This window comes from Algivirga pacifica (assembly GCF_039543525.1).
Classification (GTDB): Bacteria; Bacteroidota; Bacteroidia; order Cytophagales; family Flammeovirgaceae; genus Algivirga; species Algivirga pacifica.
This window is the reverse complement of the sequence record NZ_BAABJX010000033.1, coordinates 1-57,671: the sequence shown is the minus strand read 5'-3', so window position 1 is coordinate 57,671 and position 57,671 is coordinate 1. Positions and strand designations below refer to the sequence as shown.

40 protein-coding genes (1 of these 40 running past the window's edge) are annotated in these 57,671 nt (G+C 41.4%); 20 read left to right on the top strand and 20 right to left on the bottom strand.

Annotated features, from left to right (window positions below; translation table 11 throughout):
- Together ABD985_RS11260 and ABD985_RS11255 are read right to left on the bottom strand one after the other, a co-directional pair.
- A protein-coding gene (locus ABD985_RS11260) for a S9 family peptidase (RefSeq protein ID WP_345371769.1) crosses the window boundary here: on the bottom strand, positions 1 to 1,802 show its 5' portion. 454 nt of this gene lie to the left of the window's left edge; only the first 1,802 of its 2,256 coding nucleotides appear in the window; its start codon is at positions 1,800 to 1,802; its stop codon lies beyond the left edge, outside the window.
- A gap of 127 nt (positions 1,803 to 1,929) precedes the next feature.
- Entirely contained in the window at positions 1,930 to 2,934 is a 1,005-nt protein-coding gene (locus tag ABD985_RS11255; RefSeq protein ID WP_345371768.1) for an LLM class flavin-dependent oxidoreductase, read from the bottom strand.
- A 271-nt stretch (positions 2,935 to 3,205) separates the two neighbouring features.
- Between ABD985_RS11255 and ABD985_RS11250 the strand changes: the two genes are divergently transcribed.
- The gene (locus tag ABD985_RS11250) at positions 3,206 to 4,075 is read left to right on the top strand and encodes a leucine-rich repeat domain-containing protein (RefSeq protein ID WP_345371767.1); all 870 of its coding nucleotides are present in this window, start codon (positions 3,206 to 3,208) and stop codon (positions 4,073 to 4,075) included.
- Positions 4,076 to 4,295: 220 nt separating this feature from the next.
- On the opposite strand, the gene ABD985_RS11245 is transcribed toward ABD985_RS11250, so the two are convergent.
- The 3 genes from ABD985_RS11245 to ABD985_RS11235 all read right to left on the bottom strand — a co-directional run bounded on the left by ABD985_RS11245 (position 4,296) and on the right by ABD985_RS11235 (position 6,072).
- Positions 4,296 to 4,925, bottom strand: coding sequence for a hypothetical protein (locus ABD985_RS11245; RefSeq protein ID WP_345371766.1), 630 nt, complete (start codon positions 4,923 to 4,925; stop codon positions 4,296 to 4,298).
- Between the two features lie 554 nt (positions 4,926 to 5,479).
- Entirely contained in the window at positions 5,480 to 5,779 is a 300-nt protein-coding gene (locus tag ABD985_RS11240; protein WP_345371765.1) for an energy transducer TonB, read from the bottom strand.
- On the bottom strand, positions 5,767 to 6,072 hold the full coding sequence (locus ABD985_RS11235) for a hypothetical protein (protein ID WP_345371764.1): 306 nt from the start codon (positions 6,070 to 6,072) through the stop codon (positions 5,767 to 5,769). The genes ABD985_RS11240 and ABD985_RS11235 overlap by 13 nt, the downstream gene beginning before the upstream one ends.
- A gap of 96 nt (positions 6,073 to 6,168) precedes the next feature.
- On the opposite strand from ABD985_RS11235, the gene ABD985_RS11230 reads away from it, so the two are divergent.
- Positions 6,169 to 6,675 (top strand): hypothetical protein, encoded by a 507-nt coding sequence (locus ABD985_RS11230; RefSeq protein WP_345371762.1) that lies wholly within the window; start codon positions 6,169 to 6,171, stop codon positions 6,673 to 6,675.
- A 189-nt stretch (positions 6,676 to 6,864) separates the two neighbouring features.
- On the opposite strand, the gene ABD985_RS11225 is transcribed toward ABD985_RS11230, so the two are convergent.
- The 7 genes from ABD985_RS11225 to ABD985_RS11195 form a co-directional block, all read right to left on the bottom strand.
- Positions 6,865 to 7,650 carry a hypothetical protein gene (locus tag ABD985_RS11225; protein ID WP_345371761.1) on the bottom strand — a complete coding sequence of 262 codons (786 nt, stop codon included), beginning with the start codon at positions 7,648 to 7,650 and terminating at the stop codon, positions 6,865 to 6,867.
- A 211-nt stretch (positions 7,651 to 7,861) separates the two neighbouring features.
- Positions 7,862 to 8,827 (bottom strand): sodium:calcium antiporter, encoded by a 966-nt coding sequence (locus ABD985_RS11220; protein WP_345371760.1) that lies wholly within the window; start codon positions 8,825 to 8,827, stop codon positions 7,862 to 7,864.
- A gap of 33 nt (positions 8,828 to 8,860) precedes the next feature.
- Positions 8,861 to 9,643: an amidohydrolase gene (locus ABD985_RS11215; RefSeq protein ID WP_345371759.1), complete on the bottom strand. Its 783-nt coding sequence runs from the start codon at positions 9,641 to 9,643 to the stop codon at positions 8,861 to 8,863.
- A 169-nt stretch (positions 9,644 to 9,812) separates the two neighbouring features.
- Positions 9,813 to 10,319, bottom strand: coding sequence for a CAP domain-containing protein (locus ABD985_RS11210; RefSeq protein ID WP_345371758.1), 507 nt, complete (start codon positions 10,317 to 10,319; stop codon positions 9,813 to 9,815).
- A 310-nt stretch (positions 10,320 to 10,629) separates the two neighbouring features.
- Positions 10,630 to 11,190, bottom strand: coding sequence for a peptide deformylase (gene def / locus ABD985_RS11205; protein WP_345371757.1), 561 nt, complete (start codon positions 11,188 to 11,190; stop codon positions 10,630 to 10,632).
- A 54-nt stretch (positions 11,191 to 11,244) separates the two neighbouring features.
- A complete protein-coding gene (ruvX, locus tag ABD985_RS11200) occupies positions 11,245 to 11,670 on the bottom strand; it encodes a Holliday junction resolvase RuvX (protein ID WP_345371756.1) in 426 nt (141 codons plus the stop codon).
- 70 nt (positions 11,671 to 11,740) lie between these two features.
- Entirely contained in the window at positions 11,741 to 12,091 is a 351-nt protein-coding gene (locus tag ABD985_RS11195; RefSeq protein WP_345371754.1) for an arsenate reductase family protein, read from the bottom strand.
- A 766-nt stretch (positions 12,092 to 12,857) separates the two neighbouring features.
- Here ABD985_RS11195 and ABD985_RS11190 point away from each other — a divergent pair.
- From ABD985_RS11190 to ABD985_RS11145, 10 genes are all read left to right on the top strand, one after another.
- Positions 12,858 to 14,135, top strand: coding sequence for a sugar isomerase (locus tag ABD985_RS11190; protein WP_345371752.1), 1,278 nt, complete (start codon positions 12,858 to 12,860; stop codon positions 14,133 to 14,135).
- A complete protein-coding gene (locus tag ABD985_RS11185) occupies positions 14,132 to 15,520 on the top strand; it encodes an FGGY family carbohydrate kinase (protein WP_345371750.1) in 1,389 nt (462 codons plus the stop codon). The genes ABD985_RS11190 and ABD985_RS11185 overlap by 4 nt, the downstream gene beginning before the upstream one ends.
- Before the next feature lie 82 nt (positions 15,521 to 15,602).
- Positions 15,603 to 17,033, top strand: a complete 1,431-nt coding sequence (locus tag ABD985_RS11180; protein ID WP_345371748.1) for a purine-cytosine permease family protein — start codon at positions 15,603 to 15,605, stop codon at positions 17,031 to 17,033.
- Complete coding sequence (locus ABD985_RS11175) at positions 17,020 to 17,199, top strand: hypothetical protein (protein ID WP_345371747.1); 180 nt, start codon at positions 17,020 to 17,022, stop codon at positions 17,197 to 17,199. The genes ABD985_RS11180 and ABD985_RS11175 overlap by 14 nt, the downstream gene beginning before the upstream one ends.
- A gap of 534 nt (positions 17,200 to 17,733) precedes the next feature.
- Positions 17,734 to 20,742 (top strand): SusC/RagA family TonB-linked outer membrane protein, encoded by a 3,009-nt coding sequence (locus ABD985_RS11170; protein ID WP_345371746.1) that lies wholly within the window; start codon positions 17,734 to 17,736, stop codon positions 20,740 to 20,742.
- Between the two features lie 14 nt (positions 20,743 to 20,756).
- The gene (locus ABD985_RS11165) at positions 20,757 to 22,331 is read left to right on the top strand and encodes a RagB/SusD family nutrient uptake outer membrane protein (protein WP_345371744.1); all 1,575 of its coding nucleotides are present in this window, start codon (positions 20,757 to 20,759) and stop codon (positions 22,329 to 22,331) included.
- Positions 22,332 to 22,513: 182 nt separating this feature from the next.
- Complete coding sequence (locus tag ABD985_RS11160; protein WP_345371743.1) at positions 22,514 to 23,980, top strand: sulfatase; 1,467 nt, start codon at positions 22,514 to 22,516, stop codon at positions 23,978 to 23,980.
- Positions 23,981 to 25,000: a DUF4380 domain-containing protein gene (locus ABD985_RS11155; RefSeq protein WP_345371742.1), complete on the top strand. Its 1,020-nt coding sequence runs from the start codon at positions 23,981 to 23,983 to the stop codon at positions 24,998 to 25,000. It abuts the gene before it with no gap.
- Positions 24,921 to 27,194 carry a GH92 family glycosyl hydrolase gene (locus tag ABD985_RS11150; protein WP_345371741.1) on the top strand — a complete coding sequence of 758 codons (2,274 nt, stop codon included), beginning with the start codon at positions 24,921 to 24,923 and terminating at the stop codon, positions 27,192 to 27,194. The genes ABD985_RS11155 and ABD985_RS11150 overlap by 80 nt, the downstream gene beginning before the upstream one ends.
- A gap of 92 nt (positions 27,195 to 27,286) precedes the next feature.
- On the top strand, positions 27,287 to 28,777 hold the full coding sequence (locus ABD985_RS11145; RefSeq protein ID WP_345371740.1) for a sulfatase family protein: 1,491 nt from the start codon (positions 27,287 to 27,289) through the stop codon (positions 28,775 to 28,777).
- A 68-nt stretch (positions 28,778 to 28,845) separates the two neighbouring features.
- Here ABD985_RS11145 and ABD985_RS11140 read toward each other — a convergent pair whose 3' ends face one another.
- A complete protein-coding gene (locus tag ABD985_RS11140; RefSeq protein WP_345371739.1) occupies positions 28,846 to 30,582 on the bottom strand; it encodes a sulfatase family protein in 1,737 nt (578 codons plus the stop codon).
- Between the two features lie 900 nt (positions 30,583 to 31,482).
- On the opposite strand from ABD985_RS11140, the gene ABD985_RS11135 reads away from it, so the two are divergent.
- The gene (locus ABD985_RS11135; protein WP_345371737.1) at positions 31,483 to 36,723 is read left to right on the top strand and encodes an InlB B-repeat-containing protein; all 5,241 of its coding nucleotides are present in this window, start codon (positions 31,483 to 31,485) and stop codon (positions 36,721 to 36,723) included.
- 221 nt (positions 36,724 to 36,944) lie between these two features.
- The gene (locus ABD985_RS11130; protein WP_345371736.1) at positions 36,945 to 38,348 is read left to right on the top strand and encodes a sugar MFS transporter; all 1,404 of its coding nucleotides are present in this window, start codon (positions 36,945 to 36,947) and stop codon (positions 38,346 to 38,348) included.
- A 341-nt stretch (positions 38,349 to 38,689) separates the two neighbouring features.
- Here the strand turns inward: ABD985_RS11130 and ABD985_RS11125 are convergent, their stop codons facing one another.
- The 4 genes from ABD985_RS11125 to ABD985_RS11110 form a co-directional block, all read right to left on the bottom strand.
- Positions 38,690 to 39,802 (bottom strand): AraC family transcriptional regulator, encoded by a 1,113-nt coding sequence (locus tag ABD985_RS11125; RefSeq protein ID WP_345371734.1) that lies wholly within the window; start codon positions 39,800 to 39,802, stop codon positions 38,690 to 38,692.
- Between the two features lie 87 nt (positions 39,803 to 39,889).
- The gene (locus tag ABD985_RS11120) at positions 39,890 to 40,462 is read right to left on the bottom strand and encodes a LutC/YkgG family protein (RefSeq protein ID WP_345371732.1); all 573 of its coding nucleotides are present in this window, start codon (positions 40,460 to 40,462) and stop codon (positions 39,890 to 39,892) included.
- The gene (locus tag ABD985_RS11115; RefSeq protein ID WP_345371730.1) at positions 40,446 to 41,834 is read right to left on the bottom strand and encodes a lactate utilization protein B; all 1,389 of its coding nucleotides are present in this window, start codon (positions 41,832 to 41,834) and stop codon (positions 40,446 to 40,448) included. The genes ABD985_RS11120 and ABD985_RS11115 overlap by 17 nt, the downstream gene beginning before the upstream one ends.
- A complete protein-coding gene (locus ABD985_RS11110; RefSeq protein WP_345371729.1) occupies positions 41,824 to 42,609 on the bottom strand; it encodes a (Fe-S)-binding protein in 786 nt (261 codons plus the stop codon). Before ABD985_RS11110 ends, ABD985_RS11115 begins: the two co-directional genes overlap by 11 nt.
- A gap of 193 nt (positions 42,610 to 42,802) precedes the next feature.
- Here ABD985_RS11110 and ABD985_RS11105 point away from each other — a divergent pair, with 193 nt between their 5' ends.
- The 3 genes from ABD985_RS11105 to ABD985_RS11095 all read left to right on the top strand — a co-directional run bounded on the left by ABD985_RS11105 (position 42,803) and on the right by ABD985_RS11095 (position 46,303).
- Entirely contained in the window at positions 42,803 to 43,666 is an 864-nt protein-coding gene (locus ABD985_RS11105; protein ID WP_345371727.1) for an AraC family transcriptional regulator, read from the top strand.
- Positions 43,667 to 44,351: 685 nt separating this feature from the next.
- On the top strand, positions 44,352 to 45,362 hold the full coding sequence (locus tag ABD985_RS11100) for an IS110 family RNA-guided transposase (protein ID WP_345371725.1): 1,011 nt from the start codon (positions 44,352 to 44,354) through the stop codon (positions 45,360 to 45,362).
- Positions 45,359 to 46,303 (top strand): RHS repeat-associated core domain-containing protein, encoded by a 945-nt coding sequence (locus ABD985_RS11095; RefSeq protein ID WP_345371979.1) that lies wholly within the window; start codon positions 45,359 to 45,361, stop codon positions 46,301 to 46,303. Before ABD985_RS11100 ends, ABD985_RS11095 begins: the two co-directional genes overlap by 4 nt.
- A gap of 930 nt (positions 46,304 to 47,233) precedes the next feature.
- Here ABD985_RS11095 and ABD985_RS11090 read toward each other — a convergent pair.
- On the bottom strand, positions 47,234 to 49,333 hold the full coding sequence (locus tag ABD985_RS11090; protein WP_345371724.1) for a bifunctional aldolase/short-chain dehydrogenase: 2,100 nt from the start codon (positions 49,331 to 49,333) through the stop codon (positions 47,234 to 47,236).
- A gap of 209 nt (positions 49,334 to 49,542) precedes the next feature.
- On the opposite strand from ABD985_RS11090, the gene ABD985_RS11085 reads away from it, so the two are divergent.
- Positions 49,543 to 51,486 carry an ADP-ribosylglycohydrolase family protein gene (locus tag ABD985_RS11085; RefSeq protein ID WP_345371722.1) on the top strand — a complete coding sequence of 648 codons (1,944 nt, stop codon included), beginning with the start codon at positions 49,543 to 49,545 and terminating at the stop codon, positions 51,484 to 51,486.
- Position 51,487: 1 nt separating this feature from the next.
- Positions 51,488 to 53,002, top strand: a complete 1,515-nt coding sequence (locus tag ABD985_RS11080; protein WP_345371720.1) for a hypothetical protein — start codon at positions 51,488 to 51,490, stop codon at positions 53,000 to 53,002.
- Between the two features lie 218 nt (positions 53,003 to 53,220).
- Here ABD985_RS11080 and ABD985_RS11075 read toward each other — a convergent pair whose 3' ends face one another.
- Both ABD985_RS11075 and ABD985_RS11070 read right to left on the bottom strand, forming a co-directional pair.
- Positions 53,221 to 54,726, bottom strand: coding sequence for an alpha/beta hydrolase family protein (locus tag ABD985_RS11075; RefSeq protein WP_345371718.1), 1,506 nt, complete (start codon positions 54,724 to 54,726; stop codon positions 53,221 to 53,223).
- Between the two features lie 199 nt (positions 54,727 to 54,925).
- A complete protein-coding gene (locus tag ABD985_RS11070; RefSeq protein WP_345371716.1) occupies positions 54,926 to 55,321 on the bottom strand; it encodes a thiol-disulfide oxidoreductase DCC family protein in 396 nt (131 codons plus the stop codon).
- Between the two features lie 204 nt (positions 55,322 to 55,525).
- On the opposite strand from ABD985_RS11070, the gene ABD985_RS11065 reads away from it, so the two are divergent.
- Positions 55,526 to 56,452 (top strand): D-2-hydroxyacid dehydrogenase, encoded by a 927-nt coding sequence (locus tag ABD985_RS11065; RefSeq protein WP_345371714.1) that lies wholly within the window; start codon positions 55,526 to 55,528, stop codon positions 56,450 to 56,452.
- The last annotated feature ends 1,219 nt before the right edge of the window (positions 56,453 to 57,671 follow it).

Below are 57,671 nucleotides of genomic sequence, written 5' to 3'. Positions count from 1 at the left end.
GTCGTATCCAGCCAGCTGTATTGTTCTCCTAGTTGTCGGATCGCAAGGATATGATCCTCTAGGTTTCCACCAAGGTTTTTATAGGAATAGTTGTGGAATGCCTTGGACCTTCCGGAAGACCCCAAGCCATCTACGACCAGTACCACAAAGCCTAGTTCGGCATAGCATTGCAGCCAGTAGGCGCTATTAAAGTCTTTAGGAAATAGCTGGGTATGTGGTCCGGTATAGGTGTATTCCAGAATAGGGTAGGATTGGGATGGATCAAAATCCGTAGGTTTCCATAACGCTCCATAGATAGTGGTTTGACCATCACGGGCAGTAGCTGTGAAAACCTCAGGTCCTTTCCACCCTCCGGCTTGATGCAGGAATGCTTCAGATAGTTGGCCTATCACTTTTCCATTCTTCAAGTCTCTTAATACTGTTTTTGTTGGTGTATTAACGGTAGAGTAGTTGTCTACAAAATACTGACCCTCCGGTGACAGATCGATGCGGTGATGGGTGTTTTCAGGAGTGAGTAGTTGCAGGTTCTTCCCTGAGAAAGAAATACTATACAGCCGCTGATGGTATGGGTTGCTTCCTTTTTCTTTTCCTGCCGCAAGGAAATAGATCTTTTTCTTCTCTTGATCTATTTTCTCAATACTATGAATATAGAACTCACCCTTGGTTAGTCTTTTCTCTTTTTTATTATTCAGTTGCAGGCTGTAAAGTTGTCTCCAGCCATCTTTTTCCGAAAGGAAGAACAATAGACCTGCCTCTTCTGCCAGTTGATAGGTAAACCCATCAATATTGGTGGTGCTTTCCTCATGGTAGAGTGTGTCCAGCGTTTCTGTATTCAGGTCAAAGCGATAAATATATTGATGCTGGAACCCCCTGCTTAAACGGTCCAGGTAAACCACTTCAGGTGTTTTTGACCAACGCATATCGATGGTATTGATATGGGTAGCTCTTGGTAGATTGGGGCGTACCTCTTTTCCGGAAGACACATGATAGAAGACCGGTTCCATATAGACCATGGTGGTGTCTCCAGGAGACCCTCTAAAGTAGGAACGCAGTTGTGGTCGGTAAAGAGAGTCAATGCTCCAGTCCAGTAAGTACATTTTTTCTGCTTGTCGCATATCACAGGCATTGGTATAGAGCCATTGATTATCCTCAGACCATTCCACCCAGAAATGTTCCGGACGCTCACCGTCTTCTCCTTCCATCAAATCGTACCATCCATAGTAGGTGCCGTACTCATACCACCTTCTACCGTCCTTGCTCAGTTGATAAGTGGTGTCGGTGCCCGTTTTGCGTATATGCAGGTTATAATCTTTGGTATAAGCTTTCCATACGCCATCAGGAGAGATACCTTGCTCACTTTCCGCCTTTTTAGGTTTTAAAGTGTCTAGTTGATACCCTTCCAGGTGCAATGTATAGGGTTGTCCTTTGGCGGTTAGCTCATATTGTTCTGACTGCCTGACCTTGAGATCTTCAATAGGCAGGGCAGCAGCGCTAACCTCTTCCGATAGTATTTCGGAAAGAGCCTGGGCGATGCGCTCGTGATCAAACAACGGCTTTTTTTGCATGTCGGCATAGTTCACCTGAAAGTACTGTTTTCCTGTTGGTGTATGCTCTATAAACCAAACACCAGTACTGTCTTCAAACCAGTGTGGCTTTACATGGGCGCTGAAGATCTTTTTGTTATGGACATTTTCATACAGAAAGGAATTAGCATTCTCGTAGTGAGAAGGGTCAATTGTTTTTTGTCCCCAAGCTCCAAAAAATAGCACGCTGAAAAGCGTGCTAAGCATTATTTTTTTCATTGGTATAGATATAACGTTGCACTAGATAAAAAACATTGCAAAGTCGAAAAAATAGCATCACGAAGCTGATACTATTTAGGCTTTGATTTAATAAATAATGAGCGTTTATATCAGAAGATCAACCAACTTATAACTCAAAGGCCTCCGCTAGTAGTTCATATGATCGAAGACGATCCTTGAAATCATGGGTAATCGTCACGATCATCATTTCATCCGTACCGTATTGTTCCGCCAGGTTTTCCAGTTTCTCTTTCACGACCTCAGGCGTACCAAATACCATTCGATGACGATTTTGTTGTATCCTTGCCTGCTCCATAGGGGATAATGGAATTTTTTTCAATTCTTCATACGACTGTAGACGCAACTTTCTGCCGGTTTCCACATAAAGCATCACAAGATCCATGGTATGTTGCAGTTCCTCTGCTTTTTCCATCGTATCAGCACAATGCACAAAGATACAAAACAAGCCAGCAGGTTTTGCTCCTTCTTTGCCGGGATTGAAGTGCTGAAAATAGGCTTGCATGGCTTCTGGTCCTCCCATAGGGTTGATAAAGTGAGCAAAGGCAAACCCCACTCCCTGACGAGCGGCATGATCTGCCCCAAAACCACTCGAGCTCAGGACCCAGATCGGAGGGGCCGTGTCAGGAATAGGGGAGGCTTCTAAGTGTCCCGCTTGCGTATCTACCGCTCCAGTCGTATAGGCTTTCAGTTCTGCAATTTGTTTGGGAAAGTGGTAGGCATCATAATTTCCATTTCCCTTATTGAGGGCATAAATGGCAGGGGAGTCCGTACCTGGTGCACGCCCTATACCAAGATCGATACGATTGGGGTGTAAAGTGGATAAGAGATTGAAATTTTCTGCGACCTTATAGCTGCTATAATGTGGCAACATTACTCCTCCAGAGCCTAATCGTATGCGCTTTGTGTTGGCGGCCAAATGGGCAATCAAAATTTCTGGTGAAGACCCCGCTAACAGCTCCGTGTTATGATGTTCGGATACCCAATAGCGGTGGTAGCCCCATGCATCGGCTTTCTGGGCTAGGGTAGTGGTATTGGCTAGCGCTTGAGCAGGAGTCTCCTCTCCACTCACGGGAGACTGATCCAGTATGCTTAATTTCAGTTTCGTTGACATATAGCTGATGTTCGTTTATTTGTTATTTCATTTATTGTAGTAGTTAAGGCCAAAGCTGTCGCATGGTATATGTTTAGACACGGCATGTAGTGGATTATCGTTCATAAACGATAACCAATAAGCGATAAACGCTAATATAATTTCGTAGACAGCGACAGTATTAACCTGAAAGCTACATTATGGCTTACCTTCGAGTAAACATAAGATACTTCTAACCAATTCATACCTTCCTTTGTTATGGAAGAAGAACATTTCGCAAACATAACTTGCCATGCAATCACTGGATACTTTATATGACCGTCTTGTCAAGGCTTACTCGGATGAAAACCTTAATCGCATCACGGGGAAGCTGATTGAACTGTACAAGAATAAGAACTATGCTTCCCTTTGGGAAGTGGCGAATAAGCTATCGTCTTATTTTCCAGTGTCCGAGCAAAAAGAAGCCAAGTTGTATACTCGTCTGGTTGGGACCTATCATCCGGATAGAGGAGAAAATATCCGTAAGTCGATTAGGTCTTTATACCATCAAAATGACGAAAAAGCTTTAAGAGGCTATGTACATGTATTCCTCTTGGATAATATTCAAGAGATGGAGGTGAGCTACGAGGAAGACGATATCGATTATGATCCGGGCTATATGTATGATAACCCCGAATGGGATGATTTCTATTCCTACACCCACGGAGAGGAACAAAGGGAAGTCAATTACCCCAGAACCTTTTTCAATGAACTGAAGTATCGGGCATTTGGGGATATATCGGTGGAGTTTCCTTTATACGAGTTGGAGTTAATCAATTCCTTTGAGTTTCCTGAATGTGGCTTGGAGTCCCTGGATGGAGTATCGTATTGTACAGAGGCGACCCTTTTTGATTTCTCCGATAATAAAATTACCGACGTCTATGAGTTCCGTGATCTGGTATCCATCGAAGAGCTATACCTAGCCAATAACGAGATTATGGACATCGATGACCTAAGAAACCTAATCCATATGCGTGCCCTGGATATTTCTGGAAACATGGTGACGGATTTATCCCCTTTGTTTGGGTTGTATCGTTTGGAGTACGCCAATGTTATGGACAATCCGGTGCCCAGGGAGCAGGTGGAGTACTTGAGGGACCATGGGGTGCGGGTGGTGTATTGATGTTTAATGAAGAATGAAGAATTAAGAATGAGAAATATTTATCTATAGCTGGTCAAGGAGTTCAGCTTTTCAGCGAAAAGCGCTCCTTGACCTGGCGGTTTATTGCTACTCTTTTTTGAAAGTAGTCAAAATAGACGTTGGCATAAGCCCGCCGGTCTGAGAGCGCTTCATGTGTTCATGCTTTACACATTTCGCTGAACTCTCGGGCCAGGGTAGTTTTTCAATTAGACTTTGAGCAGAGGGGGTAGCTATGTGTATCGTATTTTAACTCCTCAATTATACCAATACCAGTTCCTGTATTTCCAAAATATTCGTATTCTTCTACTAGCCTAGCAGTATATTCAAGCTCATCAGTTTGATCATCTTTTTTGTATGATAATTGAAATTTGATGGTTCTCATATCCGCTAGAACTGGATAAATCTCCCAAATTTTCTCATTATAGAATGGGTTTAATACCTTTTCCCATATTGTTTTCTTTGTTCTTTTGAGGACTAGAATATTACCAACATCAAAAAATACACGTAAGCGATATATATATTTATTATCAGTACATGAGTAGCAGTATATTTGTTCTCTTAGTTCATTTCCTTGAATGAAAAATATTTCTCCATCATATTCAATTTGCACTGTTGCTTCCCCCCATTTGTCATATGTAAAGCTGTTTTTTTCTATATCATTCCTATCTCGTATAGGGTCTAATATGAGCTGCCCCTTTGTTGAAATAAAACAAGGTCCATCTAACTCCCTAGAATTCAACCTTACTCTGACTTGATAATTGAATTCTATTAAATTCTGTGCTTTACTCAAGGTGCTAACGACTAGCAGTGTTAATATCATCCAAAATTTCATATGTTATTGTTCAAAAGGTGATAGAGTGGGGAGGGCTTTAAGTTTATACATTTTGCTGAACTCTCGGACCAGAGTAATTTTTTCAATTAAGAGGGATAGATATCGTCCTTTCAGGGTTTTGTATTACCTAAACCCCGTTAGGGATGACATCTATTAGCCGTGGTGTTTATTAAGGTTGAATAAATAACCGACACAGTAGTTATCTCCATCCCCGCCTAGGGTTTATTAAGATTGAATAATTAACCGACACATTTCTCACGTGAAGAGATGGGTTGAAGACTTACCGTCCCTACCCACCTCTATGTGATGTCATCCCTTCGGGATTATACCATAAAACCCTGAAAGGGTGACATCACATAGGGGCGGATTTCAATCCGTCACTATACGGAATATGACGGATAAATATTCAACCTTAATTAACCCTAGGCGGAGTTGAGGGAAGCATTTATGACGGTTATTTTTTCAAACTTAATCTAACCCACGGTCTACGTAAGAATAGCAAGCAGTTTACCCACTTCCATTCAAATGTAGCAACTTCACTATTGCATTTTTAGTTACGCTTTGCACACCCTGAAGCGATTACTCTTAATACTACAGACATTTTTACCCTTAATTTTTGCAGGTATCCATTGATCTTTCTGAAACTCTTTCAAGAGTTCTTTGGATGAAGCGTTATCAATTTGAGGTTTTATGCATTCTAAGTCGATAACCTTTCCTTGATCATTAATAATAAGTTTGATGATCACTTTTGAAGAAAGGCCAGTTTCGTTATAAAGCCTTTCAAAAGTCGGATAAATAGCCTTAGCGAATGAAAGATAAGTATCTTTTATATTTCCATTAATCAATGCCTCCAAATCACCGTCCCTTGTATTCCTTGCCCTACCATATTTGTGAAAAGTGACTCATCCCAAAGTAGGTTGTTACTAATGTACATCCCCATCAATCGCTTCTCATAACCAAACTCCTCGATATGATAAGGCGCTGGGTTGCTGTCATATCGACGAGTACTCCCTGTGATTACCAAGGTTCCATCAAACGTAAACTGATGTTTTTTGAGGGTATCTCGCGCAGAAGATAAGGAGGATTCTTGAGCGAAAAGAGTCGTGAAAGCGCCTAGAAAAAGTAAGGCAGAAAAAATAGTCTTCATTCGTTTTTTGGGGTATTTGAAATAAATCGATGTTGTGAAAATACCCATCTTTGTATTAAAGATGAACTTTCATGATCATTTTTATAAAATAAAATTATGCGAAAAAAATTATCCCAAACGGAACTGAAACAATTAAAAAAGGAATTTCCACAGTTGAAACAAATCGCTAAAGGTTTGATAGAGGTTGAACCTCAGTTGTTTGTGTCTCCATTTGAACATTGGTTGAGTATAGAAGAGTGTCATGCCATTTATGATCAAAGTAAAAATCCTGAAAGAAGACAGTATAACGAGAATTTGCTGCAACTTATTTTTGAATACTCAGACGGACAACTATATACTTGGAGGTTCAAAAGAAGGGAACGGGTATACTTTTATAGAATAACATCATTGGCACACCTTATCAAGTTATGTGATGTGAGAAATAAAAGTTGGGAAAGTGGCTGTAGGTTTCATATTATCTCTCCGGCATTGAAAGTTATCTATGAAGAGCATTGGGATTGGACGAATATATTTAACCTTTTTGAAGGTGCGGATAAGGACATTATTGAAAAACTGGTGAAAGAGGCTGGCCTATATGTCACTGAGGTAACGGATGATTGTTAGTACTAGGGGTATCTGTGCTAATAAGCCATTGAAGCTAAATGTTCAAATATGCTTAGAATTAATCTTCTGTCATACCTATACGCTCTATATGTATATTCACTTAATTTGATAGCATTAAGCTTTTACTCACTACCCAAAAGTACTATAGAGGCCTACAGTCTCTACTTATAAATGAGTTTATAGGTTAAGTTAATTTTCCTCCATTGACATATCCACAGTAACATATGAAGAAGGAAATTGAATATGCTCCTTGAATTTATTCCAAGCATCTTCATTGATATAATCGGTAGTGTCCAAGTTATATGCGCTGCTGTACATTATCGCTGAATCCCTGGCAATTTTTTGACAAAGATCGAGTCTAACCTGTCTTGAAAGGCATTGGTAATTAAAATAAACATCAGTATATACTTTATGCTTGAGTTTATCTGAGATGAGACTTTCTTTGAATGTCCCAGATTGTTGCTCGATTGCTTTATGATAACCGACGAACCCAACCGTTTCGATGATTTTTGAATCAAAGTATAAATGAAAGGATTCTGGCCCATTTTCAGAGTCTAAATATAATGCCCATTCCCCCACTACAAGGTCTTCCATCAGCGCTGAGTTACATATTGTAACTGAGACAGAATCCCGTATGATTTCATTTTGATCATAAAAATAGGTTCGTTTTTCCATACATAGGTCACGGTCATTTAATGTCCATTCAATCTGTAGGGAGCCTTGCTTTTTGTTGCTAAATACATCTTTACTCAGCCAATCAGCAATGCAGGACCGTTTTATGGAGTCTAATGGGATCTTTTGTTGTTCCAAACTGTGTACAATATGATCTTCAATGATACTGTCCCTAAGGGTTGAAAACTTATAAATGGCATCTGATGGACTTAATCTATTCTGTGGGATAGTACCAACTTCTCTTACGGGTTGCTGTGAGTTACATGAGATGAATAATAAAAGCAAATAGATATAAGGTCTCATTTTTTATGGGATTTACTAATGTCGAATAAGTTTATGGGTACTTATATTTACCTAATCACAGTATTTACTGCAGGAGTTTCAACAGCATATTCAATAAGAATTTGATCTCCTATTTCTTTACGACGATACCTTCCATCTGCTTTAAAGCTATCGGAAAAAAGACTGTCACCAACGGCGTATTCATACGACCATACTTGTAGAATGCGTCCTTCTACCCCCTAATCACCACATAATAAGCATACATCCCAAAAAGTAGTAACATCGCTATTCCTCCTATACGTCCGAAAACTTTTCGTTTGCTGGAGTGAATGAAAAGGAATAGGATAACCGTACTGATCAGCGTCATGGTCATATCAATATTGAGGAAGGTAGGGTACTTTACTTCTCCAATTACCCGGGTAAGGGCCAGTGAAAAAGTAAGGTTATAGATATTCGCTCCGGTAATATTACTAACGATAATATCAGGGCGTTTGCGACGAATAGCGGTATAGGCAGTGGCTACCTCCGGCAGGGAAGTTCCTACCGCTAGAATGAAAATAGCAATAAACTCACTGGACTTGCCAATATATTCGCTCAGAAAAAGAAGTTGCGTGATGACTAAGTATCCTCCTGCCGATACGGTGATCGTACCACGGATGATGTCATTGAAAATATCAAATGCCGGTAAGCTTTTTACTTCGTGTATAACTAGTTCGTTATCTTCTGGTTGGTTAGCGGATAGATAGGCCAGAAAGATAAAGAAAAGGGCAAGGAGTAAAAAAGCATCCAAGCCTGAAAGAATGTTTTCTTCTTCCAAAAAGAACAGATTGTCATTGACGATGAAAAAGAGTGTGCCAACGACTAATAAGGAAAACGGAATATCTCTCCAGGCATTCTTGCTTTTAACCAAAATAGGTGTGAATAAGGCACTACACCCTAGAATAATCATGGTGTTAAAGGTATTGCTGCCAATCAGATTGGCAAACAATAGGCTACTGTCTCCGTAGAAATGGGCGATCAGGCTGACGGTCAGTTCAGGAACGGAGGTCGTAAAAGCTACCAAACTTAGGCCAATGGTGATTTCCGATAGTCGGTATTTTTTGGCCAGAGAAGCAGTTCCTTCCAATAAATGTTCAGGCCCTTCCATCAATAGGATAAAGCCTACGCAAAGCATCAGGAGGTTCAGTGTGATATCCATAGTGGCGTACAATAAAAAAATAGGGTGAACAGTTTATGATACCTGTGCATTAAAATCATCAGCGTCCAGATGCACAGGAAATGCTTCCCTATAATCGAGTAAATCTTTTTTAGAGAGCGTAGCAGTCGTTAGCGCTACTTGATCATCCATTTTTAACAAGGTGTCTCCTTTAGGACCATATACGGCTGAATGCCCATCATAAGAAAGGTGCGGATCGCTACCACAGCGATTGAGTCCAACCGTATAGCAAGAGTTTTCTATGGCTCTAGCCTGTAGTAAGGTATCCCATATCGTAATGCGTGGATTTGGCCAATTGGCCACATAAATCAATGCATCATAGGCCAATCCTTGGTTGCGGCTCCAGACCGGGAAACGAAGGTCGTAGCATATCATCGGACATAGTTTCCAGCCGTGAAAATCAACGATTAAACGCTCATTTCCTGCAGTAAAGGTATTGCCCTCAGCGCCCATACTAAAGAGATGTCTTTTGTCGTAATAGTCAAAACTTCCGTCAGGATTCATCCATAGCAGACGGTTGTGGATTTTCCCATTTTCCTTTATTGGATAGCTTCCTGCGACACTAGCCTGTAGCTGTTGCGCCATTTGCTGCATCCATTTAAAGGTCGTCAGGCGCATAGGCTCAGCAAGGGTAGAGGCATCAGGATGAAATCCCGTGGTAAAGGTTTCAGGAAGGAGTACCAGATCAGTTTCAGGCATCGCATCCCATAGAAGCTCTTCGATGTGGTGACGGTTAGCTTCAGGAGACATCCAATGTAGGTCTGTTTGTACAAGGGTTATGCGGAGTGTCTCTTTCATGGTTTAGTTTGTTTTTTAGTGATTGGTGATTAGTGGACTGAACGCCAAGTAAACTTATAGTTAAGTACTACTTTTAAAGGGGTTAAGGAAGAAGGATAAAGGATTATTATCCATAGGCTCCTTATTCTTTTATCCTTCTTCCTTCCTCCTTTATCCATTTGGAAGTATCCTACTCACTTGCCTGTACAAAAAACACTACAAAGTAAAACATACCAAAGCGGTTTTGCATGGTCGCCACTCCTAAGTGCGTGAAGCTTCCACTTTCGATCTTATTTTTACATACTCCGAAAGCTTTTAGCGATTCAAAGGCTGTCGTAGCAGGGTCCAGGTTGTCATTAAAGGCGACACATCCATCTACTCGACTAACGGGAATGAGCATATCCCGACGTACATTATTGAAAAATTCAGAGGAGATCTGTGTGTCTTCTGCACGAAGTAGAAAACGTTCTTCATCCTCCAGTAACTTCAGAAGGTATAATTTAGCCTGTTCATAGACTACAGGGTCAACTTGAAGTTCGGATAGTCCCTTGCTTTTGCGGTAATCATTGATTGTTCCTTGCAACTGTAGTTCCACACCAGATTGCTCACCAATATTGATCATACCCGTGTTATCACACCCATTAAGGAAGCTAAGGGCGATTATACTAAAAATCAGATATAGAAGTTGCTTGTACATAGGTAGACAGTGAACAGTGAACAGTGAACAATGAGCAGTTATGAGTTATGAATTTTTACTACTAGTGTAGCATTTGTGAGTTATAGGATATAACTTTTTCTTGAACTCAGAACTCAGAACTCAGAACTCAGAACTCAGAACTCAGAACTCAGAACTCAGAACTCAGAACTCAGAACTCAGAACTCAGAACTCAGAACTCATAACTCATAACTCATAACTCATAACTCATAACTCATAACTCATAACTCATAACTCATAACTCATAACTCATAACTCATAACTCATAACTCATAACTCATAACTGAGTAAGTTATCGTTTAGGGAAAATCATCTTGTAATCATACTTACAGATCCCTTTAGTGATCTTGTCCAGTTTTCCTTTGATCATTCTTCTTTTCAAAGGAGACAATAACTCAGTAAACAAGATGCCGTCGATATGGTCGTACTCATGTTGGATAACACGGGCAGTCATACCATCAAACTCACGAACGTGCTCGTTCCAGTTTTCGTCAAAGTAACGGATCTTGACAATTTCCGGGCGGAATACCTCTCCTCTGATACCAGGGATACTCAGGCATCCTTCTTCCATTCCCCAGTCGTCTCCATCTTCCTCAATAATCTCAGCGTTGATGAAAACCTGTCTCAAGCCTTCTTCCTGCTCGTCTTCTTCTAACATTAGGCTGGAGTCAATCACGAAAATACGCTTGTTCAGTCCAATTTGGGGACCTGCCAAGCCTACCCCGTTGGCCGCTTCCATGGTTTCAAACATGTCGTTGGCTAATTGTTTTACGTCTAGCTCTCCGTCTTTCTCTATGTCTACAGCAACCTTTGTCAATACAGGATCACCGTAAGCTACGATAGGGTAAATCATTGTCAATATGAATCTATAAAATAAATAATTTGCACTTGGTGGTTGAGTTTCTTTTTACAAGAAACCGTTATTCTTGCTATCCAGGTATGACTGCAGGATAATCACGGCACTTACCTTGTCGACATTTCCTTTTTGTCGTCGATCTTTTTTCTTCATGCCTCCGGCAATCATGGCATCCAATGCCATTTTTGAGGTGAATCGTTCGTCGATCAAATGAATAGGAGTGTCAGGGAAGTGTTTTTTAAGTTTTGCTTCCAGCTTTCTGACCGGCTGTGTGGTATGGGTATCCTCCATATTTAAGTTTCGGGGAAACCCTAATGCAAAGGCCTCAATCTCCTCTTTTGCTGCGTATCGCTTCAGGTAGGGGATCAGCTCCTTACTAGGGACTGTTTCCAGACTACTGGCGATAATCTGCAAAGGATCGGTGACGGCTAGTCCCGTACGCTTGAGACCAAAATCAATTCCTACAACTCTTGCCATTCCTGTATGTTAAACTTTGAATCTTTCTGTTTTCTTACAAAGGTACAAGAATTTATAGGGATATGCATAGTTACCCAAGCTTTACCCCTAGGGATTCCACAACTTTTTTGCTGTTTCCTATAAAAATCTCTCCATCGACTAAGAAGACCGGACGTTTTAGGAAGGTATATTCTTCCAAAATCAATTGTTTGTAGTCATCCTCAGATAGGTTCTGGTTTTTAAGGTCTCTTGCCGCATATTGTCTGGAACGACGATTGAATAGACTTTCGTAACTCCCTGATAGCGCATGCATTTCCTCTAGTTGTTCTTGAGTGATGGCTTCATGCTTAATATCTTGCTGTTCAAAATCTTCCAGAGGAAGCGCCTTCATGATTCTTTTGCAAGTGTCACAAGTGGATAGGTAGTAGACTTTCTTAGCCATGTTTAGTGTTAATTATAATAAATATAAAAAGGTGGGGGCGATCCCACGTGGTCGCCCTCACAAAGATAAAAGGTAAAACGTAAAACGTAAAACGTAGTAGGGGCGACCCCGTGTGGTCGCCCAGACATTAACGGGCAGGGACGGTCCCTCGTTTCACCAATAGCATTCAACCAAAGTAAATTGCTACGCTGAAGTATGACTAGTGGTCTAAACACTAAGTGTTCTGATAGAAATAAAGGTGCTACTTCCAAATGGATAAAGGAGGAAGGAAGAAGGATAAAGGATTACCATCCATAGGTTCCTATTCCTTTATCCTTCTTCCTTAAACCCCTTAAAAATAGCTCTTAACTATAAGTTTACTTGGCGTTCAGTTCACTAGTCATTCATATCTAATTTGTATTATCACGGACTTTTCTTGACTTACGCCAAGGGTAAAAGGTTTGATTTGTACAAAAAAAGTACACCATTACGGATTGGGACAGAAACTGTTAGCCGAAAAGTCTAAAAAATCGTATACTCATATAGTTTAGCTGCGATTATAATCTTTTTCATTTTCATATTTATAAAGAAAGAGCCTCATTTTTAATGAGGTTTTTTTTGTCTAAAAAAAACTCCTGAAGTGATTCCTTTCCTTTTACTTTCTTGAAAATCCTCTTGATTCAAGAAATGAAATAAGTTTCAGTCCTGATTAAAATATCTTGTTGCATCGTGAAAATAACACATGGAGGTTCCATGTCATGTTAGTATAAGTAGATTGTTTTACACCATGCAGTTAAAAGATATTAATTCATTTAATGAGAGCTATCGTTTGCAGCACCTCAAGGCGCTAGACTATTTGAAAGTATCTCGAAACATAACAGATGATCAGCTATTGGATATTGTTCAACAGCTAAAAACATTTCAGGTTGCCATTCCTAGTTGGGCCTTAGGAACAGGAGGAACCCGCTTTGGTAGATTTTCAGGAGCGGGAGAGCCCGGGGATTTACAACAAAAAATACAGGATGTAGGAATTTTGCATCAGCTAAATCGTTCCAGTGGAGCCATCTCTCTCCATATTCCTTGGGATACCTTGTCTGAGGACGAAATTCAGACAATCAGGGAGGAGGCTGCTCAATATGAAATTCTTTTTGATGCAGTCAATAGCAATACTTTTCAGGATCAAGAGGGACAATCTCTATCTTATAAGTTTGGCTCTCTTTGTCATGTAGACAAAGCGGTGAGAAATCAAGCGATAGCACATATGAAAGAGGTGATTGATCAAGGACAATTGGTGGGGTCCAAGTCGTTGACCGTATGGTTGTCAGATGGGGCTAGCTTTCCCGGGCAATTGGACTTCAAAGAAGCGTTGCAGCGTGTGGAAGAATCCCTTCGAGAAGTGTATGATTATTTGCCGGAAGACTGGCAAATGTTTATAGAGTATAAGCCCTATGAACCTAATTTTTATAGCACTGTCATCAGTGACTGGGGGACATCTTATCTATTGGCGGAAAGCTTAGGGCCAAAAGCTAAGACGTTAGTAGACCTGGGGCATCATCTGCCCAATACCAATATAGAACAGATTGTAGCAACTTTGATTTACAAGAATAAGTTGGCAGGATTTCATTTCAATGATTCCAAATATGGGGACGATGATTTAACCGTAGGGGCACTGAAGCCCTATCAACTCTTCCTTATTTTTTGTGAGCTGGTGAAAGGTATGAAGGATAACCCTTCGCTTTCCTTGGCGTGGATGATTGATGCCAGTCATAATATCAAAGATCCTCTGGAAGATATTTTACAGTCCGTGGAGGCCATCATGTTAGCTTATGCACAGGCTTTGATGGTAGATTATAAAGCGCTGAAAGAAACACAGTTGGCCAATGATGTAACGTATGCACAGGAAATCCTTCAGGATGCTTATCGCACGGATGTTCGCCCTGTAGTGGCAGAGGCAAGAATACAGGAGGGAGGAGCTTATGATCCATTACAATATTACCGTCAGTATCAATTGCGAGAGCAATTGATCGAGAAAAGAGGGTTGTACGTTAAGGCATCTGGACTATGAGTAGAAAGGAAGTTATTCTGGTATTCGATATTGGTAAGACGAATAAGAAACTATTTGTATTTGACCGGGAGTATGCTGTAGTGGAGAAGGAGTACCAACGTTTTCCAGAGCAAAAAGACGAAGAGGGATTTCCAACAGAAGACCTAAAACTGTTGAAGACGTGGGTCAAGGAACGTAGTCAGTTTTATTTTTCTCATCCTGTCTATGTTGTGGTAGGCATGAATTTCTCCACCTATGGGGCTTCTTTTGTATTGTTGGATCAAGGCAAAAGGGAGCTTTTGCCTATGTATAACTATCTCAAGCCTTTTCCTGAGTATTCAAAAAAATGGTTGTTTACTTTTTTTGAAGGTGGAAAAGAGCAGTTCGAGAAGGAAACCTCTAGTCCTTTTATGGGAATGCTCAACTCAGGAAATCAATTATTGTGGCTTAAGCAGGAAAAGCCTGCACAGTATAGGCAAGTAAACTATGTGCTTCATCTACCTCAATATTTTCACTACTTAATGACAGGGGAAATGGTACAGGAGTATACCTCCTTGGGGTGTCATACCGGGATGTGGGATTTTAGGGCGCAGCAAATGGCAAAATGGCTGGAAAAAGCCTTACCAGAGATTACGTGGCCTGAGGTAGAAGCCTCCGTTCCGTACAGATTTGTAAAAGTGTGGGGACAATCCGTAAAAGTAGGGATGGGAATACACGATAGTTCTGCTGCATTACTTCCTTACCGGTCACTGCAGGAGCCTTTCGTTTTGATTAGTACGGGAACGTGGAGTATCTGTATGAACCCTTTCAACCATCAGGTACTAACGTTAGAGGAATTGCATAAAGACTGTCTTCTTTTTTTGTCTCCGGAAGGGAAAAGTGTTAAGGCATCTCGTTTAATGCTAGGTAAAGAATATGCGCTTCAGGAAAAGAAGTTAGCAGACTATTTTGGTAAGGAGAAAGATTATCATCATGGCTTTTCTTCTCAAAATGAGATGGTCATTCCTACTAGTTTTCAACAGCCTGTACAATATTTCCGTTGGAATTTTTCTTACCTCCGTCCGGATGTTTATGATTTCAATAATCAAGGGGAAGTTGATTTCTCTTCTTTTGAGTGCTATGAAGAGGCCTATCTACATTTAATGCATGAGTTGGTGACTTTACAGGTAGCCTCTCTGCGACTTGTTTTGGAAGGCCAATCGATTAGACACATTTATGTGGATGGTGGGTTTATCCATAATAAAGTGTATCTGAGATTATTGAAGGGGATGTTGCCAGAATTTTCAATTAAGGCGAGTGTTTTTGGGAATGCTTCTGCTATAGGAGCCGCTATATTGGTCAATGATAGGGCATTTGAGGAGGAGAAGGTGTACCAATGGGTTGAGGAAGAGGTCACGTTTACCTAAGGACCTTCTGTGGATTTTGAAATTAGAAGTTTTCTAATAGAAAAAATCAACTGTTTGAGAAGGATAATTAACAATAACACATATGAAAAGAATAAAGACATTTTTACAGGAATCAGCTGGAAGCGTCAATGAGTATGAACGAGAATCGGTACCTCCTTCAAAAGTCAAGGGGTTTAAAAGCTTTGTAGGAATGGTTTCCGGGGAACATATTGCTGGGACTGAATTTGTGATAGGACCTTTGTTTGTTTTGCACGGTGCTGCAGCGGTCGATGTGTTCTGGGGGTTATTGGTCGGAAATATTCTGGCAACCCTAAGTTGGGTATTGCTTTGTGCTCCTGCGGCAGTAAAAACCAGGACAACAATTTTTTACCAATTGGAACGGATCAGTGGTAAGGGAGTGGTGAGTATTTACAACAGTGTGAATGGATTACTTTTTGGTGTTACGGCTGCAGCCATGGTAGGAGTTTCAGCTTCGGCTATTGGGATTGTCTTGAACTTGAAAGGGCCTGGGTTGACAGACTTATACCCGGAAAACCCTTTGTGGGTGGCTATTATCTTTGTTATCGGTATGGTAATCGCTGTAGTGGCTACTTTTGGATTTGACCGTGTATCCAAGTTTGCAAATATCTTTGCTCCTTGGATGCCTTTTGTCTTTTTGTCGGCAGGGGTAGCGATGCTCCCTTCTTTAGGGGTGAAAAATTGGAGTGATTTTATGGCAGTTGCCCAAAATGAGATATGGAGTGGTACCCCAGTAGAAGGACAGACCAAGTATACCTTTTGGCATATTATGATATTTGCCTGGTTGTGTAATAGTGCGATGCATATGGGGTTGGCAGATATGTCAATTTATCGGTATGCAAAAAAAGCATCTTATGGGATCGCTTCTGCATTTGGAATGTTTATCGGGCATTATATGGCATGGGTGGCATCAGGAATCCTTTGTGCGGTAGCACTTAAAAATGGCATTGATAACCCATCTCCCGGGCAAATTGCTTATATGGGAGCAGGAGTGGCGGGGTTGCTTTGTGTCGTTATCGCAGGATGGACGACGGCAAATCCTACGATTTACCGCTCAGGCTTGGCGATACAAGGATTAATGCCCCAAGTACCTCGATGGAAAATTACACTGGCAGTAGGCATCTTGATGACTATTTTAGCTTGTTTTCCTGCCATAGTTGCCAAGTTAGACCAGTTTTTAGGAATATATGCTTTATGTGCAACTCCTATAGGTGCAATTGTTTTTGCAGATATATTTCTTCTTCCAAAGTTAGGAATGCTCTCTAATTGGGCTGAGAAAAAACAACTGAAATACAACCCTTCAGTTTGGGTAACCTGGGTGGTGGCGATTGCAGGCTCTTATCTTATATACTATCTGTTTTCATTTGATTTCTACTTCTTTGCGGCCATTCCTGGATGGGTCATAGGCCTTGTAGTATATGTTTTGGCGACAAAAGCACAGCAACGAATGGAAGCAGTATCATCAAAAAAATTACAAGTCAATGAATATAATTAAGTATCTCCTAAAGCCACTTTCCTACGTTGGTTTGGTGGCGACCATTCTTCCCGCCTTCTTGTTGTTTTATGATTGGATACCTATGGACCGGTATCAGCAGTTCATGTTGTGGGGAAGTTTACTATGGATAGTCACTGCACCCTGGTGGATTAATAAAAGAGATTAGTTGAATGTGTTTTTGGATTAGGTTAATAAAATGTTGCTCACAAGTTGGGGCAACATTTTTTTTATGATGTCATCTGATAATTTTCAATAATTAAGATACGCTAGAACTAGTCCAGTAGCTTTTTTGGGTGATTCACTCTAATTAAAAAATTGAAAATTAATTCACTAGTGGACTAAACGCCAAGTAAACTTATAGTTAAGTGCTACTGTCAAGGGGTTTAAGGATGAAGGATGAAGGATTGCTATTCAGGGGTTTCTACTCCTTTATCCTTCCTCCTTTATCCATATGGAAGTAGCTCCTTTATTTCTATCAGAAAACTTAGTGTTTGGACCACTAGTAGGAAGAAAACACTATTTTTGCTGTATAAATGACACTTATTTTTATCCGAATTTTAAAAATCGTAGTTCAGGAGGGGATTTTATGGGCACTTTTCGGTACAAATGATCGAAGGATATCATTCGACATGTACTTAAATAATTTTTATTACTTCTCGATACGAATATGATGAATGAAAGAAAACTAGCCGTTTTTCTCATGCTATTATTAGCATTTTCCGGTCATGTCATGGGACAGACTGTGACAGGTAAAGTAATAGATCCAAGTGGTATTCCCTTAGTCGGTGCCAATGTAGTCGAACAGGGAACAACTTATGGAGCCGTCACTGATTTTGATGGTAACTTTAGTTTAGAGTTATCCAGTAGCGATGTGGTGTTGCAAATCTCTTATATAGGATATGAAACAAAGTTAATCCCTTATACAGGGCAAAAAGAGCTTAAAGTCGTATTACCTAATGCCATGGCGTTGTTAGATGATATTGTGGTAATTGGTTATGGTACCCAGAAAAAGAAAGATGTAACGGGTGCTATGAAGACAATCAAAGCCGAAGGCATTGAGGGACAACCGGTATCCAATATGGCATCAGCCATGCAGGGACAGGTAGCGGGTTTACAGGTAACTTCAAGTTCAGGACAGCCAGGGGCAGGACATAATGTAAGGATCCGAGGTACATCCAGTATCACAGGGGGAAGTAACCCGTTATATGTGATTGACAATGTCATTGTAACCAATGGATCCGCATTAGCCACTTTGAATACATCAGATATTGAATCCATTAACGTATTAAAAGATGCTTCAGCACCAGCAATTTATGGGGCAAGAGCGGCCAATGGAGTAATTATTATCACCACTAAGAGAGGAAAAGCAGGAAAGACAGCAGTGAACTTCCATACGTATGCTGGTGTACAGACTCCTTCTAAGAAGCTGGATATGTTGGATGCCCAAGGCTATCAAACTGTTTGGAATGCCGCTCAGGATAATGCAGAACTGGAACGCTTTGCTAATTTGGACGGGACAACGCTGACAGAATCTACCGATTGGCAAAGTGCTTTGTTGAATGATGCAAGAATTCAAAACTATGAGCTTTCTACAACCAGTGGTACGGAGAATACCAATATCTCTTCTTCAGTGAATCATTATCAGGAAGACGGAATGATCCTCAATACAGGCTTTACCAGAACTTCCGTAAGATTAAATGCAGATACCCATTTTAATAACTTAAAACTAGGTAACTCATTCTATTATTCTCACTCTAATTTTAGAGACCAGAATGTGGTTAATGGCCGAGGAATGTTGAACTGGGCATTGTCACAATCTCCTGCAGTAGCCATCAGAAATGAAAACAATGTAGGAGGGTTTAATGGTCCTCAACCAGGTGATGGAGCATTGAACAAAGTGAACCCTATTGCTGCTCAGGAGTTGATTGAAAACACCAGAAGAATTAATCGCTTTCTGGGGAACGTCTATGCACAGTATGAGTTTTTTGATGGCTTCTCCTACAAATTGAGTTTAGGAGCGGACATGGCAGGTACTTTTAATCGTTACTTTGCTCCTGAGTTCGATCTAGGCAATGGGCAAACACCCCTTAGTATACAGAATGGCAAGCAAGTGACGGAGCGTAGAACTGATCAGTCGTCTATCTTATTGGAAAATATGCTGAACTTTAAGCGTATGATTGGGAAGCACGATGTAGCCGTGTTGTTGGGGCATTCTGCTATTGCCAATGAAACATCTTATCAACATACCTCTGTAGTAGGAGAAAACATTAGTGAGGCATTCCCAGTAATTAACGCTTCAGAGAGTGTCAGTGACCTTCAGGGTGGTCGCTCACAAAGAAGAATGCTTTCGTATTTTGGTAGAGCTTCTTATGGATACGATGGAAAGTACTTGGCGATGTTCAATTACCGTAGAGATGGCTCTTCTGCGTTTACTGCAGAAAATGCTTTTGAAGATTTTATGTCAGCTTCCTTGGGATGGGTGATTAGTGAGGAAAGCTTTTTGGAAGATGGCTTCTTCGACCTATTGAAGTTAAGAGGTAGTTATGGGTATTTGGGTAATGATCAAATTAATGCTAGTGCGACACAATCGGTAGTTAATTTGAATTCAAAAACGATTTTTAATGGAAATGTTTTAGTGAATGGAGTATCTCCGGGAAGTCAGGTAGCTAATAGAGATTTGGTATGGGAGAAACAGGAGCAATTGAACTTGGGCTTGGATATGGCAATTCTAAGGAATCGTTTGAGTTTGACGGTAGATTATTTTGTCAAAAACTCTAAGGATCTTTTGTTGAGATTCAACTTGCCTAAAGCGACAGGTGTAGGAGCCGTTTACCTGAATGCTGGACAAGTACAGAACAAAGGATGGGAGTTTGACTTGTCATATGGAGATAAAAAAGGTGATTTCTCCTATAATATTAGTGCCAACGCAACCTTGTTGAATAACGAAGTGAAAGAATTGGCTTATGGATTAGAGGCCATTGAACGCTATGGGAACTCTTATTTTGTACCTAGAAATAGGATAGAGGTTGGTAACTCTCTATTTGCACTTTATGGATATCAAGCAGATGGGATTTATAAGTCTGAAGAGGAATTGAACGATGGCCCAACCCCATTGCCAGGGACTGCTGTGGGAGATATCAAATACAAGGATATCAGTGGACCTGAAGGAGTTCCGGATGGAATGATTACCAATGATGACCGTACTTTCATTGGAGACGGTAACCAGGACATCATTTATGGTTTCTCTATGTCTGCAAAATATAAAGGGTTTGATTGCTCTCTTCAACTACAAGGAGTTTATGGCAATGAGGTATTTAATGAGACCAAGTTTTACACACAGGGGTATTACAATACCTATAATATGACTACGGATGTATTGGATGCCTGGTCGGAGACAAATCCCAATTCAGATACTCCAAGAGCGATTCCGAGTAACCTGAGTAATAATGATGAAGTATCCTCCTATTGGGTAGAAGATGCTTCTTACCTGAGATTGAGAAATGTTCAGCTAGGGTATACGATTCCTGCGAAAGCAGTAGGAGTGATCGGATTGTCAAGCTGTCGATTGTATACTTCAGCACAAAACCTATTTACAATCACCGATTTCTCTGGATATGATCCGGAAAGTGCCACCTTCTCTGGTGTACAGGGAGCACAGTTGTACCCAACACCAAAGACATTTGTACTGGGAGCGCAAATTGGATTTTAATCATTCACTAAAACATGAGAATCAATATGAAACTGAAATATAAATTACTATCGGTAATACTAGGATCATCCTTGTTGTTTGCATCAGGCTGTACTGAAGAGTTTTTACAAGATGCTATTGTCGAACAACAACTGGATGCCAATACATTTTACCAGTCAGAAGAACATGCGATTGCAGCCTCTAATGCGATGTATAGCCCTTTACATTGGCAAGGCTTGTTCAAGCGCCATAGGTATATGCTCGATTTTATGAGCGGGGATCTAATTCCTACCTCTGGGGCAAATCAACTGATGGAATATCCAGAGTTTAGATTTAATCCTACGACACAAAACTTTATTCCTCGTGCTTGGGAAGCATGCTATGTTGGGATTTCCAGAGCCAATGTTGTGTTGGAGCAAGTACCAGAAATCCAGTTTTCACAAGAGACCGAAGAGATGAAAACAAGAATTTTGGGAGAGGCTAAGTTCTTGAGAGGTTTCTATTATTTTAACTTAGTACGCTTGTATGGTGGAGTTCCATTGTATACGGAGTCCTTTTCAGGAGGCCTGGACGATCCGATGTTTCAACCCGAGCGTAATACAGAAGAAGAGGTGTACGCACAAATCGAGAAAGATTTTATGGATGCGGCAGCCACCTTACCGCTGGCTTATGAAGGCGATGATATTGGCAGGGCGACAGCGGGTGCTGCCCAGGCATTTTTGGGTAAAGTATACCTTTACCAACAAAAATATGGAGAGGCAAGAACAGCTCTGAAAAAAGTGATCGATGGAGAGTTTGGTGATTATGCCTTAGTACCTTTTAATGATAACTTCTTGGAAGGGACAGAAAATAACGTTGAGTCTCTCTTTGAGATTCAGCAAGCCAATGTGGCAGGAACTAACCCTTGGAGAGATAAGGATGATCCAATTGCCTCCAGAGCCAATTGGGTAGCTTCAGCTTTAAGTCCTCGTAATGGAGGTGGCTTTGCCAATGGGCTACCATCTCCAGAAGTGAATGCCTTCTTTAATGCTCGTCCAGAGGAAAATGCCGTAAGACGTTATTTTACTATTGCCAGACCAGGGGATGTATGGGCCAACTGGAATCCAATTGCTCCAGATCCGGTTGCCGCTAAGCAGTGGCATGTAAGAGCAGCGGAAACTAATGGGGAACCATTTTCTGCCGTAAGAAAGTTTGTAAAAGCTCCGAACGACTGGTCTCCATTTAATCAGGTAGGCACTAACTTTAGAGTGATGCGCTACGCAGAAGTTCTATTGTTATTTGCCGAAGCCGAAAATGAGGTAAATGGCCCTACCGCAGAAGCTTATAGTGCGATTAATCAGGTAAGAGAAAGAGCACAGGTAGATGTGCTTCCGGCAGGACTGGATAAGGAAGCCTTTTTCGAAAGAATTGTTACAGAGAGAAGATTGGAGCTAACGTTTGAGTTTCAGCGTTTCTTTGATCTGGTACGTTGGGGTAAAAGAGCTAATGTGCCAGCCATTGCAGATCCTGCGCAAATGCCTGGTTTCGTGAAAGGGAAAAACGAAGTCCTTCCGATTCCTGAGGAGGAAATCATTGCCAATCCAAACTTGGCGCAGAATCCAAACTATTAATACAATAGAATAGGTAGAAACTGGTCGTAGCGTCCTCGCTACGACCTGTAGCGGGTTTGTACTATCTTCTCTATAACCAATGTTTCGTTAAGCGGGCAACATTGGAGCAATCCTTTGATCAAGGCTTTTGAAACTTTATTGATTGTTGATACAACCTCTTTTACCAAACACGCTAATGAATTATGAGACTTTTTAATAAAAAAGCACAGGGGATAGTATTTGTATTACTAGCCTTTTTGAGCAGTGTATCCTTTGCCCAAACGTCTAAATCGCCCAAGACCACTCCACCAAATATCCTGTTGATCTATGTGGATGACCTCGGCTGGTCAGACCTTGGTTGTTATGGGAATACTTACCATGAAACTCCTCGCATAGATGCTTTTGCCGCAGAGACCATGAAATATACCAATGCCTATGCAGCAGCACCAGTATGTTCTCCTGCCAGGGCAGGGCTGTTTTCAGGACAGTACCCTGCAAGAGTAGGGTTGACCGACTGGATTCCCGGGCATTGGCGTCCTTACGAGAAGAAAACTGCGGTGATCAACCGAATACAGCATCTTCCGCTGGAAATAGAAACATTTGGGGAGGTATTGCAGCAGAATGGATACAAAACGGGATACTTTGGAAAATGGCACTTAGGAGATGAGGAGCCTTTCTTCGTTGATAAGCAAGGGTTTGAGGAGGTTGTGATGTATCAAGGAGGAGGGGCTTATTACGGACTGAAAGAAAAGTTTTATCCTCCGCAGCAAATCGAGGATTCGGTATACTTGACGGATGCACTCACAGATTATGCATTGGAATTTCTAGAAGCCAATAAGGATACTTCGTTTTGTCTGGTGGTTTCTCATTTTGCAGTGCATTTGCCTTTGGAAGTACCGGAACAATACCTTACGCCATTTCAAGCAAAGGAGCCTTCGGAGGAAATCAATAACCCCTGGTATGCCGGTATGTTAAAGTCATTGGATGATAATGTCGGTCGACTCTTGGATCAATTGGATACGTTAGGGTTATCAGACAATACAGTGGTTTTCTTTTATAGTGATAATGGTGGGCTACATAAACCTTACCGGGAAGAGTATCTGAAATATACCCGCAATCAGCCTGTCACCTCCAATGCTCCTTTAAAGGGTGAAAAAGGAAACCTCTACGAAGGAGGTATACGTGTTCCTTTGATGGTTAGGTGGAATGATAAAGATTTTATGCAGGTAGAAAATAAAGAAGTGGTGACAGGAGTGGATTTATATCCAACATTTCTGGAACTAGCGGGTATCGGTACAAAGAATCGTCTTTTGGATGGAGTGAGTATTTTGCCCAATAAAAAGAATGAGGAGCAGCTAAGAAATAGAGCTGTTTTTTGGCATTATCCGGTATATCATCATGGAGAACCATCTTCTGCGATTCGATCTGGAGCATACAAGCTGATTTATAATCATCTAACGGAAACGTCAGAGCTATATGATTTGGAGAATGATCTTTCAGAAAGATATGATTTATCAGTCCAAGAGCCAGCGGTGACAAAACGCTTGTATGACCAACTTCAAGAACATTTAAAATCCATGGGGGCAGACCTGCCAAAGGAAAATCCAAACTATCTGGAATCTAGAAGGAAAGAGTGGGGAGTACATCCTGATAAAAACAAGGAAAACTAAATGATGGAGAAACGATTTATTTTCTTTCTGCTATTGTGCGCTTGTTCTTGGACGCCACAAAAACAGCATAACGATATGGAGGAAGTGATTTTGGAAAATGGAAAAACAAAAGTGAGGTTGTTACCGGCTAAGGGAGGTCGTTTGGATCAATTGCATTATGGAGAAATACCTTTGTTGGCAGGAGCGGAAATGGATATCGATCTATCAGGTGCAGTGTGGTGGCCTTCTCCCCAAAGTATGTGGCAATGGCCTCCTCCAGAGGCGATTGACAAAGGTGCGTATGAGGTGATAGAACAAGAGGAAAGCCAACTTGTAGTACAGAGTGCTGTGAGTGCTCCCTTGGGTTTAAGAGTAAGAAAAACATATGAGTTACAAACGGAGGAGCATTTACGTATTCAGTATCAAGCCTATAATGCTTCTCAAGAAACGTTAGCCTTTGGTCATTGGGAGGTGAGTAGACACCCCAAAGGAGGACGCTTACTTTCTGCTGTGGGAGAAGCTTTTGAGACTTCTTTGGAAGTGAAACGAAAGCAATCACTTTACCATAAGCAATCCACGGAGAATACCTTGTATGAAAAAACAGAAGGGGTATATGATTTTAAGATAGCATCAACAGATTTAAAGCTTCCTGGAAGAACAGAAAATAAGCTTTTTCTGGACGGAAAAGGCTGGGTAGCTTACTATGATCGTCACGTACTTTTGGTAAAGGTTATACAAGATCAATCAAAAGAAAAAATAGCTCCTGAGCAAGCTGAGATAGAAGTGTATGTCTCTCCAATTTTACCCATGGTAGAGGTGGAGGTACATGGAAATTATCAAGCGGTAAAGCCTGGGAACACGACAGACTTTCAAGTAGACTGGTATTGGGAAATTTTACCAGCACAAGAGCAGCGAAGTACGAAAGAGTTACTTCCTGAAATCAACAAAATTTTAAATAAACATGAAAAGATATATAAAATGGATATGGGGGAGTATACTCTTGATGGGAGTACAGGCTTGTCAGCCAACACCTTCCCTTGAACGTATTCCAAGATCTACCGCTGATGTAACGCAGTGGGTGAATCCTTTTATTGGTACTACTAATGAAGGCAATACGCATCCTGGTGCGGCCTTGCCTTGGGGACTGGCAGCAGCTACTCCCCATACGATCAACTTTAGAAATCGGGCAACCAATCCTGCCGTTTATCGTTATGGGGATCCTTATATTTATGGGTTTGGAAGTGTAAATTTATCGGGTTTGGGGTGCCCTATTGCTGGAGCCGTACCTTTAAAGTTCTCAAGGGGAGAATTTCAGTGGGATATTACGCATTTCGAATCTACTTACAGTAAAGAAGAGGCTACTCCGGGATATTATAATGTACAATTAGATAAACATCAGCTTCAGGTTGCCATGACGGCTACACAAAGAAGTACTCGTTTTAAGGTGATCCCTCAAGAAGGGACTGCTCCCCTTAATTTGATGTTGGATATAGGTGCTAATATGAGTCATAAAAAAGGGGGAGGAGTTAATTTGGTCAATGAGCAATTGGTCACGGGATTCCAGCATGATGGGAGTTTTTGTGGAGTGAAGAAAAATGCAAAGATTTATTTTGCCATGAAGGTGCATACTAAACCTACTAGCGTACAGATGTTGGAAAATAAACAGCAGAGTAGTAAGCGATCGGTCGAAGGAGCACAAGCCGGAGTACTGTGGGTCTTTGATCCTGTAGATCAACCTGTGGAGGTGAGTGTGGGCATTTCATTTGTCTCAACGGAAAATGCACTTCAAAACCTGCAAACAGAGCAAGGAGTAAAGGATTTTGATACCTTGAAAGAAGAAGCGCAACAAACCTGGAATGAAGCGCTGTCAAAGGTAGAAATAGAAGGAGGTAGTGAAGATGAGAGAACGGTTTTCTATACCGCTTTGTACCATTCCCTGTTTTTGCCCCATGTCATTAGTGATGTTAACGGAGCCTATAAAAACAATGAGACGGATAGTGTCTATATGGCTGAAGGGTATACCCGCTATAGTACGTATTCTTTATGGGATACCTATCGTAGTTTACATCCTTTGTTATCGCTTTTGTACCCGAAGCAGGAGTGTGATATGGTCCAATCCATGATAGAAATGTACAAGGAAGGAGGATGGTTGCCTAAGTGGGAGTTGTTTGGTTATGATACCTATGTGATGGTAGGAGACCCCGCTGTTCCGGTTATTACAGATACTTATTTGAAAGGGATTACTGATTTTGATGCTGAAACGGCCTTGGAAGCGATGCTGAAGGGAGCCTCGGTAAGAGAACATAATCCTATCAGACCGGGAAATCAGCATTATCTGGATCTGGGGTATATTCCTATTGATGATAGGGGAGGAGACCCTCAACAGTTTACCTTTACTAATGGGATTGTTTGGGGACCTGTTTCGACCACCTTGGAGTATAACTTTGCCGACTACAATATTGCACAGTTGGCAAAGGCATTAGGTAAAGAGGACCTTTATCAAAAGTACTATAAACAGAGCATGTCATTTACAAAACTATATGACTCGGAAACATCGTTCTTCCGTCCAAAACGTAAGGATGGTTCCTGGATGCAACCCTTTGATCCTTTGGATCGACATTTCGATATACGTTGGAAGATGAGTGGAGGAAAAGGTTTTGTAGAAGGGAATGCCTGGCAGTATAACTTTTTTGTCCCCCATGCTATTGATTCTCTTAGAGCATTAATGGGAGAGAAGGTATTTTACGAAAAGTTGCAACGATTGTTTGATGAAGGACAGTTTGACTTGACCAATGAACCTGACATCACCTATCCTTACCTCTTTAATTATATCAAAGGAAAAGAACAGTTGACACAGCGTTATATACAAGAAGAAACTGCAGAGCATTATACCAATAGTCCGGATGGTATTCCTGGAAATGATGATGCTGGAACGCTTTCCGCTTGGTTGGTTTTTGCCCAGCTGGGCATTTTCCCTGATGCCCCCGGAATCCCTATTTATCAGTTGACGACACCGAAATTTCAAAAAACGGTCTTACATTTAGATGAATATGTCTATGGGGGAAAACAAGTAGTCTTGGAGAAAACAGGAAGACAAGGAAGCTATTTTAGTCATGCATTACTGAAAGATGGTACTAAGGTCGATCGCTTCAGAGTAGGACATCAGCAACTCTTAAACTCGGGAGGCATTACCTATCAGATGGATAGTGTAGAAGTACAACAAGCCTCTATGTAGAGACGCTATGTAGTGTTTATCGGTTATCGCTTGTCGTTTATAAGCGATAACCGATAAACATATATATCTTTTTTAAAATGATATTAAAAAGAATGAAATACATCTATTTTTTAGGAATAATAGGAGTATTGTGGTGCTCCTCTTGTTCAGAAAAGCGAAAATATCCCAACGTGATTTTAATCCTGGCAGATGATCTAGGGTATGGTGATATCAGTGCCTATCAACCACAATCGGCCTTAAAAACACCTGTACTCGATAGCCTTGCCAAATCAGGACTCAGCTTTACCAATGCGCATGCAGCCTCGGCAGTATGTACACCTTCTCGCTACTCCTTGTTGACAGGAGAATATAGTTGGCGCTCCAAACTCAAAAGCGGAGTGCTTTTTGGGTATGACCAACCCTTGATTACTCCTGAGAAAATGACCATCCCTAAGATGCTCAAGCAATTGGGATATCAAACCGGAATGATAGGGAAATGGCATCTAGGGCTTCCTTGGCAGTTGAAGGAGGACTCCGATTATAAAGAGCGAACGAAAGAGAAAATTTACTTTCAGGTTTTGGCAAAGGAAAATGATGTGGTACTGGATGCACCTTTTACAGATACCTTATGGCATCAGAAGATCGGTTTTGATTATTTCTATGGGATTAGTGCTTCTTTGGATATGCCTCCCTACGGATTTGTAGAAAATGGACATTATACGGGATCCTTAACCGCTACATTGCAAGCAAAAAAAGATACGACCCTTACCCAAAATACCTTTTGGCGATCAGGTCCTGCAACACCTGATTTTGAGCCGGAAGAAGTATTAGGGCAACTGCTAGAGCAATCGACTGCTTTTATTGAGCGTAATCAGGATGGACCTTTCTTTTTATATGTTCCATTGACAGCTCCCCATACGCCTTGGTTGCCTACAAAAGATTTTCAGGGTAAGTCAGGAGTAGGGACCTATGGTGATTTTGTGCAAATGGTTGATTGGAGTGTAGGAGAGATCACAGCTAAATTAAAAGCATTGGACTTGCAGGAGGAGACGATTATTATTTTTAGTTCTGATAACGGAGCACCACTCAAGGGAATTGATAGCTATGGAGGAGAAGGACATGCCGCCAATGCGGGTTGGAGAGGGCAGAAAGGAGATCTATACGAAGGGGGACACCGAGTACCTCTGATTATGACCTGGGGGAACCAACTCCCAGCGCGTCAAAGCGGAGAGCTAGTGATGCTGAATGATGTGATGAGGACATTGGCAGACTTATTAAATATCTCCTTACAGAAGGGAGAAGGGGTTGATAGCCATAGCTTTGCCGGAGTAGTATCAGGAGAAGAAAACTGGCAGGGAAGAACAGAGGCCGTTTATCATTCTCAGGTAGGTACTTTTGCGCTACAGCATGGGAACTGGAAATGGATTGAGCATTTGGGGTCTGGGGGATTCAGTAAACCTCGTATCGTAGAACCAGAAGGAGTGGAAACAGGACAACTTTATAACCTACAGGAAGATACGCTGGAACAAAATAATCGTATGCTTCAAGAGAAAGAGCGTGCAATGTATCTGCAGCAAAGGCTGAAAGAAATGAAGAGTTTTTAATGAAGAATGAAAAGTGAAGAATGAAGAATAAATACCACTATTCTTCATTCTTCACTTTTCATTCTTCACTAAAAATTCAACTGTACTTGTACTTCTTCACTCGGCTGATAACCATAACGTATACTTTTTATTTTCACGCCATTTTTTAGTTCCTCTAGAGGTAATGGAGTCGTGTAGATATGCCACCTGTTATGGTCGGGATATTGATAGGCGATCGTGGCACCTTCCGTAGAGCAAGTCAGGTGGATTTTTTGATCCTGTATTGCGTAAACAGGAGAATCGGTAACAGGTTGCTTACCTCCTGGCCACATACGTTCGGCTTGTACGACTTCTTCTTCCAAGTAAAGATCATTGACTTCCTGCTGCCACTCTTTTAATGCTCCTCGCATACGTTTTAGTACGCTTTCATACTGCGTAGTGTCAGCTGCTAGATTATTGAGTTCAAAAGGATCATTTTGTAAATCATAGAGTTCTTCTGCTGTGTTTTTTGGGTGATAAAGCCAATAGGATTGTGCCTTATTCAATTTCCCTTCCTTTTCTAAGGCAAATATATTTTGCATCAATGGCATCTGATTTAGGAACTTGATAGGCTGACTATAGGGTACTTCAGGTTGGAAGTTACGAATGTACTTGTAGCGATGATCCCTTACAGCTCTTCGCGTATCATAACGATTATCCATACGGTCACGGGCAGCATAGATATAATCTCTTGGCTGCTCTTTTAGTGTACTGATCATCGATTTTCCTTGCATATATTTAGGTATTTCCACATTAGCTAACTCCAGTACTGTAGGGACAAAATCTAAGAAGCTATATAAGGCAGTGTCTCTTTGTACTTGCTGGTAACGGGTAGGCTTAAGCTTCTCCGGAAAGTAAATGACCAATGGGCACTTGATCCCGCTATCATAGATCCATCTTTTGGCTCTTGGCAAGCAATCTCCATGGTCAGAGGTGAGGAAAATAATGGTATTGTCCATTAATCCATCTTCCTTAAGCTCTTGGAGAATCTTACCAATCTGTACATCCATGCGACTGATATTATCATAAAGTCGGGCAATATGCGAGCGGCTTACTTCATTATCTGGTAAGAAAGGAGGAACGTCGACATCTTTTGGATTAACAGTATAGGCAGGATCAAAAGGAGGACGCTTTTGCACGTCAGGCGCAAGGGCTGTGACGTCAATATTAAAATCTTTGAAAAACTTCTCCTTGGTACTGTCTGGCCAAATATTGATTTCGTGTGTAATCTCAAAAGAGTAATACATAAAGAATGGACGATCTTGATCTTCTTTGCTGCGATTTCTCCAAGAAGGGTAATCAGAGACCTCATCCCATATCGTGAAAGGATTTCCGAACTGATAGTCTAGCTTACGATAAGAGGATGTCCAGTATCCAGCAGCTCGAAGGAGCTCAGGAAAAGCCTTGACCTCGGCAGGAGGAACGGCATTATAGTTAGGGACACCCGGCATAGGAATCACACTCTTGGACTGTCTCATATGCTGCGTGCCAATACTGCTTGGATACATGCCCGTAATAAGAGAAGAACGACTGGGAGCACAAACCCCCGCGGCAGAAAAAACATTATCGAAGACAACACCCTGCTCCGATAAGGTATTCATATGGGGAGTATGTGCCAAAGAATCTCCATAAGCGGCCCATCTTGGGCTTAAATCCTCTGCCACTAACCAGATAATATTAGGTCGCTTTTGATCGTTAGTAGTCGTCTGATCATTAGAGGTATTAGTCAATACATTGCATTGGCAAAAAAACAATAAGGCGAGAACGTATATAATTTTGTGTCTCATAAGATTTAAAGGTTCATGAAAAAATAATTGATGAATAGTATTACAGGTTAATGTTTATTGGTTATCGCTTATCGTTTAGAAATAATAATTGATAAACATGGCCGCAGTTCATTAAGGTTGAATAAATAACCGTCATACTACTAGCCAGCTCTGTTGAACCGTTGAATCGTTGAATTGAGCTTCGCTCGTTGATTCGAGTTGAACTGTTGATTGATAATAAATATATGTACTCATACAACTTATCAACTCGAATCAACTCACCAAAGGTGAAATTCAACGATTCAACGATTCAACGATTCAACAAAGCTGTTGGGTAGTATGACGGTTATTTATTCAACCTTAATCCACTGGGATAGCATCAACCTTAATACTTATAGTTTCAAGAACGCTTACAGGGCGTTGAGATCACTTTGGATTAAAAAACATGGATAAAATTATAGGGGGGAAAGTTGATACTATCTTCATTATTAGGTTGATCGGTTATTGTTTATCGCTTATGGTTTAAATAAATTTCATAACTCATAACTCATAACTCATAACTCATAACTCATAACTCATAACTCATAACTCATAACTCATAACTCATAACTCACAACTCCCCCTCTATTTCTCCCTCAATTTTCTCCTGATTCTTAAATGAAGCAATTCTGTAAGAAGATCTTTAGTGTTTCAGTATAAAACACCTTCGTGAATTTATTTATCTGATAATCAATGTTTTGTGTTTTAATTTTAAGTGTTAGGAGAAAATTCTATTTCTCTTGATTTTGAAAAATAAACCCTTTCGTAGGTAGATAAGCGTAGTTTCAACACGATCAACTAAAGTATAGGCGAAAACAACCCATTCTACACACACACACACTTTTCACCTATCAATTATTTATTTTAAATCATTTGCTTTAAATGAAACTGTTGAAACTGACACATGTACTAGGATTGCTAATTGGTTTGTTAGCAATTAGAACAACCAATGCACAAGTACCGGCTCCTCCTTCTCAATGGGGGGAAAAGGATCGCTGGGAAAGCCTTAACCCGGGAGGGGGAGGACAAATTCAGGATGTTTATTTTGATCAAAATGTAGAAGGACGTATATGGTTCTCTAGTGATATGGAAGGCGTATACCGGTCGGATGATTTTGGGCAGTCCTGGAATTTCGTAAGTAAAGACCTGAGTCACGGAATGGCTTTTGTGATAGCACAGGAAAAAGGAGATCCCTCTACTGCAAAAACATATCAAGGGGGACTATATGGAGCACATGTCTCCACGAACTCCAATGCACCAGATTACCACGATGTAACATGGGACATTATTGAAGAAACCAGAGGAGATGCGATTGCTTCTATAGGGGTTTCCTTTGATAATCAAACGGTCATTCTGGCTCCGGGATGGCAAAATAAAGATCCTCAAAAGGGGCAGGCATCTTTGATTAGTCCCGTACAAAACCTGACAACAGATAAGTTCAACGGGGCAAGAGACCTATATATCTCAAAAGATGCTGGACAGACCTGGAGTACGGTCAACTATACCACTCGTACGGGGTACCGAAATGTCTTTGGGGTAGCCATGCACCCTACCACCGATAATATTTACATAGGTGCAGCGGCAGGAGTGTTTTATTCTACGAATGGAGGAGACTCATTTGTAGAGGTGACCAAACCGACCGATGCTTTGGGAGACCCCGGGAATGCTACAACGATTGCCAAAAGACCGGACGGAGGAGCTAGAGGGGTAGCAGTTTCTCCAGATGGACAATATCTTTATGCGACTTACCAAACACAAGGTGGTGCTACCTATGCAGAAAAAAGATGGGCAATCTACGCTGCAAAACTGAACGCCAGTGGCGTACCGGGAAGTTGGCAGAAAATTATAAACAATCTTCCGGAAACAGCAGAGTGGTATGACCCTAAAGTTGATCCTCGTTCTACGACTTCTCAACATAAGATTCTTTTGGGGACGGTCTGGAATGATAATGCCAATCGTTTGGGATTATGGGAAGGTACGGTAGACCTGGATGCTTCAGGAAATATTACAGCTCATAATTGGACTGACGTACTCAACTTGCCGAAAGCAGGTCGTTGCTATGACTTTGAACCAAGCTGGGAGGTAAGGGATTTCATCGTAAGAACATTCGACTATTCTCCAGCGAGTTGGAGTAAGCATCAGGTGATTTCCATGGGTGGAATGAATGTCTTCCTAACGGATGTAGATGTACCGGAATACCCTTGTTCTTCCTGGAAAGAAGTATATGGAGAAGTGATCTATTATCATAATGGGTTGGCTATGTCACGTGAAAGAGGTTTTGCCTCTCCTTATAGCTACGATGTGGATAGCTATGGTAGTTATATGGTACAAGGAAATGCCGATCATGGATTGCTTCAGAGCTTGGATCATGGGTACTCTTGGACTTCTGAGCATGGTCCTCAGGGAATTACCAATGTGATGTCTGTCTTGACAGTACCTACCAACCCTGCATTAGTATTGATTGATGCCCGTAAAGGATATGGCGCACCGAGCCAGTCGGCAGGAGGATTATATGCCAAAGTCATTGATGAGCAAACCATAGGGGATACTCCAGACTGGGTATTGATTGGAGGGGATATCCCAAATACTGTGGGAACCACCAATGGCCTACCTTCCCGAAACTATCGTGCGATGTCTTATGACCCGAATAATGTGAGTAGGGTATACGTATCAACCAGAGGGAAGAACTGGGGAGGAGAAACAATTGAAGGAGGAGTGTATGTCACAGACGATGTGGTAGCTACGTTTAATGGAACAGGTTCTTGGAGAAAGATCTCTAGCAGTAATATGGCTTACCGTGATATCAGGGATGTTTATGCTGACCCTAATAACAGCAATTACATTTATGCTCGATCGGCAGGGTCAGGAAGTGCCGGAAGTATCTACCAAGGGATTCGACAAACCGATGGAACATACGCATGGACGGACGGAGAAGCGACTTTGCAGAATATCAACGACATGTATGTTTTTGAAAATGGAGGACAGACTTGGTTGGTGGCTTCGGGTACAATTAATGGACAATATGGGATTCACTTGAACAAAAACCCAAGAGCAACCAATTGGAGTGCTGCTAGTAGTTGGGAGTACACAGGGTTTGATATAGCAAAGTCTCTGGAGCTAAGACCAGAGAAGTGGATAGAGCCGAATGAGCCTATTGCTATTCGTGGCTTGGCTGCTTATGAGCAGTATATTGTTGCCATTACGGAGGTGACATCACACAAGAAAGGGCTAGGATGTTTCTTAGGAGAGATTAAGTCGGATGGAACGGTAAGCTGGAGAGACTGGAGTATGGCATCAGGCAATAACCGTATGATCGAAAACCCAACGGCCAATCAGGCAAGGGTAAAGATAGAGAATGGAACACCTTACTTTTATATTGCCTTAGCAGGTACAGGGCCTTGGAGAAGACAATTAGCAACTTCCTGTCTAGAAGTAAGTAAGGCACAGCATACGTTTGGGAATGAAGTAGATAATACGATTATCCCTGTAACTTCGGATCAAAGTTGGACGGTGAGTAGCACAGCTTCATGGTTGACCGCCAATAGAAGTGGTAATTATGTATCGATTTCGGTAACGGAAAATATGGGGGCACAACGAGTCGCTGAGGTAACGATTAATGGTTGTGAAACGAAAATCATTACGGTAAAACAGAATTCGCCAGCCTCTTGTATTATTGAGTTATCTTCAACAACGGCATCTTTTGGGGCAGAAGGAGGGGCTACGACGGTTACAGCAACTTCCGATGATAGCTTTTCGATCACGACAAGTGCCTCTTGGGTGAGTGCGGCGTTGTCGGGTGATCAGTTACAGGTAGCCGCAGCCACCAATACCACCTACAAGGAACGAACTGCAGTGGTGACGCTTACGGGTTGTGGGGAGCAGCAGATTACAGTGATGCAGGATGCTAAAGCCAATGGCAACCCAGTGCAAGGAAACGAGACCTTTACCTTGCTAGGAAATACAAGTGATTGGACCACGGGGGCATTTACAGGAGATGAAGGATTTGTCTGGAACTTTACAATGGCCAAAAAGACGAGTACCATCAACGGCAACACGATCAAGTTGGATAATAGTGAAGGAGGAGCCTTGGAAGGAACCTTGTCGTCAGGAATAGAGTCCTTGTCATTCTGGGCAGCCCCTACTGGAACCGGAAATACAAGTGGGGTAGAGGTATTTGTCAATAATGTTTCGGTTGGAAAATTCAATATTGATAAAGCCGCAGCTCCTCAGCAATTTACGATTGATGGAATCAATGAATCGGCAGTCGCTGACGTAAAGTTTGTAGGATTCAATAATTCAGATGTGCAGTTGGATGATATCAGCTGGGTAGGGTATGGTGAAAGTACAGCATCGATGTACGCGCTTTTGGTGACAAACGGTAATGGAAGTGGAAACTATGAAGCAGGAGAGGTAGTGACCATTATTGCTAATACCCCTGCTGAAGGTGAAGTCTTCGAGGGATGGACAGGAGATGTTACTTATCTTTCAGATGCCAGTGCATTGACGACAACATTGACCATGCCAGCAGCGAATGTGAGTGTTACTGCCAACTATAGCACAGCCCCTCAACCAACCTATACACTTAATGTAGTCAATGGTACTGGTTCAGGACAGTATGAAGTAGGTACAGCGATTAGTATTTCTGCCAATGCACCTGCAGCGGGGGAAGTCTTCGATAAATGGACAGGGGCAGTCAATAATCTGGATGATGCATTCAACCCTATGGCTACGGTAACCATGCCTGCCAATGGTATGACAGTGACCGCAACGTATAAGGCAGTAGAGACCTCTTCTGGTGGAGGATTAGAGACCTTTGACAATTTGCCTATCCTAAACCAGTGGACGGATGGTAGTTTTGTCGGTAATGATAATATTACTTGGAACTATGTGCAGGTGAAGCGTACGTCTACGATCAACGGCAATACAATCAAGCTAGATCATAGTGCAGGGGCAAGTCTATCTGCAACGCTTCCGGGAGGAATGAGTAGTTTGTCTTTTCAAGCCGCACCTACTGGGACAGGTAGTCCAAGTGGAGTAGAGGTATTCATTAATGGGACCTCTATTTTTCAATATACTATCGAGAAGGCATCTGCAGTACAGACCATCACCATTAATAACCTGGAGTATGAAGGGGACGTAGCCTTACAGTTGGTAGGAATGAATACCTCCGATGTACAGTTGGATGATATTTCTTGGACCGGTTTTGAGGTGGTACAACCTACTTATAACTTGACAGTAGCAGGAGGTACAGGTTCCGGTGTTTATGAGGAAGGTAGTGTTGTTACAGTAGTGGCGGATGCTCCGGCAGCGGGAGAGGAGTTTGACCAATGGACAGGAGGAGTAAGTAATCTGAATAATAAATTCGATGCGACAACTACGCTAACCATGCCGGCACATGGAGTAACAATTACAGCTACCTATAAGCCAATCTCGGTGACATCAGATGATGGCCTAGAAACCTTCGACAATTTACCGACCCTGAATCAGTGGACAGATGGTTCCTTTACCGGAAATGATAATATCGTATGGAGCTATGTGCAAGCCAAGCGTACGTCTACTATCAACGGCAATACGATCAAGCTATCCAATAGTGTCAATGGAAGTCTTTCCGCTGATATCCCTAATGGAATAAGTAGCCTAAGCTTCAAGGCTGCTCCTACAGGCACTGCCCAGAAGAGTGGAGTAGAAGTATGGATCAATGGTGTGCAGCAAGGGACTTTTGAGATGGAGGTGAATTCAGGTACAAACATCTTCACATTGAGTAATATCGATACAGAAGGCACTGTCAATGTATCATTCAAGGGGTTCAATAATGCTGACCCTCAGTTAGATGATATTAGCTGGAGCAGTTATACGCTGACTTCTGGCAATAGACTGGATACCAATAAGACTCCTTTTGGCTTGCTAAACAAAGAAGCATCTAAAGTATATCCGACGTTGGTAGAAGATTACTTAACCATTGAGGTGGATAGACCACAGGTTGTCTCTATGATCAGCGTACAGGGTATTGTCGTGAAAAGTCTAGAAGTATCACAAACGACAACGATAGACCTTACGGCACTCCGAAAAGGGATGTATGTAGTGAAAGTAGGAACGGAAGTCTTCCGAATGATCAAGAAGTAAATTTTTTCTGAAGGATAAAGGATAAAGGATTATTTTCCTTCATCCTTCATCCTTCATCCTTCATCCTTCATCCTTCATCCTTCATCCTTCATCCTTCATCTAATTTATTCGCATTTGAAAATCACAAGAGATTAATCCACAGGGTTGTCTTAATTGAGAGGGATATATCATCAGGCTGTTTCTGAATAGAAGCAGCCTATTTACCATTAAACAAAACAATTATGGAAAACCGTTATAGGTCAATATTATATGTTGTGACCGCTTTGTTTTTCATGTGGGGATTTCTGACCTGCATGAATGATATTCTTATCCCTTATCTCAAGGAGATGTTTGAACTGAAATACTGGCAGGCGATGTTGGTACAGTTTGCTTTTTTTGGAGCGTACTTTATTGGTTCATTACTGTATTTTTTACTCTCTCTCAGGATAGGAGATCCGATCAATAAGATAGGCTATCAAAATGGCATCGTATTAGGGTTATTTATGGCAAGTGTAGGATGCTTTCTTTTTTATCCGGCAGCGCTCTATGGAGTTTATTTTTTCTTTTTGATGGCGCTCTTCGTATTGGGCTTAGGTTTTACGATGCTGCAAATTGCAGCCAATCCCTATGTTTCTATTTTAGGGCCTGAGGAAACTGCCTCTTCTCGTCTTAATATGTCACAGGCATTTAACTCCTTGGGAACAACGGTAGCACCTATTTTAGGAGGGTACTTGGTATTTGAATACTTCTTTTCGGAAGGTCTAGGAGGAGAAGCTGTGAAAATCCCGTATTTATTGTTTGGAACAGTCTTTCTACTAATGGCTATTGTTTTTAAGTTGATCAACCTGCCCGAATTCAGCAACAAAGAAACGACTCTGAAAGGGATGCAAGTTTTGAAATTTCGTAATTTATCGTGGGGTACGGTAGCCATTTTTGTGTATGTAGGCGGAGAGGTAGCGATCGGAAGTTTCCTGATCAATTTTATTGGACTAAATGAAATTATGGGCTTGGAAGAAGCGACCGCCAAAAATTACCTGGCGTATTATTGGGGGGGAGCGATGATCGGACGTTTCTCCGGAGCGATTTCCTTAAGTGAAATGAAGACCACCCGAAAATATTTGATGATGATCTTCACTTCGGTGCTTTCTTTTGGGTTGATCTTTAGTATTGCCAGCATCAGCATAGCGGAGGCATGGCCATACTTGTTGGTTATTTTGGTGAACTATGCTGCATTTATTCTGGGGAAGAGTATTGCTGGAAGAACATTGGCTATTTTTGCTGCAGGCATTATCAGTTTGTTGGTGTTAGCTATGTTAACCACGGGAAGTATTGCTATGTGGGCTTTGGTAGGCGTTGGCATTTTCAATAGTATCATGTGGCCCAATATCTTTACGATTGCGATTAGCGGCTTGGGAAAGTATACTAGCCAAGGGGCGTCTTTGTTGGTAATGTCTATTTTGGGAGGAGCCTTAATTCCTCTGCTACAAGGCATCGCAGCAGATGTCATGGGCGTACAGCTATCATTTATAGTTCCTTTGTGTTGTTATTTGTATATCCTTGCCTATGGTGTGATGAGTCACCGATGGAAAAAGGAGGAAGACAAGAAGGAAGAGGAAGCAAATACGAAGGTGATTTCCATGCATTAAAAAAAACATGAATGACCCCATATTAACATTTAAGGGGGGATTCATGTTTTTTTGTTTAAAAAGTGCCTTTATATATTTGAAAACGGCCTTGAAGAATTGCCGTTAAAATTTTTAATCGTAAAAGCGTTAAGAAAATTCCATTGTTTGAGCGTAGCGAGTTTGGAATTTTTAGCTTTTTCGATTAAAAATTAGGCAAATTCTTCAAAGCCTTGATTTTTTTGCTTCGTTTTTTCATCAAGGAAAAAATGAAGAAGCTCATAAAAGGCTTGTGAGATAGCTGTAAAGTGATGAATTCTCAGAAAACTAAGTCATTTGTTAATATGGGATGATTCATGTTTATTTTACACTGCCTCTTCCATCTGAATACACTTCAATCGATATTGCCGCGGAGTCATGCCTGCATACTTTTTAAAGTTGACATAAAAGACAGATTCTGAGCGGAAGCCACTGTCGATCGCTACGGCAAAGTTGGTTAACGATTTTTCCATATCCTTGGACAATATTTTTTTAGCGTGTTCTACCCGCTTTTCATTAATGTATACACTAAAAGATTTGCCGATATGATAGTTCAATAGCTTGGAAAGTAAATAAGATTGTATCTGTAGTTTTTCGGCAAGCATTTTCTCATTCAGCTCCGTATCTAGATGTATACTGTCTTTCTCTACGAGTTGTGCCAGTTTCTTTTCGTAATGTAGCATCAAAGTATCCTCTTCTTTCATATTGTCCGTCACCAAGGTAATGGTAGAGCGAGAAAGTGCCTTAGGATATTTCAAGGCAAAGAACATGGTAACGAAGATAATACTGCTATTAAACACAATGTAGTTTAGCTCTACCACTTCCCTGATCTGCTGGTGTAGTACGTTGGTAGAGAAAGGATGAATCACCGTATGATAGATTAATAACAACAGTGCTACATATAAGGATACTCCAAGGAAAATGGTGAGCACCTTGGGCCAGCGTAACTCTTCTTTTTGCTTGGCATTGGCTACTTTACTGGCCGCTTTGATGGTTTGGTGAGTTTTAAATATGATATAGCTCTTCCAAAGAACGATGGAAAACAGGAGCGCAATATGAAATGGAGATCCTATAAAGGTAGGGAAAGAAAAATTGTCTATAGATAATACATAGATGGAAGAAACCAATAGAGCGATACTGGCAGGGATAAAGTACCAGTAATCCCTGGTTCGTTGCTCACTTCCTGAAAACAAGGAAGTAATATACCAGAAGATCAAGCCGGGAAGAAGTAAGTCCAATACATCTGAGATAAATAGCAACTCTGGAATATCGAGTTTGAGCTTGGTAAACCGAAAGAGGTATTGCAAAAACGTATTGAAAGCCATCGTCAGGAAGACTGCAGAAAGAATTCTGTTTTGGGGTGACTTTTTGATCGTAGCGATTGCCAGGCCCGTGATCGTGCTTTGGATCATGGACCAGAAGAATAGTACAAGTGCCATAGTAGTAAAGTAGTTTTGTGTGATATTAGTTTGATAGTTGTATTGCGTAGCTTTTCAAAATATAAAAATTGGACTTCAAGAAGAAATTTATTGACTGATATCTATGATTACCGTGAGTTCACAAGCGCCATGTGCCCCTTTAACCAAGGTTTGCTCGATATCTGCCGTCTTCGAGGGGCCCGCAATGAATACACCGTATCCGTATTGTTTTTTACAGACCATTTCGTAAGCCAGATGCATATTTTGAACAATCAAAGATTGAGGAAGTACGATGATCATTTTCTCACAAATAGCCGTTAAGGCTCGAGTAGGTAAAGAGTTGTCATCCACCCAAATGGCACCATTCTCAGCAACCCCTATATGCCCTTGAAGAATGACCCATTGATAATTTTCTACTTCTGAAAGCGGTAGAAAAGAATGATCTGAAGCTAAGGTGTCAATATAGGAAGATTGACCAACAAGGGCTTCGATCCATTGCACCTGTTCTTGTGTAGTAGTGATGAGTTGAACGTTGGCGCCTACAGCCTTGAGTTGTTGCACAAATTGTTCTCGCACAGCAGTGATAGGAAGCGATTGCTCAAAGGTGGGAATGTCCGGTTTGGAAACGGAAGGAACCGAAATGTTCTTGAGTTTCTTGAGTAGTTTATTTCTTGTGCTCATGGTGTTGTTGATTTTTGAACCAAGTAGAGAACGTTTGAACAGGAACCTCGGGGATCTCTCTAGATTTGCCCCAAGCGTTAAAGTGGTTATTAATCAGCCAGGAAGGCAGGAGACGTAAGGCTCTTTTTCCGAGTTGTGCGGTAAAATGGTATAGGGAGTAATCTCCCAGCATTTTACCACCTATTTTCATCATCAGGGTTTTCTTGGTGAATAGACTCTTGTCTTTTCCAATGATCTGTCGCCATTTGTAGAGTTGGGTGTCAATATCAATCTTGACAGGACAAACCGCACTACAGGCCCCACAAAGGGTAGAGGCAAAAGGAAGCTGACTGTACTTTTTAAGGTCTTTACCCGGTGAAAGGATTGCCCCTATAGGTCCCGGGATGGTGGCCTCATAGCTATGTCCTCCACTTCTGCGATAAATAGGACAGGTATTCATACAAGCCCCACATCGAATGCATTGCAGACTCGAACGAAAATCCTCTCGATTGAGCTGTTCACTGCGTCCATTATCTACTAGGATAAGGTGAATTTCTCGACCTTTTGAAGGCTTTTTAAAATGAGAACTAAACGTGGTGATAGGTTGTCCGGTGGCACTTCTGGCCAGTAATCGCAGGAACACTCCTAAATCTTTTTGCTCTGGAATCACTTTCTCTATACCCATGCACGCAATATGTAAGTTCGGAAGGTTGGCCCCAAGGTCAACATTTCCTTCGTTGGTACAGACTACGAACTCTCCGGTTTCTGCCACGGCGAAGTTCACTCCCGTAATGGCAGCATCGGCATTTAAAAACTTTTCCCTTAGGTCTTTGCGGGCAGCTTTGGTCAGATAAGTAGGGTCACTGTTTCCTGCCTCCGTTTGCATGGTTCGGTGAAATAGTTCACCGACTTCCTCACGGGTTTTATGAATGGCTGGGAGCACAATATGGCTCGGAGGCTCTTTTGCCAATTGCACAATACGTTCCCCTAAGTCTGTATCTGTTACCTGTATGCCTTTTTGATATAGAAAGGTATTCAATTGACATTCTTCCGTAAGCATGGACTTGCTTTTTACCACCTTGGAAACCTGATGTTTTTGGAGAAGTCTGTATACAATTTGATTATGTTCTTGGGCGTCGGCAGCCCAGTGGACACGAATACCATTTTGAAGTGCTTGCTTCTCAAAAAGCTCCAGGTAATCACCTAATTGACTTAGGGTATGAGCTTTGATTTGGGAGGCAAGAGTTCTTAGTGTTTCCCACTCTTGGATTTGCTGTGCACTGCTATCCCTCTTTTCTCGCACGTGCCATAGCGCCTTGTCGTGCCAAGTTACTTTTTGAGGGTCTTGGTTAAATTGGGCAGCATTACGAGCGTGGTTGATACTATTGGACATATGCGGAAGATTTAACAGAGGATTGTTTTTGTTGAACGGCTTGGTATAAAATTTCAGCCAGATGCATTGTTTTTAGCGGGAGATGATTTCTTTTAATTAATCCATCTAAGTGCATCAGGCAAGACATGTCACCTGACGTAAGGATTTCTGCTCCGGCATTTAGGTAGTCTTGTAATCGATCCATGCCCATTCGAGTAGATAATACTTCTTGGGTAACGGCAAAGGTACCTCCAAATCCACAACACTCATCGGCTCGTTGAGGAGTAACAATTTCAATTCCTTCTATTTGTTGTAATAATACCGCTTGTTGGTTTTCTTCTTTCCCCATTAATTCAGAGCATTTACCTAGTTTTAGCCTTCTTAATCCATGACAACTTTTATGGAGAGCAATTCGCCCATCAAAGAAGCCTTGAATATCATTTTGCCTATTTTGGGAGAAGATAAATTCTGTTAGATCTAAAAATTTCTGAGCGGTATTTTTTAATGGTTTATGGTCTTTCAGTAGGGAGGCGGTATGCTGACGGATATGATAAACACAACTGGCAGAAGGACCCACCACATAATCGTATGCCTCAAAACGAGAAAGAAGTTGGGTAACACTCTTTTTTGATTCACAAGCATAGCCACTATTAGCGAGAGGTTGCCCACAACACGTTTGATGAAGTGGAAAAGAGATCTGATACCCTAAAGTTTTTAGAAGTTCGTAGGTGGCGACGCCTACTTGTGGGTAAAATTGCTCAATGTAGCAAGGAATAAATAAACCAATATGCGGCATGAAAAAATAGTCAGTTACAGGTGAAATAGAATAATTCGTGTCGTTTTTACATTTATACAAATAAAGATAGATTTTTCACAAGAGAGATTCATAAAATGGGAAATGATTTGCACAAAATGATTTAGTTTCTTTTTTTGATGGAGCCTTGTTGATAGAAGGGGAGAAGGGATCATGATCAAAACAATACACTTCCATGAAAGATTTTTTTAAATACTTACTACCCAATCCGGAAGACAAGAAATGGCCTGTTTACTTAACCGTAGCAGGGACAAAGAGAATTAATGAGCACATACTCTATCCTGATGTAAAACATCCTTCCGGTTATTATTTTGATTGGGAAAAAGGAAGGATACTCAAGGAGTACCAATTGAATTATATTTCGGCTGGTAAGGGTGTTTTTGAAACAAAGGACCGTCATTATGAGGTGGAAGCAGGAAGCTTATTACTGCTCCGTCCTAATCAGTGGCATAGGTACCGTCCCGATTCACAGGTGGGTTGGACTGAAAACTATATAGGTTTTGATGGTGAGCAAGCCACAGCATTACTGACACAGCAGACTTTTTATGAAGTAGACCTCCTGTGTCTTAATCCATCCTATCCTTTTCTTGGAACTTTACACCAGCTCTTTGAAGAGGTGCAGCAGGAGCAGTTTGGGTACCAACAAGTAGCAACGGGATTATTGTTGCAGTTTCTGGGACAGGTCATTGCCGCGAATCAGTTAGATAATATTGAAACTGGACAAAAGACAGCCTTGATTCAGAAAGCAAAGATACTATTAAAACAGCATTTACAGGAAGAAGTAGATATGCAGCGCTTTTGTCAGGAAGAAGGAGTATCCTATTCCTATTTTCGAAAGAGCTTTAGAGAGTATACCGGATTTTCACCTCATCAATATCACTTGCATTGGAAATTACTAAAAGCCAAAGAGCTTTTACTGGTGGAGAATAAACAGGTAAAAGAAGTGGCTTATAGCTTAGGATTTTCCTCTATTCATTACTTTTCCAGGTTGTTCAAGCAAAAAATGGGCATGAACCCTACGGAGGTGAGGAAGGGGTAGGCAGCGTATCGTGACACTGCGGTATGTTGATATTACTATAGCCTTGTATTTTCCTAAGAAAACCATAGCACTTTACCCCTATCCTTCGTATCTTAAGGGAAATTGCACCCTTCCTCTGTAGATTACATTAACTATCAGGGACAAGTGAATAATCAGTCACCCAAGCCCATTTACGGATTTAATCGCAGGGAAGTACTTCTGGAGCAAGGTCACATATAGTGTAGAGTCCATTGCATGGCGTCTCTGCTATTGCTAAACTCATTAACGGATATAATTATCTTCTGGAGGTAACCCTTTTTTAATACCAAGGTGATGTAATCAGGATAGGAAGAAAGCAATTCAAATACCTTGACAGAAAATCGTTATTTTTCTGCCCTGTTTTTCACGTGCCTTGGTGAAATGAGGTAGCTTTTTCGTTCTTTTTTTGGTGTTTCATATAGTGTCTTCTAGATTAGTAGCATAGGAGTATTCTTAGAATCATTATCTTCTCTTAATTGAAAATATTGGCCATTCCTTTGAGCAAATTATATATTAGGTGTTATGCGTTTTCAGCATAGGAACGGATTTAATCTCATAGGAATTTTTCGGAGCAGGATCATATATAAATTGGAGTTCGCAACTCATTATCGAAGATTTGATGTCTATCCGATTGTGTGCCAGTTACTCATCATTAAAACCCAGGATAATGAAAACTGAATACACGTATTTTGTAGGAGTTGATGTTTCCAAAAGTTGGTTGGATTTCTCTCTGATTCAGGAAGGAAAAGAGTTGAAGAAAGGAAGGGTAAACAACAACCTGAAAGGGGTTCGTGAAATATTGGAAGCACTAAAGGAGCAAGGTGTCACGACGGTAAATACATTGTTCATTGCGGAGCACACAGGTAGTTACAGTGATGTACTGAGTATTACGGTCGCCAGTAAAAAGTATAAGCTTTGGATGGTTACGCCATTGGAGTTGAAGTTGAACAGCGGTACCCAGAGAGGAAAGAGTGATCCACTGGATGCGTTTAGAATGGCTGATTTCTGCATGAGACATCATGATAAGGCTAAGCTATGGAAAGTGCCTTCTAAGACCATGAGGTACCTTAAAAAGTATCAGGCGCAGCGAAAAGCACTCATAAAAGCGAGACATTGTCTGTTACGATCTTTGGATAGCTTATCAGAAGGGACTACGAAGCAAATGGGTAACGACCTAAAGCGAAACTTCAACAAGTCCATCAAGGCATTAGAGGCGGATCTAAAGAAGTTAGATATACGACTGGAAGAGTTAATCAGGAATGATGAAGAGTTGAAGAGACTGGTCGAGTTAGCGACGTCCGTGCCAGGAATAGGAGAAACTACAGCAATAGCACTACTGATTGCTACCGCTGGGTTTACCAAGTTTCAAAATGCAAAGCAACTTGCCTGTTACGCCGGAGTGGTTCCATTTTCATACAGCTCAGGAAGTAGTATCAGAGGCACTGGAAAGGTCTCCAAGAAGTCTGATAAGTTATTGAAGTGCTTGCTCTATATGGGCGTCCGGTCTGTGATACAGATACCCGGTGAATTACAGGAATATTACTATAGGAAAATTAAGGAGGGGAAGCATCACATGAGTGTGGTCAATGCCATTAAAAATAAATTGATTCTAAGAGTTTTTGCTTGTGTGAGGGATGATGTGAAATATGACAAAAATTATAGTCACTCGCTTGCATAAGCCATATAAATCCATTCGGGGGGAATATCACTGGTCTTGTTGTTAGTAAGCCTTCTGAGCCTTTTAAGTATACTTATAATGGGAAGGAGGAGCAGGAGGAGACTGGTTGGTTGGATTATGGCGCTCGTAACTATGACGCTAGTGTGGGGAGATGGTTTGGGGTGGATCCGTTGGCGGAAATGTATTATGCTAATTCTCCGTACTCATATGTTTTAAATCAGCCCACAAATGCAATAGACCCAGATGGAAAACTCGTAATTTTTATTAATGGTAATCATTTTGGGGATGGTGGTAAAAGTAATTATTGGAGAACATATAAGAATGTTAGACATGGATACTTAGGAGCCCAAAGATCCTATTCCTACAGAAAAAAACAAGTTGGAGTTGGTTTTGATCAAGCAGTAATGAATCATTTCAATGATTATAATAGTATCTACAAAGATGGGGCCCTAGGTGGATATGCTCCGTTTAATATTAATAATTCTTTAAGCCCATCAAGTAGAGAAAACACTGGTTTTTTAGCTGGTCTTAAAGAGGCTGAAACCATCATTAATAACTTAAAAAGAGATAAAAATGGAGCTATAATTGAAGCTATTAGGATTATATCTCATAGTATGGGAGGAGCGTATGCAAAAGGCTATATAAAGGCACTTTTAGCATACATAAAGCAGCATGATATTGTAGGTGTCAATATTTATGAGTATGACTTTGCTCCATTTCAACCCACTGAACAAACAGCTGTAGATGGGATCCCTACAATTCAGTATTCTCACTCAAAAGATATACTAGCTGGAAATAAACCAATAAAAGGTGCTGCTCAAGCTGACACAAGTAGTGATGAAAGTCAAGGACATTCTATTCACGATTTTTTTAATCAAATTCAAAACTTACCTGAAGGCGAATATCAAGTTGTCAATGGTAAAATTGTTCCAAAAAATTAACATTCATGAATTATTTGGCATTGATAATTTCTATCCTCATTTCAGGAGGCTGTTTATGGAGAATGTTATTACCATCGTGTGGCTTTAACTTCATCCCATTTGCTATACATCAAGCATTATTTCGAGGTCTGATTGATGAAAGTGTATTTATAATAGGCTTTGATATAGTTGCATGTATCATATTGTGTGTAATTCTATATAAAACACTTATATACTGGATCTTCCCTTTACTACAATAGGATTTTCCTCATTCACCCCATTCATACACAGTATATCTGAATAGGCAATATCAATGGAAGGCTAGCTATAAACAGTTAGCCTTTCTTTTTCACCCATTGTCAGAACAGGGTCTTAAGGACCTGTTTTCACACAGTATACCTGAATAGGTAATATTATGGAAGGCTAGTAAAATAGCTAGCCTTCCACTTTTTATAAAAACATATTTGTTGGTCCAAGATTCATCTTGTACCCAAAATGACGAAAGCATTTGCTTTCGAGTCGCCTATTTTAGAGCAATTCGGAATCGTTACACGACGTGCATACTTCTGTCATTTCTAGTCCAAGTTGAAACTTGAACTAGCATCATTCAATAAGACAGACACATCACTGCAAGTCTCTTGTACACTACATTTATCCTTGGGGTTACTTATCAAAACTCCAACTAGGTAACTCAGATAGGGGTGGGATTCACCCCGTCACTATACGAAACACGGCGATTTTTTATTCGATCTATCAATCCATCACCAACCTCCATTTCCCATTCCTACCATCCGAGCGTAGACGCTCGTCGAAAGCGCTTTTAGGTCGTAGCGTGGACGCTACGACCAGTGTCTACCATTACTCAACAGAGCGAAGCTCTAATCAACGGGCGCAGCCCACTCAACCAGCCGCGCAAGCGGCCTCAACGATAGTTATGGCCTTCTAGCCCCACTACCTCGGAAAAGCAGCAGCCATCCCCCCATCGACATTGATAATATTCCCTGTACTCTTATGAAGAATCCCTACCAATGAGAATACCCCATTCGCAATATCTTCCGGTAATATAATCTCGTGTAGCAGGTTACGTTTAGCGTAATGTGCAGGAAGCTCCTCCACCGTGATGCCGTATGCTTTAGCCCTTCCTTCGGCCCATTTACCTTCCCATATTTTGCTGCCCACAATCACGCCATCGGGGTTAACGGTATTGACACGAATCTTGTCTTTACCTAATTCTGCTGCCAGTAATCGAACCATATGTTGCTGAGCTGCTTTGGCGGTGCCGTAAGCAATATTATTTGGACCAGCCACCAAGCCATTCTTGGAGGCGATGCTAATCAGGTCTCCTCCCATGTCTTGCTTACGCAGTATTTTTACCGTCTCTTGTGCTAGGTTGAACTGTCCTTTGACCAATACCTCTGATAGGATATTCCAGTCTTTTTCGGAGGTATCCTCCAAAGGTTTAGAGATAGCGAGTCCTGCCGAATGCACCATGATATCAACACCACCAAAGGCTAGTGCAGTGGCTTCCATAGCCTGTGTGATAGCTACTGGGTTGGTGACATCACAAACGACTGTAGCGGCTACATCTTGTGGGTAAGTGTCGAGGGCTTCTTGCAAACGTTCTTCCGAGATGTCTGCCAGTACGACATTAGCGCCTTCTTGGGCTAGCTTATCTGCGATGGCTTTACCGATCCCTCCTGCAGCACCCGTCACAAAAGCAATCTTGCGAGACAGAGGCTTTTCTGCTGGCATACGTTGCAATTTAGCTTCTTCCAGTAACCAATATTCGATATCAAAGGCTTCTTGACGAGGTAGGGAAGTATAAGAAGAGATCGCTTCCGCTCCTTTCATTACATTAATGGCATTGATATAGAACTCGCTGGCAACTCTTGCTGTCTGTTTGTTCTTTGCAAAAGAGAACATACCGACCCCAGGATACAAGATAATAACAGGATTGGCATCCCTTACGGCAGGACTGTTTGCTCTTTTGTGGGTGTTGTAATAGTTTTGGTATTCTGTACGATAGGCTTCAAACGCTGCTAGTAATTTATCCTTGATTGCCTGAGCATCGTCCAGATCTTCATCTTTCTCTAATGGAAGTACCAGTGGCTGAATCTTAGTACGCAGGAAGTGATCTGGGCAAGAGGTACCTAATGGGGCAAGACGTTCCAGATCATGGCTGTTGACAAATTCCAGTACACGCTCATCATCGGTAAAATGACCAATCATGCTTTTTTCGCTGGAACATAGTCCACGGAGGATAGGGGCTATTTTGGCAGCTTGTGCTTTTCTTTGCTCAGCAGGAAGTGAAGTCATCTTCTCACCTCCAAATACCGGACGTTTTTTCCCAAGGTTACTTTCGATATAAGCCGAAGCTTCTTCGATCACCTCCAGACTGTTCAAGTAACATTCGTAAGAGGTATCGCCCCATGTAAATACACCATGACTTCCCAGTACAATCCCTCGGATCGACGGGTTTTTCTCTAAACACTCTTCCAGTTGAAGTGCCAGGTCAAAGCCAGGACGTTGCCAAGGTACCCATCCCATGCGGTCTCCCCAGATTTCTTTGGTAATGGCCTCACTATCTGACGCCGCAGCGATAGCGATCAGAGCATCAGGATGCAGGTGATCAATATGTTGGAAGGGAAGCAACCCGTGAAGTGGCGTATCGATAGAAGGAGCCTTGCTTTCCAGATCATAGATACAATGATCAAAAAGTGCAACCATTTCGTCTTCTTGCTCAATGCCTCTATAGACTTTTTTGAGATTTCTGAGACGATCAGTATATAGCCCTGCAATACCTTTTCGGGTGAGTGTACCAATATCTCCACCAGAGCCTTTTACCCATAGTACCTCTACTTCTTCACCGTTCAAAGGATCTTTTTCCATGGTCTTGCAACTGGTGTTGCCTCCTCCATAATTGGTGATGCGTAGGTCTGCCCCTAAGATATTTGAGCGATATAAAAATAATGCGACCTCATCTCCTTGCATAGAAGCAGCTTTTGCTTCATCCCATAAATAATCGACGTGATTGAATGTTTGTATTTCCATGTGGTATTCGGTTTGATTTCTAAAAACTACACGGTAAACATTCCCATTTTTCATTAGCCTTCCCTTCGCATTTTTAATTTCAAAGAAAGAAATATCAGGACATAGAATCTAAAAACTCTACTTTTTTAAATCCATAGCCTAAAGGAGCCTACAGTGCCTAATTTGGAGGTATTCATGAGAATATGTTCAAAAACAAAAATATAGATAGTATGCTGACAGCAGATCAATTTTATGACAAGGTACTGGGTGGATGGATCGGGAAATGTGCCGGAGGTATTTTGGGAGCCCCTATAGAAGGATATAAGCGTTTTAATGATATTCAGCTAGACGATTCATTATTTGAAAGCAATTATCCGAATGACGATCTGGATCTACAGATTCTATGGTTGGATATGGCAGCCAAGAAAGGGGTGAAGATTCGGGGAGGAGACTTCAGGGAGCATTGGAAAAACCATGTAGATTTTCCTTGGAATGAGTATGGAATTGCTACCAGGAATATTCGGGTAGGTTTAGATCATCCTGATACAGGTCGTATCAATAATACTTATTGGAATGAGAGCATGGGGTCACCGATTCGAAGTGAGTTGTGGGGAATGCTTTGTGCCTTTCATCCAACTCAGGCTGCTTTTTATGCCCGTATTGATTCTCAATTGGATCACCATGGTTTTTCAGATGATGCAGAGGCGTATTGGGCAGCTTGTGCTGCACTTGCTTTTGGGATGGAGGATATACCGACCATCCTTCAAGAAGGGTTGAAGTATATTCCTAAGGAAAGTGTTTGTGCGAATCTGGTGAAGGATGTAATGGAATGGTATAACACCTATGGGGTAAAGGTGACTAGTGGGAAGATCAAAAGTGCTTACGGGGATGCGGACTTTACTTCTGCTCCTATGAATGTGGCTTATACGGTATTGTCATTACTACTATCGGAAGGTGATTTCGATAAGCTTATTCAAGCCTTGCATTTCGGGCACGATAGCGATTGTATTGTGGCAACGGCAGGAGCACTGTTGGGAATTGTGAGAGGAGCGAAGGAAATCCCCGAACTATGGAAAACGAGAATTGGCAATGATTTGATGGTGAGTCCTGAAATTAAGGGGGTAGAGGTGCCTGATACCGTTACGGCATTGACAGAGAAAACCTGTCAGGTGGCCAGGACTTTCCAGCATTACTTCGGAAATAAAACCATGATCAATATTGTTGCGGAAGAATGCATTACTTTTGAGCGGTCTTATACCTTAATCACGGAACTTGGAAAGCAGCCGACTTTTGGACATCAAGACACAGGATTGATCATTGCGGTACGAGTGGAAAGTCAACAGCAAAAAGAGCAATCATTAACGATCCGATTAACTTCTGATGCATTTGCTCAAATTGATGAGGCAAAGGTATTGCTAAAAGCAGAAGAGGAGCAAGAGTGTATTTTTGAAATAGTCTTGAAGGAGGAGTATACTCCTGAAGGTTGCTATATTCCATATCAAGTGGAAGTAATAGACTCCAATGGTAAGGAGCAATTATTTGAGAGAGGGATCCCTTATTATGGGAGCTGGACCCTTTTAGGCCCTTTTATTCAGGATGATCCTGCTTTGGAGCCAATGGATGGGACGTATCCCGATCATGGCTTGAGCAGTATGCCCTCCGCAGTTTACATGAATCATGACCGTCAGTTATCTGACAATGAGTTTGTTTCTTTTGAGATGTTGGAAGAGATACTACAGTCTCCAGCAGAACAATCCTTTATGGTTCAGGAAATCTACCCTGATAGTTTTGAAATAGATCTGGGAGAATATTTCTACGGAAAAGGCGAACGAACCTTATATTTACTTACGGATATTTATTCAGAAAGTGAAGTGAAGAAATGGCTTTGTGTAGGAAGCAGTCAATGGCTTACGGTTTGGTTGAATGGGGAGAACATACATCATAATACCCGATTGCAAAGAAGATGGCCTTCCACGGATTATATGTCTTTGGATTTGAAAGAAGGAGTGAATCGCCTGATGATTCGTCTGGATTGTGTGCATGATGATTATAAGGTAAGTATAGGGTTAAAAGAGCACCCTGAAAAACATCCGCATCAAAGCCAATGGGAGACAGTACTTAATTTCAGTTCTCCGCTGATCAGTGAACATTCCACTTTACTAATTGCTGAATAAAATGAAGAGATATGTATTAGTAGTCGCTTTATGGGTAGGGTGTGGGACGTTGCTTCTTGCCCAAAAAGTTACCTTGGGAGCGCTTAGGGAAATCAACCCTTTAATGATTGGCGTGAATGCCAATATGACCAGTTGTCCAGACCCTCAAAATAACCCTAAACTTATTCAGGCGATCAAGACCTTAGGGGTAAAGACCATTCGTTACCCAGGCGGAACGATAGGTAATTATTGGGACTGGGATACTGGTTGGATAGACACAAGCATTCCGGACAGTGTAATGATCCGCTGGGTAGTGACACAGGGCATACGTGAGCAAGAGACTCGATATACCATAGAGAAGTTTGCCTCTTTGGTACAGCAGACACAGACCAGTCCTGTATTTATGCTTAATATGCTTTCTAAAGACCTGGGACATTCCATTCGAAACTTGAAGAAGGCAGAAGCATTGGGGTTGGATATTAAATACATTGAGTTGGGAAATGAGCTGTATTTTGACTTGCCTTTACCCCGTACCGTATATCCTACTCCAGAAGAGTATGGACAAACCTGCCAACGTTGGATTGAAGCACTCAAGAAAGAGTTTCCCGATGCCCGTTTTGCCGTAGTAGGCACGACTATGCGTCGACATGATCGTCAGAAGGACTGGACAAATAGGGTATTGGCGCATTGTCCCTTGGCTGATGCGGTGACATTCCATAAATATAGTCCTTCCAGTCTGGATGGAAGACAGGAACGTGTCCGTATTAGTGCAGGATCAGAAGGACTAGCAGATCATACGACAGCAAGTAGAACACGACCTGACTCTTTCGCAACACATCAGGATTGGGAGCGGGTATTGCTTCAGGATGCAAAAGCACAGGCTAATATGTGGATCACTACAAGAAATAATGTGCTGACGTATCAAAAGATGAAACTCAAAAAGGATCTTCCTCTCTGGGCAACAGAGTTTAATATGAGGGACGATCACTCCTTGGTGCTGGACAGTTGGGCGCAAGCCTTAATCTTATCCATTTACTATTTTGAGTTTTTGGAGGCAGGGGTTGAGATAACCAATGTACATAACCTGATAGGAGACCTCTTCGGCCAGATCTATACCCGGGATGTACGTAAAAAGCCAGGAGTAGGCTCTCTGTATGAACTGACCGCCGGAGGAATAGCAACGGCTCTTTTTGCAGAGGCAACAACAGATATGACCGCAGGAGCGCCTTTACAGTTTTCCTCTAATATGTTATTGGAAAACGATAGGGGAGAGACGATAGAAGGCGTGAGGGGATGGTATTTTGAAAATGAAAAAGGAGAGAAGAAAATGGTGTTGGTCAATTTTGGAAATGAACCCTTCAAATGCTCTTTCAGAGAGTTTTCTGGAAAAAAGAAAGTGGAAATTTATTCTGATGATTTAGCACATCATCCAGCAGGCTTTTCTTCCCTGAAGAATATCTCTACAACCTGTCGGAGAACTCTGGAAATGCCGCCTTTTTCAGTGGCTATGGTACATTGGGGAAATAAAGAATTATAGGATTAGATGAACCCAGAACTTACCATTTTCCTGAGTAAGAGCTTGTTTGGAATACTGATTTAGATAGAGAAAATTTCTATAACCTGTTCAAATTGATTCAAATTTGAGAATAATAGTGGTTCTATTTGTCGAAAATTTGAGTCGATTTGACCAGTGATTAGAGGAATTTTCTATCTGAAGACGTATTCCAAACAAGCTCTAAGTTCTGGGAGTTACTATTATTTTGACCTAGCTGTAGTCTCCATGCTGTCAAGAGGCGACCTGACGGAATCTCCTTGATGAACTAACATTTTTAATAAGTCATATTGCTCGCCAACAGCTTGTATACTCATGCTATTGTCTCCTTTTAAGTGTTGATCAAAGAAAGAGGTAAGCAACTTAGTGACGATCTCCATACCTAGATAAGGATTAATAGCTCCTGTTCCTGCAACAGAGGGGATGGGAATCATAAATGGAATATCCATGAAGTTGGGGTGACCAGATTGGAGTAAGGTACATTCATAAAAATAATCGGTACTCTTTTTCTTGTAAATATGGGCATTGATATCTTCATGATCTGCGGGCCAATCTGCAGAAACGTAGAGGAATGGAACGCTATAGTTGCGGTCAATCTTATCTCCCCATTGTATGCCATCAAGATTAGCGGCAGCTTTAATACGTCCATCTTTTAGGGTAACATTCCCTGCGGCTCCTCCTCCAACGGAGTGCCCAAAAACACCAATTCGGGTCAGGTCAAGTTTGTGCTTGAACTTTCCTTCTGTATTCCATTTTTCAAGCAGGTTTAAGGTCGTGACCATATCATTGGCCCAACGATCTTGTATACGACCTTCGAAGTAGTTTTTAGCGGCTTCTCTAACGATCGGATGTCTTTCTTCGTAAGGCAAGTCATTTTTGAAAGCATCAATAATAGGCCCCACTACCTCCATGGCATCAGCACCAATGGTCTGTTGGTAAGCATAGTCGAAATAATGCACCCTTCCATCAGGAAGCGTTACTCCCAAGCTTTCGTAGGTGTGATTCATATTAATGATGATATATCCTTGACTTGCTAACTCTGTCAATAGGGCATAGTACCCGGTTGCTTTGGAGCCATATCCATGAGAGAAAATTAAGACTGGAAATGAGGTCTCTTTAACCGGAATATCTGGGTAAACATACGTTTGCACCTTATCGAGGTAATTCAATAGGGTGGGAGGTAGTCCATATTTCGTTGCGAAGCCGGCCCTACTTCCTGTGTCGACATAGGGCTCATGCTCTATGCTTTTTGTATCAACATCCCCAGGATACCATATTTTGTATAGCAACTCCCTTTTGTCGTTGGGGTCAGCCGTGATTTCTTCCTCTTGCTCTGTTTGAACATAAATAGAGGAAGTTCCTACGGAGTACGGTCCCCTGGGTTCGGGTAATGAGAATACGGGTAGGGCCATGGGCAGCACCCAGCCGATTAGTAATACTATAATAGTCAACGCATATCCCGCAATTCTAAGTCCCCATTTTTTTGGAGTATCCTCCGTGTTGAGCTGATACAAACGCCACCCAAGGATAGCACTCATGATATAGGCAGGGATCATTTGCCAGCGGTAACCATCAATGAGTAGGTGTAAGCCCACAAAAACGCCCAGTAGTAATAGAAGATAATTTGCAGGAATATACCTGATGAGTAATCGTTTGGTAAAAGGTATACCACTGACAAAAAATAAAAGGATGAATTCAACAGTTCCCATTGGCTTTTGAAGTTTAGGTTTGAAGAAAAATATTTCTTACAAAACTCTTGGGAAAAGGCAGAGATAGCAAGGTAGAATCCGTGATAAAAGCGGTCATTTGTCGAAAAAAAGGCTGTTTTAGATGGCCTAGGGTGAGAAAATACCATGATAGCATCGCAGAACGTCGATCAATGGGTTTTCATGATTATAAGGGGAAAGTTTATAAAAAACGCTCCTTCAACTCCGGTGTCGGTATGCGACAAGCATCACTTTTACCAAACCATTTGTACCGATTCTTTGCAATCCAGTTATAGACCCCATCTCGTATAAAACGTGGGACAATGATAAAACCATAAAACAACGGCCATGCTCCCTTCAGCTCTCGAGCGATATGCAAGGCAGCGGTAGATTTTTTATAGAGTTGACCATTTTTGAGTAATACCACACTATCCAAGGAGACTTCTGCTATACCATTTTGCTGCAATACTTTTTCTCCTTCCTCTGATTGTAAGGAAGCAAATTGAAATTTACCTTTAGGGTCTCTGTCAATAATAAAGTTGACGGTCCCGTTACAAAGATTACAAACACCATCAAATAGAATCACTTTAGTAGTCATAGATATAAAACTTAAGTGTACCAACGTTGTTCATACCACTACATGGCGTATGTTAGCTGAACTTCGCTCGTTGATGATGTTTAGTTGTTCTTTTCTCTATTTTTTTTGAATAAAAAAACAACTAAATACTATGAGCGAGCGAAGCTCAATTAAACATTATGAACAATCACAAATAGAACGATCTAACAATAAAAGTAAAAAGTTTTGAGAATTGTTTTTTTAGATGCCCAAACAATGGGAAATATTGATTTCTCTTCTTTGGAGAAAATAGGAGATTTGACACTGTACAACCACACCCTTCCGCATGAAGTAGAAAAGCGAATAGAAGGTGCTGAGGTGGTGATTACCAATAAAGTAAGAATAGAGAAGAAGCATATAGATGGAGCCAAAGCGTTGAAGCTAATATGTATCGCCGCTACAGGAATGAATAACGTAGACCTTCAGGCAGCAGAAACTGCAGGAATTCCTGTACGCAATGTGGTGAACTATTCTACCGAGAGTGTCGCTCAGTTTACGATAGGCTTACTGTTGGAGCTGGTCAATAATACGGGGTATTACCGACAGTATATGCAAGGGACAGATTACGCAGAGCAACCTTTGTTCACCCATATAGGTCCGGGATTTTTTGAGCTAAAAGATAAAGTACTAGGAATTATAGGGTTGGGGAATATTGGTCGCCGAGTAGCCGAAATGGCAGGGGCCTTTGGGATGAAAGTGGTATACTACTCTTCATCAGGAGAAGACCGTAGTAAGGCTTACCAACGTTTGGAGCTGGATGATCTTTTGGAGCAAGTAGATATTTTGAGTATACATGCACCTCTTAATGCACATACAGAAGATCTATTAACCTTCTCACGATTGCAGCAAATGAAGTCAACGGCTTATTTAATCAATACAGGAAGGGGAGGGATTGTCAACGAAGACGATCTGGTGAAGGCGATTGATCAGGAGGTGATTGCAGGAGCAGCGGTAGATGTGTTCACCCAAGAGCCACTTCCTTTGTCGCACCCTTATTATCAATGTGAAAAGAAAGAGCGATTGCTACTTACGCCTCATATTGCGTGGGGAAGTAGTGCTTCTAGGCAATTGTTGCTGGAAAGGATTGTGGAGAATATTGAAGAAGGTGTGTAGGGGGGGTATAACTATCCGAATTAATGAAGAATGAATAATTATGGGACACTGTCGTGGTGTCCACGCTATGACGACACTGGTCCGACACTGGTCTTAGGCTCCAGCCTAAGACCTAAAAGCGCTTTCGCCGAGCGTCCACGCTCGGCTGGTATGAGTGGAAAAAAGAGATTGGTGATGGATTCATAGGTCCAATAAAAATCGTCTTGTTTCGTAAAGTGACGGGTTGATTAAGGTTGAATAATTAACCGACAGTTGAGACGGCTTACGCCGCTGGTTGAGTGGCACTATGTGCCGTTGAGTAGCCCTTCGGGCTGTTGAGATTTTGCAGTACTACTCTTTCTCAACAGCCCGAAGGGCTACTCAACGGAGCAAAGCTCCACTCAACGGCACGCAGTGCCACTCAACAAAGCGAACTAGCAGTATGACGGTTAAATATTCAACCTTAATAAGCCCTAGGCTCTTCAAGAAGTGCCACTTCGTGGCGATCTATTCTAACGTATCTCTCACAAAAAGATTGAATTGATAACCGCAAAGCGGTATCTCTAAAAGAGCCTGGGGTTTTAACCCTAGGCGAGGGTGGAGATAACTACTGTGTCGGTTAATTATTCAAACTTAATAAACCCGCCCCTATGTGATGTCATCCTTTCAGGGTTTAGGTAGCATACAACCCCGTTAGAGGTGATATTTATTAGCTGTGATCAATGGACATTAGTTCAAGGGGTGTCCTTGGACTGGAAATGATGAAAGCATACATGTCGTGTAACGATTCCGAATTGCTTTAAAATAGGTGACTCGCAAGCAAATGCTTCCGCCATTTTGGGTACAAGGTAAACCTTGCACCAACATGCTTTTATGAAAAATGGAAGGCTAGTAAACAGAGCTAGCCTTCTTATTATCTTTGGATATATTAGATGCTAATGGACTTAATTAAGTAGCTCATCTTTTATGACATCTTTTTCTATAGAAACTTTAATAAGTTTACCATTTATTTTTATTAAAAATTGATAGTTGTTGATCCATTTTTCTATAAGAATGTTATTCTCTTCTCTACTTTGTATTTGATACTTATTTAATAGGCTATCCAAAAGTATTTCTCTTGACCATTCAACTTTAACTTGAGTACCTTCAATATCTAATACTAACTTATCTATATAGATATCTTAGCCCCCAATATAACTGGAGTTAAATTTTAGATCATTAAAAATTTTAACTTTGCGTT

Bases quoted from the DNA above. Each gene is read 5' to 3' on its own strand.
- ABD985_RS11255 (WP_345371768.1), bottom strand. From the start codon at position 2,934: ATGTCAACGAAACTGAAATTAAGCATACTGGATCAGTCTCCCGTGAGT.
- ABD985_RS11250 (WP_345371767.1), top strand. From the start codon at position 3,206: ATGCAATCACTGGATACTTTATATGACCGTCTTGTCAAGGCTTACTCG.
- ABD985_RS11245 (WP_345371766.1), bottom strand. From the start codon at position 4,925: ATGAAATTTTGGATGATATTAACACTGCTAGTCGTTAGCACCTTGAGT.
- ABD985_RS11235 (WP_345371764.1), bottom strand. From the start codon at position 6,072: ATGAAGACTATTTTTTCTGCCTTACTTTTTCTAGGCGCTTTCACGACT.
- ABD985_RS11230 (WP_345371762.1), top strand. From the start codon at position 6,169: ATGCGAAAAAAATTATCCCAAACGGAACTGAAACAATTAAAAAAGGAA.
- ABD985_RS11225 (WP_345371761.1), bottom strand. From the start codon at position 7,650: ATGAGACCTTATATCTATTTGCTTTTATTATTCATCTCATGTAACTCA.
- ABD985_RS11220 (WP_345371760.1), bottom strand. From the start codon at position 8,827: ATGGATATCACACTGAACCTCCTGATGCTTTGCGTAGGCTTTATCCTA.
- ABD985_RS11215 (WP_345371759.1), bottom strand. From the start codon at position 9,643: ATGAAAGAGACACTCCGCATAACCCTTGTACAAACAGACCTACATTGG.
- ABD985_RS11210 (WP_345371758.1), bottom strand. From the start codon at position 10,319: ATGTACAAGCAACTTCTATATCTGATTTTTAGTATAATCGCCCTTAGC.
- def (WP_345371757.1), bottom strand. From the start codon at position 11,190: ATGATTTACCCTATCGTAGCTTACGGTGATCCTGTATTGACAAAGGTT.
- ruvX (WP_345371756.1), bottom strand. From the start codon at position 11,670: ATGGCAAGAGTTGTAGGAATTGATTTTGGTCTCAAGCGTACGGGACTA.
- ABD985_RS11195 (WP_345371754.1), bottom strand. From the start codon at position 12,091: ATGGCTAAGAAAGTCTACTACCTATCCACTTGTGACACTTGCAAAAGA.
- ABD985_RS11190 (WP_345371752.1), top strand. From the start codon at position 12,858: ATGCAGTTAAAAGATATTAATTCATTTAATGAGAGCTATCGTTTGCAG.
- ABD985_RS11185 (WP_345371750.1), top strand. From the start codon at position 14,132: ATGAGTAGAAAGGAAGTTATTCTGGTATTCGATATTGGTAAGACGAAT.
- ABD985_RS11180 (WP_345371748.1), top strand. From the start codon at position 15,603: ATGAAAAGAATAAAGACATTTTTACAGGAATCAGCTGGAAGCGTCAAT.
- ABD985_RS11175 (WP_345371747.1), top strand. From the start codon at position 17,020: ATGAATATAATTAAGTATCTCCTAAAGCCACTTTCCTACGTTGGTTTG.
- ABD985_RS11170 (WP_345371746.1), top strand. From the start codon at position 17,734: ATGCTATTATTAGCATTTTCCGGTCATGTCATGGGACAGACTGTGACA.
- ABD985_RS11165 (WP_345371744.1), top strand. From the start codon at position 20,757: ATGAGAATCAATATGAAACTGAAATATAAATTACTATCGGTAATACTA.
- ABD985_RS11160 (WP_345371743.1), top strand. From the start codon at position 22,514: ATGAGACTTTTTAATAAAAAAGCACAGGGGATAGTATTTGTATTACTA.
- ABD985_RS11155 (WP_345371742.1), top strand. From the start codon at position 23,981: ATGATGGAGAAACGATTTATTTTCTTTCTGCTATTGTGCGCTTGTTCT.
- ABD985_RS11150 (WP_345371741.1), top strand. From the start codon at position 24,921: ATGAAAAGATATATAAAATGGATATGGGGGAGTATACTCTTGATGGGA.
- ABD985_RS11145 (WP_345371740.1), top strand. From the start codon at position 27,287: ATGAAATACATCTATTTTTTAGGAATAATAGGAGTATTGTGGTGCTCC.
- ABD985_RS11140 (WP_345371739.1), bottom strand. From the start codon at position 30,582: ATGAGACACAAAATTATATACGTTCTCGCCTTATTGTTTTTTTGCCAA.
- ABD985_RS11135 (WP_345371737.1), top strand. From the start codon at position 31,483: ATGAAACTGTTGAAACTGACACATGTACTAGGATTGCTAATTGGTTTG.
- ABD985_RS11130 (WP_345371736.1), top strand. From the start codon at position 36,945: ATGGAAAACCGTTATAGGTCAATATTATATGTTGTGACCGCTTTGTTT.
- ABD985_RS11125 (WP_345371734.1), bottom strand. From the start codon at position 39,802: ATGGCACTTGTACTATTCTTCTGGTCCATGATCCAAAGCACGATCACG.
- ABD985_RS11120 (WP_345371732.1), bottom strand. From the start codon at position 40,462: ATGAGCACAAGAAATAAACTACTCAAGAAACTCAAGAACATTTCGGTT.
- ABD985_RS11115 (WP_345371730.1), bottom strand. From the start codon at position 41,834: ATGTCCAATAGTATCAACCACGCTCGTAATGCTGCCCAATTTAACCAA.
- ABD985_RS11110 (WP_345371729.1), bottom strand. From the start codon at position 42,609: ATGCCGCATATTGGTTTATTTATTCCTTGCTACATTGAGCAATTTTAC.
- ABD985_RS11105 (WP_345371727.1), top strand. From the start codon at position 42,803: ATGAAAGATTTTTTTAAATACTTACTACCCAATCCGGAAGACAAGAAA.
- ABD985_RS11100 (WP_345371725.1), top strand. From the start codon at position 44,352: ATGAAAACTGAATACACGTATTTTGTAGGAGTTGATGTTTCCAAAAGT.
- ABD985_RS11090 (WP_345371724.1), bottom strand. From the start codon at position 49,333: ATGGAAATACAAACATTCAATCACGTCGATTATTTATGGGATGAAGCA.
- ABD985_RS11085 (WP_345371722.1), top strand. From the start codon at position 49,543: ATGCTGACAGCAGATCAATTTTATGACAAGGTACTGGGTGGATGGATC.
- ABD985_RS11080 (WP_345371720.1), top strand. From the start codon at position 51,488: ATGAAGAGATATGTATTAGTAGTCGCTTTATGGGTAGGGTGTGGGACG.
- ABD985_RS11075 (WP_345371718.1), bottom strand. From the start codon at position 54,726: ATGGGAACTGTTGAATTCATCCTTTTATTTTTTGTCAGTGGTATACCT.
- ABD985_RS11070 (WP_345371716.1), bottom strand. From the start codon at position 55,321: ATGACTACTAAAGTGATTCTATTTGATGGTGTTTGTAATCTTTGTAAC.